Genomic DNA, 57,671 nt, shown 5'->3' on the forward strand with positions numbered 1-57,671 from the left:
GGCTACACGATGGCCAGCATTGCGGACTATAACGGCGACGGTCTGGCGGACATCCTGTGGGTGGGTGCGGCCGGTGATGCCTACGAGTGGCAGAGTACTGGCAGCGGCTTCCAGTCACTTCGAGTCGCCGATGCTTCAGGCAAACCGCTAGTCATCCCCGCAGGCACGCAAGTTCAGGCCAATCGCCTGCAGGGTTCGGCCACAGGCGGAATAGATACAAGCACTGGCTCAAGTCACTAGTAGACTGACCCATTGTCGAAATTTGTTTGGTCAAGGCCGGGCAGCAATGCCCGGCCTTGTTTTATTGGCCCGACTTGATCCTGGCGAGAAGCATGACGAAGTTGAGTCGCGCAGCCACCATGTCACTACAACGCATTTTGAGAATGCCCTTGGCAATAGCAACCTCCATCCTGGGCAGTCGTGGCCGATGACGATGACTACCAGCTCCCATTGCATGAAGTCTGGTCTCGATGGCCATGAGGCATGGCCATCTCAATCTTGGGCGACGGCCCTAATCGTCGCTGTCATAGCCTTCGCGACATTTCTTGCCGAACGCCACTGGGGCTTCAGCCTGGCCGATGAAAGCTATCTTTGGTACGGCGCGCAGCACCTGCTGCGCGGAGAAGTACCGCTACGTGACTTCATGTCTTATGACATCGGTCGCTATGCGTTGGCTGCTGCCTGGATGCGGCTTGAAGGTGACAACGGCATCCTCGCACTACGCGATCTGCTGGGCTTCGTAACTATCCTCGGCGTCACACTTGCTTCTATGCTCGTCGCGCGCGCTTGGCGCCATGATGGCGCGTGGCGAATTGTGCCAGTAGCGTTGCTTTTCGCGCTGTGGATGGCCCCACGCTACAAGGTTTTCGACGCAACAGCTTCGATCGTATTGGTTGCCGGTCTTGGCTGGATGCTGGCGCGACCAAATGCAGGGCGCTTCTTCGGGCTGGGCCTGCTGATTGGATTGCTTGCCGTATTAGGGCGCAATCATGGCGTCTATGCCGTCATCGCGTGCGCCCTCGCATACGCGTGGCTCATTCGCCGCGGCGCGTTGTCACGTTGGGGGAGTGCGCTTGCTGCGCTCTTGGCCGGACTTGCGCTCGGCTACGCTCCAGTATGGATCTGCATGCTGATAATTCATGGCTTCGCAACTGCCATGTGGCAGAGCGTGATGCTTATGTTCTGCCAAGGCGCGACAAATTTGCCGCTGCCCATACCATGGCCATGGAAAATCTTGATTGCCGGCCACTTTGATGGTGGCACATTCTTTGCGGGATTCTTCATCGTGGCTCTGCTGGTCTTCGACGTGGCCGGGATAATCCTGCTCTGGCGGCGGAAAAGCAGCGCGGCGATGTCACCCATCCTGATCGCGGCAATCTGTGCCTCCATTCCGTATACACACTATGTTTTCTCGCGTGCGAACATTAGCCACCTCAGCCTGAGCGTGGCGCCCATGCTGATTGGGTTGTTAGTTGCTTGCGGCAGCACGCAGCAACAAACTTTTCGTTGCGCCAGCTTGTGCACACTGTTGCTGGTATTTTCAATGCCCCCTGCCCTGCGATTGCATCCACGTTACGATGCATTGCGGTATGGCGGTCGCTGGCATCAGGTCAGCATCGGTTCCGATGCACTGATGCTTTCTTCGCAGGAAGCATCCAGTGTCGATCTGATAAAGCATTTGCGTTGGACGAGCCCTGCACAAGGTCCCGTTTTCTTCGCGCCAGTCTGGCCCGGAGCTTATTCACTCTACGAACAGCCTTCTCCAGTATGGGAGATTTTGCCTTTAGCTGTTCGGCCTGCCGCATTTCAAGAAGCAGAGATCGTGCGACTGCGCGCAGCGCGGATCAGCATGGCCGTTATTCTGGACATACCGACTGACAGTCGCGAGGCCTTGCGGTATCGAAACAGTCATCCCTTGATATATGACTATTTGAATCGCTGCTTTACTCGTCGAACAACATCACCGCAAGCGCCGCTTGCACTTGTATTCGATGGGCCTGATCACTGCGGCTGAAATTTGCACTTCGCGAGCGGGACTGATTGTTGCCGATAAAGAAATCATACAGATCGTGCTATCAGTGCCATGGATGCTGCTTGGCAACAAGATCCCGGTCAATTCACTGCAAATAAATACCCTTGCCCATAAATGGCATCAAGAGGCAAAGATTGACCTAAAGTAGCAAGAACTTTTCTACGCAAGCGGTGGATCAAGGAATCCAGACGATGCGGGTCGAATTCGTGAACATCGTTGGTCAGCGTACCTATCAGGGACTCACGCGATACAACCTGATTCGGATGCTGCATGAACTTTTCCAATAGACATCGTTCAGCCTTGCTCAGCGCCACGCGTCCACTGGTAGGCGATAGGAGGAGCCAGTCATTTGAATCGAGTCGCCAAACGTTTTCGGCAGCAGCGCATGCCGGTGACAGCTTCAGCCTTCGTGCAAGACTTTGCAGGGTCGCCACAAGAACATCAATTTCCACCGGCTTGGAAAGATAAGCATCTGCACCTTCGCTGAGACCTCGCACGCGATCGATGTTTTCTGATCGCCCAGTCAGCATCACTATGCCCGTCCCAGGAAGTTCGGCATGAAGCCAGCGCACTACGGTGAAGCCATCGCTGTCTGGAAGGCCGATATCCAATAGAACGATATCCGGCCGCTGCATCTCAACAGCTGCAGCCATTTCGGCCATGCGTCCGATTGCTGTGACGTCGAAGCCGAACTGTCGCAATCTCGGCGCGAGAACCCTATCCCGTAACAACTCGTCGTCATCCAGGAGCATCACGTGCAAGAGATCCGAGCACCCGGATGACTGAGATGAACCAGTTGACACGGTCATAATGCGTGACCTCAAACAAAATGATGCACCCGAGGATGCTTTGCGAGAAGGCTAACCTGCATCGATAGACCATGCAATATAGACGTCTTTACCGCCAGATTGAACACTTCTAATTACTAAAATTTCGCTCCACTTCCATCGCCACCAGCCTATCGGCCATTTCTTCCGTGCATTGACTGCGCTCGATCTTCCATCTCTCCGCTTCGCGCGCAACATCCACCATGGGTTCTGCAAATCTGATGAACCTTGTTGATTGTCGTCAACATTGGACACCGGATTCTCTGCAGACAAGGGTGATCCTCACCCCAACAGGACCATCTGCCATGGCGCGGACTGCTGGTAGATGAGCGGCCTGAGCATATGTTCCGCATTGCCAGCAAGGGTCTCCGACGAATCCGCGCCCAGCTTGGTCACAGCCCTTCAACCTGTGAAAGCTGTCACGTAAGCTATCAGCAAATTCTTCCGCAAGTAAGCACTATCACCTGCAAACCGGACGGCCAAAAATTGTACGGTGCGGGGTAGATGCGCGCCTCATACGAAGGCAGCATGCACGTGCGGGCACTACTAGCCAAAGCACCTTCGGGCACGTTGTTCGCCATGGGCCGGAGTGCATCCGCATCATGCAATCGGCTACGGCGACAATACTCGACGCGTCGTTGCGCGAACTATCGCAAGATCATGCGGCTGGTGCGATCGGTGATACCGTGTCTCGACTACAGCCGCAACCATATCGCCATATCGCCGCGCAACTTGCGGTATTCGAGCGCCAGTTGCCGTAATAACGTTCGATAAGACCGCCGATTTCTGAGTGCCGGCCGACCGCAACGCGACAGGTCGGCCGGCACTCAGCTCAACCGCCTCCAGCTGATACGGATCGGACACCAGCAGAGCCACTCCTGCACCGGCACCACGTGCTCTTGTTTGAGGATGCGCAGCGACATTTCGGGATCGGCCGGTGGCAGTTCCGGCGCATCGCGCGCCGCCAGTAGCGGCCTCTGCAGCAGTTCCGCCCAAGCTTCGGCCACATTGCGCTCGGACACCAGTCCGAGCCGAGTTATCAGGGTGATCAGTATGCCCTCCGCCGATTTTGCGTGGAGCAAACGCGCACGGATATAGCATCTGAAAGGAATAGGACCGCACCATCTTTTTGGGCTTCCAGACATAAAAAACCGGCGCCACCAGGGCGCCGGTCGCGATCCTGTCCAGCGGCCCGGCAAGTCGGGCCGCTAACAGCTTTTACCAGCCGATGCCCACGCCTACGCCACCGGTCGTTTCATTGCCACTGACAGCGGCGCCGAAGGTCACGCTGGCCTTGGGCGACAGCTGCCGCGAGTAGCCCACCGACAACGCGGCCTGGCCGCGGTAACCGCCAACACCCACGCCAAGCCGGTTATCCGTCGCGATACCCTGCGTGCTGAACGACATCTGCGCCATCGCCGCACCCATGGCACCCACCTGGTTCAAGCGCCGGTCCACGACGCGGAACTGGGTGTTGACCTGGTCACGCAGCGTATTGAGGTCGCTGCTGGTAGCGAAACCGCTGAGCCGCTGGTCGGTATAGGCATTCGCCTTCTGCAACGTCTGCGTATCCCCGGCATCGCTGTAGGTCTTTGCGGTGGCCAGAGCATCCTGGACCTGACCATAGTTCGCCGCATCGGTGGCTTGTGTGCCAGCCGCCACATTGGTGATCTGGCGTTCGTTGCCGACGCTGCCCACCGACACCGTGTTGGCACGATCAGCCACCGAACCCTGACCCAGCGCGACAGCACCTTCTGCCGTCACCGAGCTGCCCTGGCCGATTGCCGTACCGGAGGCCGCCGTCACCGATGCACCCTCGCCGACTGCCACCGCATTGGTCGCTGCAGCCGCGATGGTGGTATTGGCGCCGACCGCCGTACTGCCGTCCGCATTCACCTTGGCATTGCCGCCGATCGCAGTGTCGTTCGGGCCGGCGGCATAGCTGTCGCCACCAATCGCCGTGCCATGATCGCCGCCGGCCGCAGCATTGGCACCGATTGCCACACCCTTCGAGCCGGCCGCCGTCGTCGCCGCATCACTGCCATCGCTGGCACCATCAACCGCCACACGCGGGCCATTGGCGTTACCGGATCCAGGCTGTTGCCAACCGGCGATGCTGCTCAGCGCTCCGCTAAGCACGCCGTCCAATGCACTCAACGCATCGCCAACATTGTTGTAGCTGCTCCCCTGGACCACGTAGTTGGGCATCGTGATGCCGCCGCCCATCTGCAGCATGGCACCACCGCCGAGAGCCCCCAGCAGATCGGAGATCTGACCCACGGTGGCGGCGTCAGTTAGCACGCCGCTCGCCTGCAGATTGCTGATGCGCGTGCCATTGGTTCCAGCCAGGGTTACCTGATCCTTGCTGTCGTCATCATAGGTCAGCGCGCTATCGGTCAGAGTGCCCAGATCAGCGCTGATGCCGCCCACGGCGGCATCGAGCTGGCCCTTGTTCACCGCGTCATGCGACGCACTGCCATCGGCCACGTTGCCCACCGTCACCGGCGTCGTGCCGTTGCCCAGCACCACCGACGTGTGACCGGCATTGCTGTAGAACACCGCCGAGTTGTTGATCGTGTTGATCGACGCCGTGTTCGTCGCGATGTTCGTCGTGTTCGCCGCCACCGCCTGGTTGGTCGTGTTCAGCTGATCGCCGTTCACCGCATCCGTGCTGCCGGCGGCCACGTTCCCCGCCGCCACGTTGACGACCTGACGCTCGTTGCCGACGCTGCCCACCGACACGCTGTTCGCACGGTCCGCCTGCGAGCCGGCACCCAGCGCCACACTGTTGTCCGCCGAGGCCGCGCTGGCGTAACCCAACGCCGTGCTGTTCGCATTCACCGCATTGGCACCCCAGCCCACCGCCGTCGCGTTGTCGCTCAGTGCACCGCTGCCCGCACCGATCGCCACGCCGTTGTTGCCGTAGCTCGCTGCACCGTAGCCGTAAGTCGCGCTCTCGTCACCGACCGCGAAGCTGCTCGCTCCGGCCGCCACCGCATGGTCACCGAGCGCCAGCGCATCTTCGCTGCCGTCCGTTGCTCCATCGGCCGAGAACAGGTGCGACGCCGTCGTCGTCGCCGTCGTCAGCGCATCGAGCTGGCCCTTGTTCACCGCGTCATGCGACGCACTGCCATCGGCCACGTTGCCCACCGTCACCGGCGTCGTGCCGTTGCCCAGCACCACCGACGTGTGACCGGCATTGCTGTAGAACACCGCCGAGTTGTTGATCGTGTTGATCGACGCCGTGTTCGTCGCGATGTTCGTCGTGTTCGCCGCCACCGCCTGGTTGGTCGTGTTCAGCTGATCGCCGTTCACCGCATCCGTGCTGCCGGCGGCCACGTTCCCCGCCGCCACGTTGACGACCTGACGCTCGTTGCCGACGCTGCCCACCGACACGCTGTTCGCACGGTCCGCCTGCGAGCCGGCACCCAGCGCCACACTGTTGTCCGCCGAGGCCGCGCTGGCGTAACCCAACGCCGTGCTGTTCGCGTTCACCGCGTTGGCACCCCAGCCCACCGCCGTCGCGTTGTCGCTCAGTGCACCGCTGCCCGCACCGATCGCCACGCCGTTGTTGCCGTAGCTCGCTGCACCGTAGCCGTAAGTCGCGCTCTCGTCACCGACCGCGAAGCTGCTCGCTCCGGCCGCCACCGCATGGTCACCGAGCGCCAGCGCATCTTCGCTGCCGTCCGTTGCTCCATCGGCCGAGAACAGGTGCGACGCCGTCGTCGTCGCCGTCGTCAGCGCATCGAGCTGGCCCTTGTTCACCGCGTCATGCGACGCACTGCCATCGGCCACGTTGGTGATCTGGCGCTCGCTGCCTGCCGCGCCCACCGACACGCTGTTCGCGCGGTCCGCCAGCGAGCCGGCGCCCAACGCCACGCTGTTGTCCGCGTAAACCTTGCTGTCACTCCCGATCGCAACAGCATAGTTGTAGCGCGCATCCGAGTTGTAACCCAGCGCCAGCGAATTGCCGCCAGCGGCATAGCTGAGGTAGCCCATGGCGATGGCGTTGTCGGCATAGGAGGTCGCGCCTGTACCGACCGCGGTGCCATTGGTGAAGAAGGCCCTTGCCCCACTGCCAACAGCCATGCTGCTGTCGCCTTGGGCCAGCGCGTTGTAACCCAGTGCGGAGGACCCGTTACCTGTGGCATGCGCGAGAAGCCCGATGGCCGTGCCGTAACTGCCCGCCACTGCCGATTGGCCACCTGCCGTGCCACCCACGCTCACGACCGGGTCGCCAGGCCACCAGCTGGGGTCAGTCGCAAAATCCGTAGCCTTTGCAGATGTCGCACTCAGCGCGATGACGATACCTGCTGTCGCCATGGCAGCATTCAGGCGCTTTGAGGCGCCGCCCTTGCCGCTGGCCCTGGCATGTTCGGAAGCAACCACCAGCATGCCCAGCGACTTGTTCCATACCTTGCTGTAGATCTTGTTCAAGACACAATCCCCCACTGGATTTTTTGAATCCGGCTCGCCCATACCGCGGTAAGCGCGCACCGGATGACATGAATTGCGCCTGCGACCTGGCAGGCCTTTACTTCAATCACGTAGCGAAAACTTGCACGCCCGCGGCTGCCGGATTCACCGCCAGAAGCACAGCGACGCCACCGCAGCGGACACCTTCGCCGCGCCATTCCTCCAATACCTGCGTACCTATGCGCCTATGCGCAGCCCGATCAGCGTCGACCTCCGTCAACCATTGAGCGAACCGTTCATTTGGCCAGTTGGTGCATCAACGACGTGAAGTCATGTCGTCACCGCAGGTCATCGGTTCGACCGGACTTGAAGCTGCGCCTTCATGGCTGCACACGGCTTCGCGGTCATGGCATTTCACCCGTTGGGTCATGCGAGACTCCGCCCATGCGGGCGGAGTCTCGTTCCTGTCGAGCGTGACTCTTACTTGGGTGCGACGAAGTTGGCGCTCACACTCACGCCGCTGTAGGCGGCATCACCAACCACGGTGACGTAGTAGGTTGCAGCCACCGGACGCGAGATCGCCACCGACTTGGCGGTACCGGTGCCAACCGCCGACTTGAAGTCGTAATCGGTGGCACTGGCTGCGGAACCTGCCTTGACGTAGATGGACACGTTGCCGGTGCCACCGAGCGTGCGCAGAGTGAGTGCAAGCGCGCCTGCCGGCACATTGAGCGTGTAGACGGTGCTGGATCCGGCTGCCCCGGACTGGTTGGCCAGCACGACGCCATTGGTGAGCGGGATCGTGGTGTCCTGATTGCCACCATCACCACCGCCATTGTCGGGGACATAGGCCACAGCGGCAGCCACAGCAGCACCTGCATCGAGAATACCGGCACCGAAGGTCTTGGCTGCATCCGGCGTCACGTTGGGGACACGAGCCGTGCTCTTGAGGATGCTCAGCACCTCAGCCGGCTTGAGCAGTGGCAGCCCCGCACTGATGCGAGCGCTCTGCATCAGGGCAACCGCGGCGGTGACATGCGGCGTGGCCTGTGACGTACCTGCCATGCCACCGTAGGTATCACCACCCGGGCTGGCCTTTGGTGTGGTCGTGCCCGTATTGATGGCCTGCCAGGCAAAGCCTTCCGGATTCTGCTGAGCTGTCCCACTCGTCGCATCGTTGGGGTAGACACCACCACCGAACGCACCCAGAGCGACCACGCTTTCACCCGGACTGTTGTAGTTGGAGTAGAACGTGAGCTTGCTGGTGTAGCCGGTCGCGGCAACGGTGATCACACCCGGGCAGCTGGACGGTGAACTCAAAGATGCAGACTCGCCATCGTTGCCGGCGGCGACGACGACCGTGGTGCCCAGCGCATTCGCCTTGGCGATGGCCAGAGCGGCGTCGTCGTCAGCTGCGCAAGTACCGTCTCCACCCAGGCTCATGTTGATCACCTGCGCGGGGTTCTGGTTGTCCGGCACGCCATCCACATGGCCACCTGCCGCCCACACGATGGCATCATTGATGTCGCTGTCGTAACCACCGCAGTGGCCCAGCGCGCGGATCGGAAGCACCCTGGCGTTGTAGGCGATACCGGCCATACCGATACCGTTGTTGGTCAGCTCGGCACCACTGGCGCTGGACACATGGGTGCCGTGCCAGGAGCTGGCTTCGGCGGGATTGTTGGCATCAACGCAACCGCCATTGGTTGCCTTGTATGTGTTGCCCGTGGTCCAGTCGCCGAGGTCCCAGCCGCCTGATACGCGGCCATCGGCGGTGCGTCCGGAGACAAATTTGTCGATGATGAAGTCATATCCGGCATCACCCAGCGACGTGTTCACGTCCGCATGCTTGACGATGCCGGTATCGATGACCGCAATGATCACGCCAGTGCCATCGGCGAGATCCCAGGCGCCCTTGGCGTTGACACCGCCATAGTTGGCAACCTTGCCGGTCGGCGTCAGGGTACCGTCACCCGGCAGGTAATCGGTCTGGTAGGCCGCATAGTAGGGGTCGTTGGGCGTGAAGGCCGTCGGACTCAAGTTGGCGGGTGCCTTGATGTCGCCAATGGCATGGCGAAGAACGTCAGGAGCAACATGGGCAACGGCCGGATCGGCAGCGATCGACTGCATGAAAGCCGCGGCTTCGTCCTGCGTCAGCTTGCGCGAGGTTGTTACCAGGTCAGAGCCGGTTGCCAGCTTGCGCCCGTAGCTCACGCTTGGCGCACTGCTAGACAACGAGGCGCGCATGGCACCTGCCCGGCTGACGGCCGCCTTGACGTTCTGCAGGGCGGCTGCCTGACTCGTCTTTTCCGTACTGCCATCGACATACCTGACGATGAAACGGTCATAAGTGCCCTCACTACGCAGGGCACTGGCATTGAACTTCGCAACCAGCGTCGGGCTGGCGGATGCAACCGGCGTTACGCCAACCGCAAAAGCCGAAACAGCGAACGTCATTGCGATGGAGGCTGCCAGCAGCCCCTTGATCCCCAAACTATTCATCATTGCGATAGATCCCCGAATTTTGATGATGGTTTTTTCCATGAACACGTCGATGGAACCCCCTGCTGCGCGAAACCCCCGTCCCGCGCCTGACGCTGACTGGAAAGTGCAGTCGTCAGTTCATGCGATATCTCTTCGGATACGCATAATTTTACGAATCTATCATCTGATTTTTCCAACCGCAATTAGAAATTGCGATTTATCGCATGAAATTTCTGTCGCTGATCTGCTAGGCCATGCTTCAATGCGACAGCCCGCGCGATGACGCGAGCGCATTCGTCGCAGGAATGAAACTTCCGCAGATGCGATGACCGGATAGCTGCAGCATCTCGGCCATGTCTCATGCATGCATCACTTCGTCAGAAGATGCAGATTGCGCTGGTACAGAAGCCGAAGCCCTGCACCAGCGCAATGCATTCGCGAGACTTACTGCGCCGGCTTGACGAAGCTGCTCTGCACCGTCACGCCCGAGAACGCAGTTACACCGACCATCTTGATGTAATAAGTCCCCGCTGCCGGACGGCTGACAGCCACCGACTCGCTGTTGGTGCCTGCATGCACCGATTTGAAGTCGTTGTCGGTCTCGGACGGCTCGGCGCCAACCTTCACGAACAGCGACACGTCACCGGTACCACCCAGGGTGCGCAAGGTCAACGCGAGCGCACCGGCCGGGACATCCAGCTTGTACAGGCTTGAACCACCCGCCGTGCCGGACTGGCCACCCAAGGCAATGCCGTTGGTCAGCTCTACCGCGACCGGACCTGTCGGAACGGACGGATCGGGCAAGCCGTTGCCCCATGCATTGAACTGGTTCTTCAACTCGGCATCGCTAAAGCAGGCATTCAGGCTGGCTGCCTGCGGTGCCGAGATCAGCTGCTTGGCGGCAAGGTCAGCCGCATAGGCCAGCATCGACGTGCGGTAAATCCCGAAGTGGGCTGCCGAAGCGGCGATCGCCTTGGCATTGGCATACACGTTGGCGCCAATCACGATGCCACCCGGGATCCAGGTCGGCACGCCGGTGTCGCAGGTCAGCAGCTTCTGGCCGGTCTCGTTGAGCTGCCAGCCCTCGTCCTTGAACAGCGCCGGGGTCAGATCCAGATTGATGTGCCCCTTCAGATCCGAACTCTCGGCGTACTCCATCAGCGCGTTGGGCGACAGACGGGTGTCGTAATGCGAGAACGAGGAACCGCTGGCAAGGGTCGTCGGCGCATACAACTGCACGTTGCCGTTCGCATCGGTGCCGGCCAGGCCGTTGCCGAGACCGAGGCCCACGCTCGCCGGTACGTTGGCCTTGATCTTGGCGCCATCGGCCAGGCTGACCATCACGGTCGGCACGGTGACATCACCGACCGTGTTGTCGCCTGCCATGCCGATCACGCCGGCGGCGTTGTTGGCGATGAGCACCGCCATGGCACCGGCCTGCTGCGCGTTGTAAGCCTTGGTCTGGAAGCTGCAGGTACCGCGATCGACGATCGCGACGTGGCCGGCAACTGCATCCGGATTGGTCAGCGCCGTACAAGCCAGGCTGTCACTGCCGGAAACGCCCAGCACGGCCGTGCCTGAGAAATTCTGTGCGGTGGCCGCCGGACCGAACGATGCCTCGCCATAGGCGTAATCACCCACGGCGGCGGCAGGCGCGGTTACCTTGACGACCGGCGGCGGACCCAGTGCCAGCGACGCCTCGGCCACGACGTTCGTGCCGCGGAAGACGAGATTGCCATCGTCCAGGGCCGCGGCCTTGCGCTGCGCATTGGTCAGGTCACCCCACGCCTTGTTGTTGGTGTCGCTGTAGGCGAAGTACTCGTAGATGTTGACCGAGCTCGACGAGAGCGCGCCGCTGCTGAGGTTGGACGTACCGGCAAAGCCGAGGCCATGACTCATCTCGTGCAGCATGACGTTGAGCAGGTTGCTCTGGCCCGCCGGCGTGTTGCCATCCAGGCCGAAGTACCAACCGCTATCGGGCAGGCACGATGCCGTACCCAACGCGCCGTTGAACGACATGGTCATGTCGGACGTCGTTGGCGTGGCATCGGCACCGGAATAGGCATTGCCCAGCGCGCCGGAATACCACACGTTCAGCTTCACGCCCGCCGGGGCCGTGGCGGCATTGGTGAACCGGATATTGCCATTGGTGCCGGTGGAGCCCAGCACGGTGCCATTGGCGTCGCACTGCAGCGGGCCGAACTTGGCATCGACCGCGATCGGCACGCTGCTCTTCAACACGGCACCCCACATGTTGGCCGCGAACTGGAACACGATGCGTGCCTGCTCGCCGCGCGTCACACCGGCATTGCCGCCAACCGGCGTCGCGGGAGTCGTGTCATTGAGGCCGGTGTTGGCAGCGTCCTTGTTGATGATGACGATGTCGGCGGCGAGCGCGCTGCCAGCGAAGCCGAGCATGCCGGCAACCAGGAAGGCCGTAAATAGCTTGTTGCGGCGGATCATTTCGTCACCTCCGCGGCGGCAGTCGGTACTTCATCACCCGGGTGCACCACCACCAGGTTGCCCTTGGCGTCGCGCTTGCCGACCACGTAGCTGTCCATGTCTTCGGGCGTGTCCATCACTTCCATGGTGTAACCATTCACATGCACCGTGCGCAGAGTCTTGAGCGACTCGGCCTCGGTGCGCGGACGGCCACTAGTGCTGGGCAGCACCGCCTGCTGCTGGCGCCTGAGTTCAACCGACTTGGCGAATGCCGCCGCCTCTTCGGGCGTGGGCGCGCGCAGCTTCTTCGTGATCGGATCAAAAAAGGCTACCTGCATGGAACCGCTGGCGACCGAAGTCTCCGTCGGCTGTGCTGGCTGCGCCGGCTTCTTGTCTGCGGCGATTGCCGCACTGGCGAACAGGCCCGTGAGCATCACGGCCGCCGCCTGAGTCATTACGTTCTTCATCAATGCAAAACCCTCCCGTTGAAAAAAGCGCCGCAAGACGGCACCAAAAATGGAGCGCACTTTCCCGTGGCGCGCGAATCGCGCACCAGGGCTTGATCAACCATTCACTCGGTCACGCGCATACACGAGAAAGAAAGCAATGCGCGATCACTGCACCGCGCATGCACCAGAGCTGCTTCGACCATGCCGAAGTTGTCCAGCGACTCACCACCCCGCGCCCTCACCCCCGCGATGTCTGATCAACTCAAGACATCGACAGTCTTCGTCTACGCAACGAACCCCGTATCGTTGCGACCGTCATTTCCCATATGAGATCGCCACCCCGTTCCATCCGCGATTTCCAAATCTGCGAATCCCGTCACCGAAAGCTATCAGTAATTTCTTGCGGTCGTCAACGTAATTTCACATGTAACCAAAGTGAATGATGCTGCAGCGCCGGCATGCGTGACTTTGTGCAGCAGCCCGTGTCTGCCAGAATCAAAGGTTCCGTCCCGGTCAAGACCATGCATTTACTGGATATCGGCGCCAATCTCTGCCACGAATCGTTCCACCATGATCTCGATGCCGTGTTGCAACGTGCGCTCACGCACGGTGTAGCGCGAATGGTGGTTACCGGCGCCTCGCGAGACAGCAGCAGGCAGGCGCTCGCGTTGGCCAGGGCAAATCCTGGCCGGCTGTTCGCCACAGCCGGCGTGCATCCGCACCATGCGATCGACTACGACGACGCCACCGATGCGTTGCTGCGAGAGCTGTCGCGGGATGCCTCGGTTCGCGCGATCGGCGAAACCGGACTGGACTACAACCGCAACTATTCGCCGCGCGACGTGCAGTTGCAGGTGTTCGAACGCCAGCTGCAGATTGCCGTGGATACAGGCAAGCCACTGTTTCTTCACCAGCGCGATGCGCACGCGGACTTCATCGCGCTGCTGCGACGTTATCGCGACAAGGTCCCGGCCGCCGTGGTGCACTGCTTCACCGACACCGGTGAAGCGCTGCGCGACTACCTGGCGCTGGATTGCCATATCGGCATCACCGGCTGGATCTGCGACGAACGCCGCGGCACCCACCTGCGCGAACTGGTTCGCGAGATTCCCGCAAATCGGCTGATGATCGAGACCGATGCGCCCTACCTGCTGCCACGCACGGTTCGGCCGCAGCCGGCGCACCGGCGCAACGAGCCGATGTATCTGAGGCATATCTGCGAGGAGATCGCTCGCGACCGCGGCGAACCGGGGGAGGTCACGGCAGCGAACAGCACGGCGACGGCCGAGGCGTTTTTTGGCCTGGCCGCGATCTGCGCTGAAACCTGAGCCGGGATCGCGGGCTTCATGGCTGGGATGCGGCCAGTCCCGTCCCAACCGACCTGATCCGAGAGGGAATTCGGCAGTGAATCCGACCGAAAGTTCAGGCAATCTTGCACAGCGAATTGCGACATCCACCCCAGACCCATTTGTCGGTGCACCGCCGCCTGGCCACTGCTGCACACGCTTACGGCAGACGTCGCTCCATGGCGGATGGGAGCAGGCGCGTTTCGCCCGGCGCCAGGCCATCGATCGAGTGTTCGCCGATACACGTGCGTATCAGCCGCAAGGTGGGAAACCCCACTGCAGCGGTCATCCGCCGCACCTGCCGGTTGCGGCCTTCACGCAAGGTGAGGCTGAGCCAGCTGGTGGGAATGCTCTTGCGGAAACGCACGGGTGGATCGCGCGGCCACAGCCAGTCCGGCTCGACTGAAAGCTCGGCGGCGGCCGGCAGGGTCGGGCCATCATTTAGCAACACCCCGCGGCGCAACGCCAGCAACGCAGTCTCGTCAATTTCGCCATCGACCTGCACCAGATAGGTCTTCGTCTGCTTGTGGCGCGGATCGGTCAACCGGTGCGCCAGCTGACCATCGTCGGTCAGCAGCAGCAGTCCCTCACTGTCGTGATCAAGCCGCCCAGCCGCATAGACATCCTTTTGCCTGACGAATTCGGCCAGGGTGCGCCGGCCATCCGCATCGGTGAACTGGCACAACACGCCATATGGCTTGTTCAATGCGATCAACATGGCGATGCGCGGCGCACGACCTCAGGGGGTCGAGGCAGCCGGTGCCGGTGACGACGGCTTGACGAAGCGCAAGGTCATCCGATCGGACTCGCCGATCGCCTGGTACTTGGCCTTGTCCTGCTCGCCGAGCGTGAGCGTGGGCGGCAAGGTCCAGACACCTTTCGGATAGTCCTTGGTGTCCTTCGGGTTGGCGTTGATCTCGCTGCTCTCGTCAAGGGTGAAGCCCACCTCGGTGGCCAGCTTCACCACGTAGCGGGTCGGCAGGTAGCCGCTCGATTTCACCGATGCCAGTGAAGCGGAGTCATCGGCACGATGGTCGACCACGCCGAGCACGCCACCGGGCCGCAGCACCGCGAAGAACGCCTTGAACATGGCCGGCGCGGTATCTGCCATAACCCAGTTGTGCACGTTGCGGAAGGTCAGCACCAGGTCGGCCGAGGCGGGCGCACCGAACACCGGCGCCTTCGGATCGAACTCGACGAACTTCGCGTGGCCGTAACGCGCCGGATCAGCGGCAAATTTCTGATGCAGGGCATCGTCATCGCGACGCGCTTCGCCACCACCGGCAGGTGCCTGCACGGCGGCGATGTAGTGCCCGTTGTCGTGCAACAGCGGCGCCAGGATCTCGCTGTACCAGCCGCCGCCGGGGGTGATCTCGATCACCGTCTGGTCGGGGCGGATATCGAAGAACTGCAAGGTGGCCTTGGGATGGCGATACACGTCGCGCGCCTTGTTGGCGGGCGAGCGCCAGCTGCCAGCCAGCACGCTGTCGAGCTGGGCGGAAGTGAAATCGCTGGCACTGGTCGGCGGCACCAGCTCGTTGGTCGGCTGATCCGACTCGACCGTAGCCGCCGGTGCCGCTTGCGCGACGACCACGGCAGGGAGGCCCAGAGAGGTCGCCAACAGCACTGCCGCAAGTGTCGTGCCCAGACGTGCCATGCCCATGCTTGCTTGTGTCCCGCGATTCATTGGATTACCCCTTGAAGTGTTGGTCATCCCGACTCGATGCCATCATGGCGGCGGCAATGTGCAGATCCGGTAGACGTTTCAGAATGGCCGCGGGCACACCGACTGCAGGCCATCGATATGTTCGTGCAGATCCGGTGCGATGCCCTGCCACATCGGATCGAGGATGAAGTCGATACCCTCGTAGCGCGCCAGCTTCGCAGCCGGAATGAAATCCGCGTCGCCGGCGATCAGGATGATCTGGTCGACCAGCTTCTTGTAGGTCAATGCGGCGATGTCGATGCCAATCTTCATGTCGACCTGGGTCTGGCGCATGTCCGGCTCGAAATGCTCGTCACCGAGATCATCCCACTGCAGGTTGCCGTCACGCAGCTGCTGGTAAGCATTGCGTTTGAGTTGCCATTCGCCGCGCTCGGCCAGCCGACCCAATCGCAGTGCCATCTTGCGCTGACGGCGCAGCTGGTCGTGCAGTTCACGCCGGAACGCCGCGGCACCGGTACGGCCAAAATCGATGCTGTCGCCGCTGACCGGCTTGATGAAGCTCTTTTCCAGCGGCGGGCAGTCGTAGAAAAAAATGCGGTACAGCGATTCGCGCGGGCGGTCGACCGCCTTCAGATGTTCCAGCGCCATGCTGAATACGGTCTTCGCCACGGTGCGCGCATCGCTCGCGTCACGCTCGCCGTAAACCTTGCGGTAGCGGGCAAGGAAAAAAGCGCCGTCGACGAGGATGGCGGTGCGGTTCATGGGACAGCCTTATGGATGTGCGGCATGGATGGATGAACACCGCCGGCATGATGGGCCAGCGGTCTGCGCACATTCTAAGGCCTCTGCGCACTCGGTGGGAGCGGCTTCGACCGCTCCACGGCTGGGCTCAGTAGTGGATCACCGAGCGGATCACCTTGCCCGCATGCATCAGCTCGAACGCGTCGTTGATGCGTTCCAGCGGCAGCACCTCGGTGATCATCTCGTCGATGCGGATCTCGCCGGCCATGTAGCGATCGACATAACCGGGCAACTGCGAGCGACCTTTGACCCCGCCGAACGCCGAGCCGCGCCAGACCCGGCCGGTGACCAGCTGGAACGGCCGCGTGCTGATTTCCTGCCCGACGCCAGCGACGCCGATGATGATCGACTCGCCCCAGCCCTTGTGACAGCACTCCAGCGCCGCGCGCATCACGTGCACGTTGCCGATGCACTCGAACGAATAGTCCACGCCGCCGTCGGTGAGATCCACGATCACCTGCTGGATTGGCGCGTCAGGGTAGTCCTTGGGATTGATGAAGTCGGTGGCGCCGAGCAGCCTGGCCATCTCGAACTTGTCCGGATTGGTGTCGATCACCACGATGCGGCCGGCCTTCGCCATCACCGCACCCTGCACCACCGACAGGCCGATGCCGCCCATACCGAACACAGCCACCGACGCACCCGGCTCGACCTTCGCCGTATTGAGCACCGCGCCGATGCCGGTGGTGATGCCGCAACCGAGCAGGCAGACCTTCTCCAGCGGTGCGGCCTTGTTGATCTTCGCCAGCGAGATCTCCGGCAGCACGGTGTATTCGCTGAACGTGCTGGTGCCCATGTAATGCAGCAGTGGTTGGCCGTTGAGCGAGAAGCGCGAGCTGCCGTCCGGCATCAGGCCCTTGCCCTGGGTGACGCGGATCTTCTGGCACAGGTTGGTCTTGCCGGACCGGCAGAATTTGCACTCGCCGCATTCGGGCGTGTACAGCGGGATCACGTGATCGCCGACCTTGAGCGAGGTGACGCCTGCACCGACTTCCTCGACGATGCCGCCGCCCTCGTGACCGAGAATCACCGGGAACATGCCTTCCGGATCGGCGCCCGACAGGGTGAACGCATCGGTATGGCAGACACCGGTGGCGACGATGCGCACCAGCACCTCGCCGGCCTTCGGCCCGGCGACATCGACCTGCTCGATCGTGAGCGGCTTGCCGGCTTCCCAGGCAACAGCGGCGCGTGACTTCATGGTTCAACTCCTGACGATAGTTCTGCAACGACCCACGATGATGACGCGTCCGTCCGCTTTGCGAAACCGCATCAGCCCACTGCCGTGTCATCGGGCCGAAACGCCGACATCTGCCGGCCGTAGTCGTTCGCCTCGGCCAGCAGCCATTCGCGGAACAACTGCAAGCCGCGATGCTCCTGCGAACGCGGCGGATACACCAGCCAGTACGCCTCCTTCACCGCCAGGTAATTTTCGCCCAGCACCTGCAGCCGCCCGGCGTCGATCAGCGATTTCGATGTCACCATCCGCCCCAAGGCCACGCCAAGACCTTCCAGCGCCGCGTGGCGCAGGGCATCGAGGCTGTCGAATTGCGCCACGTAGCGCGTCGGTGGCGTGCTGCCCACGCGCGCGAACCAGTCGCTCCAGCGCGTGGAGGGACTCGGCTCCCCAAGCAGCGGCCAGCGCGACAGGTCGCGGGGATCGACACCCTCCATCCGCGCCACCAGTTCCGGCGCCGCAACCGGCGCGATCCATTCACCGAACAATCGTTCGCTGTGCAGGCCGGCCCAGTTGCCATGGCCGTAACGCAAACCGACATCGACCGGCTCGCGCTCGAAGTTCACCAGCGCCGAGGTCGACTGCAGGCTGAGCTCCAGGTCCGGATGTACCGCGACCAGCCGCGGCAGTCGCGGCACCAGCCAGCTCGACATGATGCCCGGACTGGCGCTGAGCGTGAGCGCGTCGTGGCGACGCTGGTGATAGCGCGACAGCGCATGCTCAATGCCGTCGAAATGCTCGCCCACTGCCTCGAGCAGGCTGCACCCCTCGACCGTCAACGTCACCCCGCGCGGACCGCGTTCGAACAGGCGACGCTCCAGCCGCTCCTCAAGCTGGCGCATCTGGTGGCTGAGCGCACTGACGGTGAGGTTCGCCTGCGCCGCGGCGCGCGACAGATTGCCCAGCCGGGCAACCAGCACAAACTGTTGCAACAAGCCCAGCGGCAGCTTTCCCATCTTGAATCTCTCTCAAGTCTGGCTTGCGAATATATCGCTTTTTGGCGGTGTATGGCCCACGTATCTTGAGCTCACACCAAGCCTCCATGCCTCCCAGGAGATCCCGTCATGAGCTCACTCTGGACCAACCTGTTGTTCCTGCACGGTCACATCGCGCACGCCGATCTGCCCTGGCGATCCGATACGTGCACCGAGACGGGCCGGCGCAAGCCCACCCCCAGGAAACCCAAGTCAATCGTGCGGATGTGCTGCGTAGCGGTCTGGCCGAGGCTTGTCGGGCCGCGCTGAATCCATCCGGCACGCAACCCCTCGGATAGATCACGCTCCTTTTGCCCGGATGCGTGCATGCTTGCTGCTTCCGATCATCCGAGGTGTTCCATGCACAAGCGTCCACTTGGCAAATCGCCGTTGTCCGTTGCACCGCTTGCCTTCGGCGGCAACGTATTTGGCTGGAGCGCCGACGAAAAGCGCTCGTTCGAACTGCTCGATGCCTTCGTCGACGGCGGCGGCAACCTGATCGACACGGCGGACGTTTATTCGGCCTGGGTACCAGGCAATCGCGGTGGCGAGTCGGAAACCATCATCGGCAAGTGGCTGCAGCAATCGGGCAAGCGCGACCAGGTGGTGATCGCCACCAAGGTAGCGAAGTGGGCGGAGCATCCCGGTCTGTCGCCGGCGAATATCTTGCAGGCCGTGGACGGCTCGCTGAAGCGCCTGCAGACCGATCACATCGACCTGTATCAGGCACACGAGGACGATGCCAGCGTGCCGCTGGCGGAAACGCTGGGCGCGTTCGCACGGCTGATCGAGGCCGGCAAGGTGCGCGTGATCGGTGCGTCCAACTACGGCGCCGCACGCTTTGCCGATGCGCTGGCAGTGTCGAAGGAACATGGCTTGCCGCGCTACGAGAGCCTGCAGCCGGAATACAACCTGGTCAGCCGCGCCGGTTACGAAAAGGAGCTGGAACCGCTGATCCGCGCGGAGCACATCGGCGTGATCAGTTACTACGCGCTGGCCAGCGGCTTCCTCAGCGGCAAATACCGCAGCGAGGCCGATCTGGCCAAGAGCAACGCACGCGGCGGTGCGGTGAAGAAATACCTCAATCCGCACGGCTTGCAGGTACTCGCTGCGCTGGATGCCATCGCCGCAGCCCACCACGCCACACCGGCCCAGGTGGCGCTCGCATGGCTGATCGCGCGACCCGGGCTCACTGCACCGATCGTCAGCGCCACCAGCGTCGAACAGCTGCGCGAGTTGTCAGGTGCCACCCGCCTGCAGCTGGTTCATGACGAGATCGCGCAACTGGATCTGGCCAGCGCTATCTGATCATTCCGACGCGGTGCCGGCATGCGCGGGAGTGCCGGCACTGCTATCGGAAGCGGGATCTTCATCCTGATCCTCCGGTGACTCGACCTGGTAGCCATCAGCCTTCAGTGCAACCAGATAGCCGTCCGGCTTCAGCAGTTCGGTCATCGGCAGCATCGCGAATGTCTGTGCGTTGCTGCCGAGTGCCGTCCGCGCAGCGGCAAGCCATGTCGCCCGCTGCTTCGCCGGCACATCGTCCAGCCCCAGCGTGCGTGCAAAGCCCGCACCCGCGATGGCCGCAACGCAAGCGTCGCGTCGCTCGCTGTCGGGCAGTTTGCGCAAGGCCTGCAGGTCGCCGGTGGCCCATGCATTGGCGCGCGCCCTCATCGCCGTCATGTCCTGCTCGACGCTGTCCAGCGTGCGGATGAAGCAGGTGGTGTCGTGCGGCGCGGAATTCTTGAACGCCTTGAGCGCCGCGCCCGGATGCTCGATGACGACCTGGTAGTCCGTCGGCACCTCCTTGACGCCGTAACGGGTGGCCAGTGCATCGATGTCGGCCTGGATGCCGCCGGTCTTGCTCAGGCCATTCGCCTTGATCGCCTTCTGGTAAAGCTCCTGCGCTGCGAAGATCGGGCGCCAGCGTTCGATGCCGCGGTTGTCGCCGATGTACTTCTGCTTGAGCACCTGCCAGCGTGCGTACACCGGTGGCGGCAGCACCTGCTGCAAGGTCTGCCCATCATCGTTCTTGCGTGCGCTGTAGGCCGATGGCAGCAGGAACATCTTGCCAAGGAAACCGACGTTGGCTTTCAACTTCACCGAAGGCGACAGCAGCACCTGCTGCGACTGGCTGATCACCTGGTCCAGTTCGTGCGATTGCCACCGCATGTTCTCCGGCAGCGGCGACAGCGTGCCGAGCACCCACATCACGTGGCCGCCCTTGCTGACCTTCCATAGGCCTGGGCCCGGCTGCACGCCACTGACCACCACGGCGGCAAGATCCGCCACATCCGATGGTGCCGGTGCGGGCGGTGCGGTGGCCGCAGCCGATTGCGCGAATGTCGGCGCGCTGCCGCACAGCAGCAACAGGACGATTCCAGCTAGCAGGCGCATCCGTCTGACTCCGTCTTCGAAGCTGCCATTGTGGCAGCTCGATCCTGACTCGGAGATTGCCTGGCGGCATCCACGCGAATCGAAGCTCCGCGGACATGCGAAAGCAAACCGGGCGCCGAAGCGCCCCGTTTCATCCGTTGCCATCACAAGCGCTCTGGCTGGTCGCGGTCAGCGCATCCCCAGCGCGGCCAGTGCGGCATTGAAGGTGCCGCTCGGGCGCATCGCCTTGCTGACCAGCTCGAGGTTCGGGTGGTAGTAACCCTGGATGTCGACCGGCTTGCCCTGCGCACCGTTGAGCTCGCCGACGATGGTGGCCTCGTTCTCTGCCAGCGCCTTGGCCAGCGGGGTGAACCGGGCCTTCAATGCGGCATCGTCGTCCTGCGCGGCCAGTGCCTGTGCCCAGTACAGGGCCAGGTAGAAATGGCTGCCTCGGTTGTCCAGCTCGCCGAGCTTGCGCGCAGGCGACTTGTTGTTGTCGAGGAACTTGCCGGTGGCCTGGTCCAGGGTACGCGCCAGCACGCCGGCCGCGGCATTGTTGTAGCGGTTGCCGAGATGTTCCAGCGAGGCGGCCAATGCGAGGAATTCGCCCAGCGAATCCCAGCGCAGGCAGTTCTCTTCCAGGAACTGCTGCACATGTTTCGGCGCGGAACCGCCGGCACCGGTCTCGAACAGGCCACCGCCTGCCATCAGCGGCACGATGGAAAGCATCTTGGCGCTGGTACCCAGCTCCATGATCGGGAACAGGTCGGTGAGGTAGTCGCGCAGCACATTGCCGGTGACCGAGATCGTGTCCAGACCCTGGCGGATGCGTTCCAGTGAATGGCGGGTAGCCTCCACCGGCGTCATGATGCGGATGTCGAGGCCCGTGAGGTCGTGGTCCTTGAGGTAGCGCTCGACCTTGCTGATCACCCGCGCGTCGTGCGCGCGCTGCGGATCGAGCCAGAACACCGCGGGCGTGTTGCTCAGGCGCGCACGGCTCACGGCGAGTTTCACCCAGTCCTGGATCGGCGCATCCTTGGTCTGGCACATGCGCCAGATGTCGCCGGCTTCGACATCATGCTGCAGCAACACGTTGCCCGCTTCGTCCAGCACCTTCACTACGCCGTCGCCGGCGATCTGAAAGGTCTTGTCGTGCGAGCCGTACTCCTCGGCCGCCTGCGCCATCAGGCCGACGTTCGGCACGCTGCCCATGGTGGCCGGATCGAACGCGCCATGCGCCTTGCAGTCCTCGATGGTCGCCTGATAGACGCCTGCATAGCAGCGATCCGGGATCACCGCCTTGGTGTCCTGCAGTTTGCCTTCGGCGTTCCACATCTTGCCCGAGTCGCGGATCATCGCCGGCATCGAGGCATCGATGATCACGTCGCTGGGCACGTGCAGGTTGGTGATGCCCTTGTCGGAATTCACCATCGCCACCGCCGGGCGCTTCGCATATTCGGCGTCGATGTCGGCCTTGATCGCAGCCTGCTGCCCGGCGGGCAAGCTGGCGATACGCGCATACAGGTCGCCGATGCCGTTGTTCGGATTGAAGCCGGCCGCCTTCAGCGCATCGGCATGTTTGGCCAGCACATCCTTGTAGAACTCGGTGACCGCCACGCCGAACATGATCGGGTCCGAGACCTTCATCATGGTGGCCTTGAGGTGCAGCGAGAACAGCACGCCCTGCTTCTTTGCATCTTCGACCTGCGCGTCGACGAAGGCAGCCAGCGCCCGCCGGCTCATCACCGAGGCATCGATCAGCTCACCAGCCAGCAGCGGTGTCTTCTCCTTCAGCACGGTGTGGCTGCCATCCTTGCCGAACCATTCGATGCCGACATTGCCGGCCTTGTCGATCAGCGCGGAACGCTCGCTGCCGTAGAAGTCGCCGCCGTCCATGTGCGCCACGTGGGTCTTCGACTCACTGCTCCACGCACCCATCTTGTGCGGATGCTTGCGCGCATAGTTCTTCACCGACAGCGGCGCGCGGCGGTCGGAATTGCCCTCGCGCAACACCGGGTTCACCGCACTGCCCTTGACCTTGTCGTAGCGTGCCTTGACGTTCCAGTCATTCACGTCCTTAGGTGCCTCGGGATAGTCCGGCAGCGCATAACCCTGCTGCTGCAACTCGCTGATTGCGGCCTTCAGCTGTGGCATCGACGCGCTGATGTTGGGCAGCTTGATGATGTTGGCCTCCGGTGTGGTGGCCAACCGGCCCAGCTCGGCCAGGTCGTCGGGGATCTTCTGCCCGTCACTCAGCAGCTCCGGGAACAGCGCGATGATGCGCCCGGCCAGCGAGATGTCGCGGGTCTCCACCGCGATACCCGCCGTGGCGGTGTAGGCGTCGATGATCGGCAGCAGCGACTGCGTGGCCAGGAACGGCGCTTCATCCGTCAGCGTGTAGATGATCTTTGGTGTGGTGGACATGGTGTGCGTGAACCTCTCTGCTGCGGCAATCAGGGATGCGGGCTGCGATCCGGGTCGGGCCGAATGGCATGGCATACGCCATGCGTGTGGCGACCGAATCTTGCGGGCGCCCCGACAAGGTTGATCGGAGTACACGAAAGCCTCCCATTGTCGCGGTTTCAGCGGAGAGGGGAAAGCGCACGCGGGCACAGGCTTGCTACATGCATCGGCGTATGGGGCATCGGCAAGCCCTGCCGGGCAGCCTCACTCCAGTTCCGGACCACGGGGTTACTGGCCCGAAGGGAGCAGTTCGCCATCAATCGCAGTCGTGTCTCAATCAAGCGCACACAGAAACAGAACAGGAGCGCGGCTTGGCTGCGCTCCTGTTCTGACCACATCATCAATCACTATGCTCGTCGAAGGATGCGCCTTCGGCGGGTTTCGGCCATCAGTGACGGCGCATCAATGCCCTGCCGTACTGGCTGGCGGCGGCGCGGTCGAGCCGCTGTTCATGGGCGCCATGGCGGTGCCACTGCTTGCCGGTGGCTGGGTGGTGGCAGCGGGCGCTGGTGGCGGTGTGGCCGGTGATGCCGCGGTGGCGGCCGGCGGTGGCGTGGCCGGTACCTGCGGGGACGATTCATCGTTCTTGCCGCACGCGCTCAAGGCCAGCACGGCGACGGCAGAAGCCGCATACATCAGGATCTGGCGAGTCATCTTCATCTGAAACCTCCTGCCTCGGGAAAAGCGATCAGGCTTGCGCCTGGAATCGGGGTCAGTGATAACCGTCCTGCCGTTAACAAGCCGTGTGCATGAAGGCAAAGCCTCGCTTACAAGCACCCGGCAACTCATGTCAGGATCGCGTACAGCCTGTGCCTCAACCCCGCACGCCGATCATGCGACGCGAGCGCGCACGTTCCTGCCGGCTCAGGCGCCAGCTGCTCCAGCGGGCCGCAAGGCACGAGAAGATCACGTACAGGGCCGGCGTACTCAGCAGGGTCAGGCTTTGCGAGATCAGCAGGCCGCCGATCAGGGCGATACCGAGCGGACGGCGCAGCTCGGAACCTTCGCCGAGGCCGATCGCGATCGGCAGCGCGGCGAGAATGGCGACCATGGTGGTCATCATGATCGGACGGAAGCGCACGATGCACGCCTCGCGCGCGGCATCCATCGGGTTCTTGCCATGCTCGCGCTCGGCGACGAGGGCGAAGTCGATCATCATTATCGCGTTCTTCTTGACGATGCCGATCAGCAGCACCAGCGCGATCTGCGCAATCACCGACAGGTCGGTGTTGGTGAACCACAACGCCAGCAGCGCACCGACACCCGCCGCCGGCAGGGTGGACAGGATCGTCACCGGATGGATCAGGCTCTCGTACAGCATGCCCAGCACGATGTAGACGGTGAGCACCGCGCCCAGCACCAGCCACAGCATGCCGCTCTGCGATTGCTGGAAGCGGCGGAAATCGCCACCCACGTTGAGCTTGATGTCGCCCGGCATGCGCATGTTGCCGGCAGTGGCCTGGATCACCTGCAAGGCCTCGCCCATGCTCACGCCAGGAGCCAGGTTGAAGCTGAGATCCATCGTGGTCTGCTGGTTCTCATGGGTGACCTGGGTCGGCGCAAGGCCGGCCTTCTGATGCGCGAACGCGGTGAGCGGGATCATCTGGCCACTGGTCGACTTCACGTAGGTGCTGTCCAGCGAAGCCGGTGACGCGGTCTGGTTCGGCAGCGCGTTGATCACCACCTTGTACTGGTTGAGGTCGGAGTAGATCGTCGACACCTGGCGCTGGCCGAAGGCGTCGTAGAGCGCGCCGTCGATGGTGCCGATGGAAAGCCCGAGCCGCGAGGCCTTGTCGCGATCGATCACGATGTCCTGCTCGAGGCCGGCATCGTCGACGTCGCTGCCGACATCCTTCAGCTTGGGATTCTTCTTCAGCTCAGTCACCAGCTTGGGCAACCACTCCTGCAGTTCGACCAGGTCGTCGCCCTGCAGCGATATCTGATATTGCGCGCCCTGGCTGCTGCCGCCACCGCCGAAGCTGGGCAGATCCTGGATCGGACGCAGTCGCACATTCAGATCCGGATATTTCGCCGCCTTCGCGCTGAGCCGCGCCAGCGCCTCGAAGGTATCGTCCTTGCGCCCCGCCTCATGGGTCTTCAGCTGGATGTCGAAGAAGCCGCTGGCACCCTGGCGACTGCTGCCCAGCCGCGAGCCGACCGCGGCAACGTCGTGATCCTTGAGCAGCATGTCGATCAGACGCTGCTGGCGGTTGACCGAATCCTGGAACGATACCGTCGAGCCCGACGTCGCGCGGCCACGGATCAGGCCGGTATCCTGCTGCGGAAACAGGCTGGTCTTGACCTGGGTGAACAGGAACACGGTGACGCCGATCAGGATCAGCGGCGTCAGCGACAGCAGCAGGGCATGCCGCAGCGAGAAATCCAGCGCGCGCACGTAGACCGCCAGCATGCGCTCGTGAAAGCGGTCGATCGCACGGCCCCAGCGTGACGATTCCGCCGCTTCGCGATGCCCCCTGAGGAAGTGGCCGCACAACGACGGGGTCAGGGTCAGCGAGACAAGCGCCGAAATCACGATCGCCGCCACCAGCGTCATCGTGAATTCCTTGAAGAACATGCCGGTGATGCCGCCCATGAACAGCAACGGGATGAACACGGCGATCAGCGAGCCGGTGATCGAGATGATGGTGAAGCCGATCTCGCGCGCACCAGTCAGCGCTGCCTGCATCCGCGTCATGCCCTGGTCGATATGCCGCACGATGTTCTCGATCACCACGATCGCGTCGTCGACGACGAACCCGATCGCGATCACCAGCGCGAGCAGGGTGAGGTTGTTGAGGGTGTAGCCGAGGATGTACATCAGCATGGCCGCACCGGCCAGCGACAGCGGCACCGCCACCGCGGCGATCAGGGTAGGCGCCAGCCGGCGCAGGAACAGCGCCATCGTCAGCACCACCATCGCCAGGCTGATCAGCAGCGTGGCCTGCACTTCGTGCAGCGACGCACGGATGGTCGGCGTGCCGTCGAAATACGGCGTCAGCGTGGTACCCGGCTGCAGGTAGCTGCGCAGCTCGGGGATCGCCGCCTTGACCCGGTCCACCGTGCCGATGATGTTGGCATTGGACTGCTTGTAGACGTACATCAGGATCGCCGGCTTGCCCCTGAACCAGGCCGCCTGGTACGCATCTTGTGTGCCGTCGTAGACCTTGGCCACGTCGGACAACCGCACCGCCACGCCCTTCTGGTTGGCGATCACCAGCTTCGCGAAATCGTCGGCGTTGTGCAGGGCATCGTTGGCAGTCACCGCCATCGTGGTGTGGCCATCGCTAAGAAAGCCCTGCGGCGACGTCACGTTGGCCGCGGTGAGCGCATTGCGCAGATCGTCCGGCGACAGGCCCATCGCATTGAGCGCGCGCAGGTTCACGTCGACGCGCACCGCCGGAGTCGACGCACCGGCGATATCCACCGAGGCCACGCCTTCGAGCTGACGCAGCCGCTGCGCCAGCAGCGAATCGGCCACGTCGTACAGGTCGCGCGCGGATTGCGTCTCGGAGGTCAGCGCGAAGGCGATGATCGGGTCGTCGTTCGGATTCGCCTTCTCGTAGCTGGGCGGGCTGTTGAGGCCGGAAGGCAAATCCGACTGCGCCGCGTTGATCGCCGCCTGCACGTCGCGCGCGGCGGCGTCCAGGTTGCGGCCGGTATCGAACATCAGGAATACCTGCGTGCTGCCCAGAGAGCTGGACGAACGCATGGTATCGATGCCAGGCACCTGGCCCAGGTGGCGCTCCAGCGGTGCCGCCACGGTGGAGGCCATGGTGCCGGCGCTGGCACCGGCCTGACTGGCCTGCACGAAGATCACCGGAAACTGCATGTCAGGTAGCGCGGACACCCCAAGCAGGGCGTAACAGATCACCCCGACCACAAAGACACCGATCGCCAGCAACGAGGTGCCGATCGGGCGACGGATGAACGGGCCGGAGATATTCATGGATCAAGCTGGACCAGGGTGCGGATGACGTTATGCCGGATAGTGCGCAAAGGGCTCAGTCCACTGCCAACGCCTCAGCCGCGAAAAGGTTGAGTTGACGCAAGCGGATGATGATCCGCACCTGTGCTCCTGTCCGCAAGGGACGGCAAGCATGCGACAACTTCAACCGCTGCACGATGACGAGCGGTTGAAGCTGAACTCATGCACGGCCACGGAAAAGTCGTGCGGAGTGGTGGCTGGCGTCACGCCACGCCCTGGTTTGCATGCTGCAGCGCGCGTTGCTCGCGGCGTGCGGCGAGCCAGTCGGAGAAACGTTCCATGTACAGGTAGATCACCGGCGTGGTGTACAGCGTCACCAGCTGCGACAGCAGCAGGCCGCCGACGATCGACACACCCAGCGGGCGGCGCAGTTCCGAACCGATGCCGTTGCCCAGCGCCAGCGGCAGCGCGCCGAGCATCGCCGCAGCAGTAGTCATCATGATCGGGCGGAAGCGCAGCAGGCAGGCGCGGCGGATCGCGTCATGCGCGTTGAGGCCTGTGCGCTTCGCCTCGATCGCGAAGTCGATCATCATGATCGCGTTCTTCTTGACGATGCCGATCAGCAGCACGATGCCGACAATGCCGTCCACCGACAGGCTCATGCCGCACAGGATCAGCGCCAGCAGCGCGCCGACACCGGCCGGCGGCAGCGTCGAGATGATCGTCAGCGGGTGGATGTAGCTCTCGTACAGCACACCCAGCACGATGTAGATCACGATCACCGCCGCCAGCAGCAGCAATACCTCGTCACCCAGGCTGGAGGAGAATTCCGCCGCCTTGCCGATGAACTGGCCGCGCACCTGCGGCGGGAAGTTCAGCTGCTTCTCGATATCGTGGATCGCATCCACCGCCTGCGACAGCGAATAGCCCGGCGCCAGGTTGAACGACACGGTCACGGCCGGCAGCTGTTGCTGGTGGCTCACCACCAGCGGTGCAGTGGTGATCTCGGAGCTCGCCAGCGAGGCGATCGGGATGATGCTGCCGCTGCCGATGATCACGCCGGTATTGGCGACATTGATGCCGGTGCTGGTGGAGGAGTTGCTCGACGCGACCTGGCCGAAGCTGGTCGCATTGCTGCCGGTGAGTGCGCCGTTGCCGTTGCTCTTCACCGCCAGCTGGTTCAGCAGCGACGTGCTGGTACGGAACTCCGGTGCCACTTCGAGCACCACGCGATACTGGTTGAGCTGGGTGAAGATGGTCGAGATCTGGCGCTGGCCGAACGAGTCGTACAGCGTGTCGTCGATGGTTTGCACCGGCACACCGAGCCGGCTGGCCTTGTCGCGATCGATGGTCAGCTTCAGCGCGGTGCCCTGATCGGCAAGGTTGTTGCCGACGTCGGACAGCTCCGGGCGCTGGCGCATCGCCTGGGTCATCTGGTTGGCATAGCCGGACAGCTCGGCGGCGTTCACGTCCGACAGCGAGTACTGGTACTCGGTGGCCGACACCTGGCTGTCCAGCGTCACGTCCTGCACTGGCTTGAGGTACAGCGCGACACCCGGGATACCGGCCGCCGCCGCCTGCAGGTTCGCCACCATCGTGTCCAGGTTCGCGCGATCGCCGCGATCCTTCAGCACGATGCTGAGCTGGCCCTGATTCAGTGTGGGATTGACCGAACCGGCGCCGATGAAGGCCGCCACGCCCGCTACGCCATCCTGCTTGCGCAACGCGTCGGCCACCGCCTTGGTGCGCTGTTCCATCTGCGGGAACGCCACGTTCTGGTCGGCCTGCACCACACCGGTGATCATGCCGGTGTCCTGCTCGGGCAGCAGGCCCTTGGGGATCACGATGTAGAGGAACACGGTGACCACGACGGTGATCGCCGCGACCGTGATGGTCAGACGCTGGTGTCCGAGCACCCAGTCCAGCGAGCTCTCGTAGACATTGACCGTGCGCGTCCACAGGTTCTTCTTGCCGCTGGCAGCGTGGCGCTCGTGCGCATCGTCGCCCTCGGGCAACTGGTCGGCCTTGAGCAGGTAGGCGCACATCATCGGCGTCAGCGTCAGCGACACCAGCATCGAGATGGTCACCGCGATCGTCAACACCCACGCGAATTCGTGGAACAGCCGCCCGGTGACGCCCGGCATCAGCAGCAGCGGCAGGAACACCGCCACCAGCGACACAGTCAGCGACAGCACGGTGAAGCCGATCTCCCGCGCGCCGATCTCGGCGGCCTCCTTGCCGTCCTTGCCCTGCTCGATGTAGCGCACGATGTTCTCGATCATCACGATCGCATCGTCGACCACGAAGCCAGTGGCGACGGTGAGCGCCATCAGCGAGAGGTTGTCCAGCGACATGCCGGTGAACGCCATCACGCCGAACGTGCCGAGCAGCGACAGCGGCACCGCCACCGATGGGATGATCGTGGCCCACAGCCGGCGCAGGAACACGAAGATCACCGCGACCACCAGGAAGATGGTCAGCAGCAGGGTGAACTCCACATCGTGCACCGACGCGCGGATGGTCACGGTGCGGTCGGCGAACACGTCCAGGTGCACGTTGGCCGGCAGCACTGCGCGCAGCTGCGGCAGGATCTGCCGGATCGACTCCACCGTCTGCACGATGTTCGCGCCGGGCTGGCGGCGGATATCCAGCAGCACCGCCGGCTTGCCGTTCGCCCATGCGGCGAGCTGGTCGTTCTCCGCGCCGTCGACCACGTTCGCCACGTCGGACAGACGCACCGCCGAATTATTCTGGTAGCTGATGATGGTGCTCTTGTATTCCTCGGCCGTGGCCAGCTGGTCATTGGTACCGATGCTGTAGCTCTGCGTGGCACCGTTGAGCGTGCCCTTGGGCGCATTCACGTTGGCCTCGGTGAGCGCGCTGCGCACGTCCTCCATGGTCAGGCCGAGGTTGCCCAGCTGCGCCGGATTCACCTGCACGCGCACGGCCGGACGCACATTGCCGGCGATCGAGACCAGGCCGACGCCCTGCACCTGCGACAGCTTCTGCGCCAGGATCGAATCGGCGTAGTTGTTGACGTCGCGCAACGGCAGGCTGTCGGAAGTGAGTTCCAGCGTGAGGATCGGTGCGTCGGCCGGGTTCACCCGGTTATAGACCGGCGGATACGGCAGCGTGCTTGGCAGCGTGCCGCGCGCCTGGTTCAACGCGGACTGCACATCCTGCGCCGCGATGTCGATGTCGCGATCCATGTTGAACTGCAACACGATCGTCGACAGGCCGGCCGACGAATCGGAGGTCATCATCGACAGGCCGGAGATCTGGCCGAGGTTGCGCTCCAGCGGCGTGGTGACCAGCGAGGCCATGGTGGCGGCGCTGGCACCCGGATACTGCGTGCTCACCACCAGGCTGGGCGCCTCGATTTCCGGCAGCGCCGAGACCGGCAGCTGGCGGTAGCCGAGGATGCCGAGCAGCAGGATCGCCACCATCAACAGCGAGGTGGCGATCGGCCGGCGAATGAAGAGTGTCGAAAATCCCATGGCTATCCGTAACGTGTAGGAGCGGCTTCAGCCGCGATCATGGCCAGACCACGGCATGCGCGGTTGCGTCCCGCGCATACCTGATGCCGCGCTGCCATCAACCGCCACGGCGGCCACCGCCCTTCTGACCGTTCGCCTTGGCTTTCTTCATGTCGTCCGCGCTGGGTGCCGCCGGCACTTCGCCGGGCTTCAGCGCCTGCACCTTGCTGCCAGGCTTGAGCCGGAACTGACCCTCGGTAACCACCTGCTCACCCACCGTCAGACCCTTGCTGATCATCACGTGGCTGGCGCCCACTTCATTGGCCGTCGTCACCGGCTGCATCTTCACCGTCTTGTCGTCCTGCAGCAGGTACACATAGTCGCCGTCCGGACCACGCTGCACCGCCTGCGCCGGAATCACCAGGCCACCGGCATCGGTGCGTACCTTCAGCTGCACGTTGACGAACTGGCCAGGCCACAGGGTGCCGTCCGCGTTCGGAAACTGCGCGCGCAGCTTGAACGTGCCGGTGCTGGTGTCGATCTGATTGTCGATCACCTGCAACACGCCGCCGTTGGCCAGCGGATGGGCGTCGGTGCGATCCAGCGCCGCCACCTCGAGCTGGGCGCCACCCTTGAACGCCGTGCGCACGGTTTCCAGGTTCTGCTCGGGCAGGTAGAAGATCACGTAGATCGGATGCACCTGGGTCAGCGTGACGATCGCCGTGGTGGTGGTCACCACATTGCCCGGATCCACGCTGCGGATGCCGGTGACGCAGTCGCAGGGCGCGATGATGCGGGTGTAGTCCAGCTGCACTTTGCTCGAGCGCACGCTCGCCTCGTCGGCATTCACGGCCGCCTGCAGCTGGCCCACGTTGTTGCGGTAGGTATCCATGTCCAGTGCTGCCACGTAACCGCTGGCGACCAGCGCCTGGTTGCGCTTGAGCGTGCTCTGCGCGGTGGCCAGCGAAGCCTGGTCCTGCTTCTGCTTGGCGACGGCCTGGTCATAGGCTGCCTGGAAGGTGCGCGGATCGATCTGCGCCAGCAGATCGCCCTTCTTCACTTCCTGGCCTTCCTTGAAGTTGATGCTCATCATCTCGCCGGCGACCTGCGGATTGATCGTCACGGTGTTGAGCGCCTGCACGGTACCGAGTCCGGTCAGGTAGATCGGCACGTTCTGGCTGACCACCGGCTCGACCGTGACCGGCACCGGCGCATTGTCCTTGTCATCCGGTCCGCCGCTCTGGTCCGTGGTCGCGGCTGCGTTCGCATGCTTGCCATAGCGATGCGCACCTTCGGCAGCAGGCTTGTGCAACAGCCTGAAGCCGATCGCCGCCACCACGATCACCGCAATCACGATCAAAGCGATCTTCCAAAAACGCGACATGTGAAACTCCTGGACTTAACTGAAACCGCGCGGCCACTCGGCACACCATCACGCAGTATGCATATCTGATATGTATGGAGTTTGTCGGTTCCACCCGCGGGGACAAAGTCCGACCGACTCCTCACTCGGGTGAAAGCATAGGGGCAGTTGAACGAAATTGGACAATGCCGGTTGACAGGGGTAGGGCATGACCGATGGCAGGGTCGACCGCCCCACGGCGCCTGGCAAGCCCTGCGGTACGTCACATGAAAGCCGGACGGTGCCTCCGGATACCCGGCACGGAGGCCTGAAACTTGCCGCGTGCTTCGTCTATAATCCGCGACTGGCTGGCTGCCCGACCCGTCCACGGGTCTGGTAGCCGCGGGGGTGTCCATGCTGCATGCCCGCAAGCATGGCTGTCCGCACCGGAATGACTTCCCGGATCGGTAGTTCAGTACAAGCAAATCCGGCATGCCGGGACGGCCATCGTGGCCCTGCCGCCTTGCCCACTGACAGGAGTACGTGCGTGAGCGGTCCCATGAGCAAATCCGATCAGAGCTTCCTGCGCCAGTTTTCCGTCATGCTCAGTGGCCTGGTGGTGCTGACCCTGGTGCTGATCTTCTCCGCCCTGGCGATTTACGAGCACGCGCCGCACGAGACCAATCCGAACGAACCGGCCCAGGTCGCCGAGCGGATTGCGCCGGCCGGTGCCGTCTATGCCGGCAACACCGGTCGGGCTGCGATGCAGGCCGCTGCCGATGCCGCCGCCAAGGCTGCCGCGTCGCAAGTCGCCTACGGCGGCACCACCGATGGCAAGACCATCTACGAAAACCTGTGCACCAGCTGCCATACCGCCGGTATCGCCGGTGCACCGAAACTGGGCGACAAGAGCATGTGGGGTCCGCGCATCGCCGAAGGCCTCGACACCCTGATCAAGCATGCCACCGAGGGTTATCACGGCCCGGACGGCAACTTCATGCCGCCGAAGGGCGGCAATCCGGCGCTTACGGACGAGCAGGTCAAGGCTGCCGTCACCTGGATCGTCGGTCAGGCCAAGTAAGCCCTCGCTTCAAGAAAGCAAAACCAAACGCCGCCCTCGGGCGGCGTTTCCGTTTGCCCCTTCCCCTGCTTGTGAGGGAAGGTCGGAATAGGGTTGTCCGCGCTTGCGGCAAGATCAAAAGCAACTCGCCCCTGCAAGCAGGGGCAGGAGTACATCACGCGGGTTTTCTGCTCTCCTGCGCCTCGATCCATTCCCGCGCAAACTCTCGCAACTGTGGAAAGAACGCCTCGAAGCGCTCCTGCAACACCGCCTCCCGCGCCACCAGCACGGGGAGTGCCGAATTCAGCGGATTGTCCCGGCTCAGGCGTTGCCCGATCCCTGCCAGCGCCCGCCCCAGCAGTGCGGGATCGGCATAGCCTGCGGGCAAATCATGCGCCTCCATGTAACCGCGAAACCGCTGCAGCGCCGGCGGCAGCAAGGCATCGTGACGATGCAGCAACGCACGCAAGGCATCGGAGTAATCGTCCAGCGGCTGCGCGCACCAGCGCGCGAAATCCCGCGCCAGGCAATGGTCGAACCACATGTCGAGCAGGATCCCGGCATAGCGCCGGTACGGCGTCGGCAGCAGCGCCTTGGCCGCCAGCACCTCGGGATGAGCGTCGGTATGCACATCGATGGCGCGATGCAGGCGGATACCGGCGATCACCTGCGGCGGAAACAACTCCGGATCGGGCTGGCCGTGCACGAAGTCGCCCAGCATGCCGCCGAGCTGCAACCCCTCGTCGTCGCCAGCCAGCAGCACGTGCGCGAGATGGTTCATCCACAGTGCCCGCGGCGGCGAATCGCCGTGGCGGTTATCATCTTATGCATGAATCCCTCCGAGCTCCCCGCCGAACCTGCCGGCTTTCCCGAGATCGCCGCCAGTTTCATGCTCGCCGGCCCTGCCGGCAAGCTCGAAACCGTCAGCGATGTCGCCGTGCCAGCCTGCGCGCGCCGCGGCGTCGCGGTGATCTGCCACCCGAATCCGGTGCAGGGCGGCACCATGCACAACAAGGTGGTGACCATGCTGGACCGCTCATTGCGCGAATCCGGGCTGGACACTGTGCGCTTCAACTTCCGCGGCACTGGCGACTCCGAGGGTGTGTATGACAATGGCGATGGTGAAGGCGATGACCTTGCCGCCGTGGTCGCCTGGGTACGTCGCGTGCGACCGGACGACACGCTGTGGTTGGCGGGCTTCTCGTTCGGCAGCTACGTCACCATCCGCAACGCCGCCAAGCTGCAAGCCAGAGCCCTGATCAGCATTGCCCCGCCAGCCGGCCGCTGGTCGTTCGAATCGATCACCCCGCCCGGCTGTCCCTGGCTGGTGGTGATGGGCGAGGAGGACGAGGTGGTAGAGCCGCAGGCGGTGTTCGACTGGATCGACAGCCTTGCGGTGCCACCGGAACTGGTGCGCATGCCGGAGACCGGTCATTTCTTCCATCGCCGGCTGATGGATCTGCGCGGCGCGGTGAAACACACCGTGCGTGATTGGCTGCCGCCGCCGCGCCAGCCGTGAAGCATGTCGCCGATCGCGCCTGACGCTCCCCATCCATCTCACCCAAGACGCCGTTCCATGAGTGAAACTTCACCGCTCGCGCCGAGTGTGCGCTACCAGGAAGGCGTCGCCGCGCACCGCTGGGAATCCGATCCCACCCAGCTCGCATTGCTGCCCGAGTTCGACCGCATGCACGCAGCGCTATGCGTACCGCCTGAAACACACAACGGTCTGTTTGGACGGCTGAAATCCCTGCTCGGCAACGACCAAATCGAAGCGGTGCCCGGCCTGTACCTGTGGGGCACGGTCGGCCGCGGCAAGACCTTCCTGATGGACCTGTTCGTGGCCAGCCTGCCGCACGGCGTCGCGCTGCGCCGGCACTACCACCGCTTCATGGGCGAAGTGCACGACAGCCTGCGCGCGCTCGGCGAGCGCCAGAACCCGCTGGTCGAGGTGGCCGCCGGCCTCGCCGAGCGCTGCCGCGTGCTGTGCCTCGACGAATTCCTGGTCAACGATATCGGCGATGCGATGATCCTGGCCAACCTGCTCGACGCGCTGTTCGCGCGCGGCGTGACCCTGGTCACCACATCCAACACCGCACCGGCCAATCTCTACAAGGACGGTCTGCAACGCGCCCGTTTCCTGCCCGCGATTGCCCTGATCGAACAGCGCTGCCACGTGGTCGAGATGGCCTCGTCGCACGACTGGCGCCTGCGCGCACTGGCGCAGGCGCCGGTGTACTTGACGCCACCTGGCGCCGAAGTGCATCGCGCACTGGAGCGCATCTTCAGCAGTCAGGCCAGTGGCCCCATCCAGCAGGACGGCTCGCTGCAGATCAACGGCCGCGCCATCCCGTTCCGCAAATGCGCCGACAACATCCTCTGGTTCGATTTCGACGCGCTGTGCGAAGGTCCGCGCGCGGTCGCCGACTACATTGCGCTGGCCAAGGCAGGTCCGGCGATCATCATCGCCAACGTGCCGCAGTTCACCATCTACAGCGAGGACGCCGCCAAGCGCTTCGTACAGCTGGTCGACGAGTTCTACGATCGCCACGTCAAGCTGGTGCTGTCCGCCGCCGCACCGATCACCGAGCTGTACGACGGTGAACGCCTGCGCGCCGAATTCGGTCGCACCGAGTCGCGGCTGATCGAGATGCAGAGCAAGGACTACCTGGCGCTGGAACATCGCGCGGACTAGCCTTGATGTCCTGCCTCCGCGGGATTCTGCCATGCACGCCACACTGACCGGTTCGCGCCACGACAACGTCGAGGCTGTATTCCGTGTTACCAACGCCAGGTCGACACGCCGTGTCAGCTAACGACTGGATGTTCGGGCTTGAAGAGGCCCTAGGGAAGCTTCCGGGTAGCCCGGATGAATTCCGTTTCCATTATGGCCTGAGGCACGGTTCGATGAAGATCGGACTCTATGCGCCGCGAGGTACGGATACGCAGTCGCCGCATCAGCAGGACGAACTCTACATTGTCATCAGCGGCGTCGGTGATTTTCTAAAATGCGGAGAACGCATTCCGTTCAAAGCTGGCGACGTGCTGTTTGTGGAAGCCGGCTCCGAGCATCGGTTTGAAAATTTCTCTGACGACTTCGCCACATGGGTCGTGTTCTGGGGGCCGAAGGGTGGAGAACACTAGGCGTCAGAACATCCTGGCGATCTTCCGCGTCGTTGGCGGCAATTTCCTCGAGATGTACGACTTCATGGTCTATGGCTATTACGCCTCGGCCATCGCGCGCACGTATTTCCCGAGTCACAACGCGTATGCGTCGCTGCTGCTGACCCTGCTGACTTTCGCCGCCGGCTTCGTGATGCGGCCGATCGGCGCGATCGTGCTCGGCGCGTACATCGACCATCACGGCCGCCGCAAGGGACTGATCCTCACCCTCGCAATGATGGCTGTCGGCACCTTGATGGTCGCAGCGGTACCAGGCTACGCCACCATCGGTGCACTGGCGCCGCTGCTGGTGCTGGCCGGACGCCTGCTGCAGGGGTTCTCCGCCGGCGTCGAGTTGGGTGGCGTGTCGGTCTACCTGTCCGAGATCGCCACACCGGGACACCGAGGCTTTTACTGTTCCTGGCAATCGGCCAGCCAGCAGGTCGCGGTGATGTTCGCCGCGTTGCTCGGCCTGTTGCTGCAACGCTGGCTGTCGCCGCAGGCGATGAGCGACTGGGGCTGGCGCGTGCCGTTCCTGATCGGCTGCCTGATCGTGCCGTTCGTGTTCCTGATCCGCCGTTCGCTGCAGGAAACCGAGGCCTTCCTCGCCCGCAAGCACCGCCTCGACGCCAGCGAAATCTACCGCTCGATGCTCACCCACTGGCGCATCGTGCTGCTCGGCATGGCGATGGTGCTGATGACCACGGTGTCGTTCTACCTGATCACCGCGTACACGCCGACCTTCGGCAAGGAAGTACTGAAGCTGTCGGAGTCGGACGTGTTTGTGGTGACGCTATGCATCGGCATCTCAAACCTGATCTGGTTGCCGCTGATGGGCGCGCTGTCCGACCGCATCGGTCGCTGGCCACTGCTGCTCGCCTGCACCGTACTCGCCCTGCTTACCGCGTATCCGGTGCTGCACTGGCTGGTGGCCGAGCCCGGCTTCGATCGGCTGCTCGGCGTGGAGCTGTGGCTGTCCTTCATCTATGCCAGCTACAACGGCGCGCTGGTGGTGGCACTCACCGAAATCATGCCGGTCGAGGTACGCACCGCCGGCTTCTCGCTCGCCTACAGCCTCGCTACCACCCTGGGTGGTTCGAGCCTGGCGATCTCGCAATGGCTGATCCATCTCACCGGCAACAACGCCGCGCCGGGGCTGTGGCTGTCGTTCGCGGCACTGTGTGGATTGATCGCGACGGTACTGGTATATCGCAACCCGGAAAAACGCAACTTGCATCGGGCATAAGTTGCTGCGATACGCCTCAGCTCATGCAGTTCTGCATTGTGTACACATCGTGAGATACCAGGCCGTTGGCTGCGTGACGCAGTGTGCAAAGGCGTATCGTCCATGCTCCTCACAATCGGTTCTCCCATGGCAACGAAGATGCCCTTTCCCCAAGCCGCCTTCTTGAATCATCTGGAGCTACTCGAGAAGTCCTCTCCCTTGGCTGCGAATGCTGCACTATCCCCATCACTTGCCCACATTCTTTTCGCTTCGGATGAGACCGTGACTCTGACCAAGAGCGCCGGTTGCCTGATCGAGCTGCTGAAGGCCAGGCAGGCAACACTGCAGGCAGCATTCGACAGGGAACTCGCAGCCGACGAACTGCGTCGCTACCAGAAGTTCGCCAAGCCCGGACAGCCCTCGGCGCACACCGTCCAGCTCCGGCAGAAGCAGGCGTCTGCCCGGCAAGCCTCCAGCCAGTCGAAGCAATCGTTCATCAAGGTCGCCGCGGCGTTTGTCCGGGAAGCCGGCATCGAGATTCCGCAACGTGTTGCGCTCGAGGAATTCATCACCCACTGGATCGATGCCAACGTGCCGAAGGACTTTTCCCAGTAGCGTGGCAAGTGCGGCCTTCGGTCGCCGCCAAAAACGAGCATATTCAGTGTCAGAATCTGAAAGCGCCTCTAAACATTCAGCGCATTCCATGATTGGTAAAGTCTTTTTAGCTTTTTTGTTGCTTACGACAAGCGCGGCAGCCTCCGACGTCAAGTTGACGAAAGAACAAATCATCGAACTTGCAAAGCAGGCATCTGCAAGCTATTGCCAAAATCCTGCACACACATTGGATGACCTTCATACAGTTCGCTGCGATTTCATAGCGTCTTTTAGTTCTGGCAGGTGGACCGTTGGCGCAGGTCCAGACTATGAGGACGACCGTGGCAATCCAGTAATTGTCGAGATGCGAGCCCTCCTATTTTATTACTCGCCGTCTGGCAAGCTTCTTCAGGAAATTGGGCCACACGGTCAAGTCATGTCACCTTCTGGTGTCGATGCTTCAACAAAGCACTGAACGTCTACTTCTGGTCGCCGAAAGCGATCTAAAACACCAACGAATCCACCCTCATTATGTGGGTGGTCAACACATTTTTCGGCGAACCAACGCCAAAAATTCGGCACCGCGTCGTGGTAACGCGCTAGCATCGGTCGTCCCTCGGAGGAGATACCCATGCGCCGTACCTTGTTTCTCATGGCGCTCGCCGCCGCCATCGTTCCCTTGCATGCCACCGACACCCCTAGTGTGCAGGCACTGGCGCAGCAGGAGCTTCCACAGGTCACCGCGTGGCGACGCGACATCCACCAGCATCCCGAGCTGAGCAACCGCGAGGTGCGCACCTCGGCACTCGTCACCACCGAGCTGAAGAAACTGGGGCTGGAAGTGCATACCGGCATCGCGCATACCGGCGTGGTGGGATTGCTGAAGGGTGATCTGCCCGGCCCGCGGCTGGCGATCCGCGCCGACATGGACGCGCTGCCGGTGACCGAGGAGGTGGATCTGCCATTCGCCTCGAAGGCCATGGGCGAATACCGCGGCAAGCCGACCGGCGTGATGCATGCCTGTGGCCACGACGCGCACACCGCGATGCTGCTGGGCATGGCGCAAGCGCTGAGCGGCATGAAGAAGCAGCTGCACGGCTCGGTGCTGTTCGTGTTCCAGCCGGCCGAAGAAGGTGCGCCGGCCGGCGAGGAAGGCGGCGCTTCGCTGATGCTGAAGGAAGGCCTGTTCCGCGGCTTCAAGCCGGACGCGATGTTCGGCATGCACGTGGTCAGCTCGCTCAACGTGGGCACGGTGGCGGTGCGACCGGGGCCGACGATGGCCGGCTCGGACTGGTTCCGCATGGTGGTGCACGGGCGGCAGACGCACGGTGCGATGCCGTGGAACGGGGTCGATCCGATTGTCACTTCGGCCGAGATCATCAGCGCGGCGCAGACCATCGTCAGCCGCAAGCTGGATATCGGCAACCTGCCGGCGGTGCTCAGCTTCGGCATCATCGAGGGCGGCTCGCGCTACAACATCGTGCCGGACCAGGTGGAACTGCAGGGCACCTTGCGCACGTTCGATGCCGATATGCGCCAGCAGGCGATCGACAATCTCAAGAGCATCGCCGAGCACATCGCCGCCGCCAACGGTGCCACCGTGGAAGAGCAGATTCCGGTGGGCGACAGCAACCCGATCCTGGTCAACGATCCCGCGCTCGCCGCGCGCGTGCGCAGCAGCATCGGCAACGTGCTCGGCAGCGAGCACGTGATCGAAGCGAAACCGTGGATGGCCTCGGAGGACTTCGCCTATTTCGCCGAGGCTGTGCCGAGCGTGTATTTCTTCGTCGGTTCCACGCCACTGGGCCAGGATGCCTCGAAGGCACCGGCCAACCATTCACCGAAGTTCTATCTCGATGAGGGCGCACTTAAGATCGGCATGGAGTCGATGCTGCAAGCCAGCCTGGATTACCTCAACGCACCAACTTCGTGAGTAGCGAACCATGCGCATGGCCTGCATCCTGATCCCGCTGCCACATCGCGATTTCGACCCGTCCGAAGTCGCGGTGAGCTGGCACACGCTGCACGCCGACGGGCATGAGGTGATCTTTGCCACGCCCGACGGGCGAGCCGCCAGCGCCGACGAGCTGATGCTCAGCGGCGTCGGCCTCGATCCGTGGGGCTGGGTGCCGGGGCTGAACCGGTTGCGCGTGGTCGGCCTGCTGCTACGCGCGAACGCGGATGCGCGAAAGGCTTATGCGGCAATGCTGCAGGATGGCGCATTCCGTGCACCGCTGCGCTGGGATGCACTGGATGCATCGGCGTTTGACGGCTTGCTGCTGCCGGGCGGACATCGCGAGCGCGGCATGCGCGAATACCTGGAGAGCCCGCTGCTGCAGAAGCTGGTCGCTGCATTCTTCGCCGCGGACAAGCCGGTCGCTGCGATCTGCCATGGCGTGCTGCTGGCGGCGCGCAGCCGCTCGGCGGAAGGCAAGTCGGTGCTGCATGGCCGCCGCACCACCGCGCTGACCTGGGCACTGGAAAAGAAAGCCTGGGCGACGGCGCGGATCAGCCGCTTCTGGGATCCGCTTTATTACCGCACCTATGCCGAAGCACCCGGCCAACCGGTCGGCTACATGTCGGTGCAACAGGAAGTGATACGTGCGCTGGCCGATCCGGCCGACTTTCTCGACGTGCCACGCGACGCCCCGGATTACCGCCGCAAGACGAATGGCCTGGCACGTGACAGCGCCGCCGATGCGTCACCGGCGTTCGTCGTGCGCGACGGCAACTATCTCTCCGCGCGCTGGCCGGGCGACGTGCATCGCTTTGCGCGAGAATTCTCGGCGATGTTCGCCAGACCGTAACCGCGACGCTTACAGCGCGGTTACACCCGGATGCGACTGCTGGAAACGGCGGTGATGGATCAGCAGGCCGCTGAAATAGACGATGTAGTAGCCAACCAGCAGGCCGATCACCAGCATGGTCAGCGGGCTATAGGTATAGTTCGCCGGATAGCCAGCGGCGGCAGCGGACACCTGCTGCATCTGCATGACCTTCCATAGCAGCCTGCCTAGCAGCAACACGGTAAGCAACGCACCGATCCACGAATTCGGCACATAGCAGTCGCCCTTGACCGGATCGACTTCGAAGCGGGTGAGCCTGAGCCCGACCATGCCGATCAACGCGCCGATCAGCACCCCCACGAGCAACCCCTCGAGCAGCTGGATGCTGTGCAAGCCGGCAAGGCTCAGCAGGCAACCCACCACAGCAAAAATCGCGATGCGCGCGATCATCCGCTTGCGCTGGATCGGCTGGCGACCGAACTGGCGGCTGACGCGCCGCCACACGATCCAGGCGAGCAGCGGCAGCATGATAAGGTAGTTGGTCAGATGGGCTGGCATGGGTATCGCCGCAGGATGGACTGCGTCCAGCTTAGTCGAGCGGCCCGCGACAGGCGACTGACGTTTGTCACCTGTCGTCGAGGCATTCTGCAGCGTGTCAGCCGTTACCCAGCTGTTCCGCCAGCGAGCGCGTCCGTTCGGTCACGACGTCGCCGGTATGCAGGGTCGACTTGCGCTCGATCAGCATCAGCAGGCATTCCTGCTCGGCCACCGGATTGTGCCGTGTGCCCTTGGGCACCACGAACATCTCGCCTTCGTCCAGCTCGACGGGTGCGGCATGTTCCAGCTCGATGCGCAGATGCCCTTCGAGGATCAGGAACAACTCGTCCTCGTCGTCGTGGCTGTGCCAGCACAGCTCACCGAAAACCTTGGCGACCTTGATGTAGCTGTCATCGACCTCGCCGACGACCCGTGGCGACCAGTAGTCGGTGAGTGCAGCAGCGATTGCTTTCGGCGAGCTCGTGCTGGGCATCGTGCCGGCCTACTTGGCCTTGCCCTGGTTTGCCACCGCTGCCATCTTCGCCGCGATCGCCGCGGTGTCGCCGAGGTAATAGTGACGCAACGGCTTGAGATGTTCGTCGAACTCGTACACCAGCGGCACGCCGTTGGGGATGTTCAGCTCGACGATGGCCTCGTCGGACATGCCGTCGAGGTATTTCACCAGCGCGCGCAACGAGTTGCCGTGTGCCGCCACCAATACGCGCTGGCCGGCCTTGATCGCCGGCGCCAGCTCCTCGTGCCAGTACGGCAGCACGCGGGCCACGGTGTCCTTAAGGCACTCGGTGTCGGGAATCTCTTTCGGATCGAGCGTGGCATAGCGCGGGTCGTGCACCGACTCGTTGGCGGTGCGCTCGAGCGGCGGCGGCGGAATGTCATAGCTGCGGCGCCAGACCTTGACCTGCTCCTCGCCGTACTTCGCCGCCGTCTCGGCCTTGTTGAGGCCGGTCAGCGCACCGTAGTGGCGCTCGTTGAGGCGCCAATCGGTATGAACGGGCAGCCACATCAGCCCCATCGCGTCCTGCACGCCCCACAGCGTGCGCACGGCACGCTTGAGCACCGAGGTATGCGCCACGTCGAACGTATAACCCTCGGCCTGCAGCAGCCGGCCAGCCTCCTGCGCCTCGGCCATGCCCTGCTCGGTGAGGTCGACATCGGCCCAGCCGCTGAAACGGTTGTCGAGGTTCCACTGCGATTGGCCGTGGCGGATCAGTACGAGCTTGTGCATGGCTGCGCTCATCAGGATGCGGTAAACCGCGAATGGTGCAGGCCGGCCCCCGCATCGTCAAATGCCGCCCCTGCCACAGGTCATGCTAAACCGATGGGAGCGCCGAAGCATCCTAGCTGCACCACTCAATAACACGGAGACAAGCCATGCGTCGTCTTTCGACGGTTCTCATCACGACCGCATTCGCGCTGTGCCTGCCGCTGCTGGCCGCCGCGCAGGACAACGATGTCGACAAGGTCAACGGTTCGGTGCAGATCACCGCCGGGCAACAGGCCGGCAACGTCAGCACGGTCAACGGGGCGGTACATATTGCCGATGGCGCAAGCGTGCACAAGGCCAGCACCGTGAACGGTTCGGTCGATCTGGGCGACAAGGCGCAGGCCGGCGAGCTGGGCACGGTCAACGGCGCGATCACCCTGGGCAGCGGCAGCCATGTCAGCGGCGAGGTCAGCGCCGTCAACGGCAGCCTGCATCTGGCCCCTGGCGCGGATGTCGGCGGCAAGCTGAGCAACGTCAATGGCGCCATCGTGCTGGACAACGCGCATGTCGCCGGTGGCCTCGGCACGGTCGGCGGCGACATCACGGTTGGCGCGAACTCGCACGTCGAGGGCGGCATCCTGGTCGACAAGCCGAGTGGCTGGTTCAACTGGAACAGCCGCACGCCGCTGGTGGTGATCGGCCCGCACGCCGTCGTGCAGGGCACGCTGGAGTTTCGCCGCGATGTGGTGCTGAAGGTCAGCGACAGCGCGCAGATCGGCCCGGTGAAAGGCGCCACAGCGGTGAAGTTCAGCGGCGCGACGCCATAAAACAACCTGTACGAGCGGCTTCAGCCACGATGCATTCGACTGCAACACCGAAGAGCATCGCGGCTGAAGCCGCTCCTGCACATGATTCGTGGCTTACAGCCAGTCGCGTGGTTTCAGGTATTCGGCCAGCTCCGCTTCCGCCGAACCCGGTTCGGGGGTGTAGGCGTATTCGAAACGCACCCGCGGCGGCAGGCTCATCAGGATCGATTCGGTGCGGCCACCGGACTGCAGGCCGAACAGCGTGCCGCGGTCGTAGACCAGGTTGAACTCCACGTAGCGGCCGCGCCGGTACAGCTGGAACTCGCGTTCGCGTTCGCCATACGACGTGCCCTTGCGGCGCGCGACGATCGGCAGATAGGCGTCGAGAAAACCTTCACCGACGGCGCGGGTGAACGCGAAACAGTGCTCGAAACCGCCCTCGTTCAGATCGTCGTAGAACAGGCCGCCGACGCCGCGCGTCTCCTCGCGGTGCTTCAGGTAGAAGTACTCGTCGCACCACTTTTTGTAGCGCGGGTACACGTCCGCGCCGTACGGCGCGCACAGGTCGCGCGCTACCGTGTGCCAGTGCAGTACGTCCTCGTCCACTGGATAGAACGGGGTAAGGTCAAAGCCGCCGCCGAACCACCAGACCGACTCCACACCTTCCTTGCTGGCTTCGAAGTAACGCACATTGGCGTGCGTGGTCGGGATGTGTGGGTTACGCGGATGCAGCACCAGCGACACACCGGTGGCGATGAAGCTGCCGCCGACCAGCTCCGGCCGGTGCGCGGTCGCGCTGGGCGGCAACTGGTTGCCGCTGACCCGCGAGAAGTTGACCCCGGCCTGTTCGAACACCGCGCCATCGCGCAACACGCGCGTACGTCCGCCACCGCCCGCTGCACGCGTCCACGCGTCCTCGACGAATCGCGCGCCACCATCGACCTGCTCGATCGCGGCACAGATGCGATCCTGCAACTCACGCAGGAAGGTTTCGGCACGGTCGGCTTGCTGGCTCACATCATTCCCCGGGTTCGACGGCTGCGGCGAGCTTAGCAAGGCCTCGGGCGCAGTGGCTGCGGCGAGACGTCGCGCAGAGTCAGCTGATCCGGTCGCGCATGCGGTGAAGACCGATCAACTGTGCCCAACGCAAGCCAAGGTCAGTCCACATCAGAAAGCCCGACTCGAGGAGGAGCAGGCGCAGGTAGCGTCCATACCACGGCATGACCGGTTCGGCCGCGATCGGCAGGGCATCGAAACCCAGCCGCCGCGCCAGCAGCAGGCAGCGCGCCAAGTGGTAGCGACTGGTAATCAGTGCCACCGGCGGCAACCCAGCGCCATCCGTGTGCGCCTGCAGCAGCCGGCGCGCCTGGCGCAGGTTCTCCAGCGAATCGACCGAATCCTGCTCCAGCTCCACCCGCACATCGGCGGACAAGCCATGCTGCTGCAGCCAGGCATGACCGGCCGCGGCCTCGCTGCACTGACCACTGCTGCAACCACCGAGCAGCAGGATATGGTTGGTCTGCCCCTGCCTGGACAGCGTCAGCACACGCTGCAGGCGCCGCTGGTAATCATGCTCCGGCACGTCATTCTCGAGCCGGCGACCGAACACCAGGGCGATCATCCGCTGCGGCGGTGTCAGCGGACTGCCTGCGGCCACCCGGCAAACATGGATCAGGTAGCCCAGCCAGACCAGGCCACCACTCAGCAGCACCGCCAACATGGTCACCACGCCCGCATGCTGGATGTCGTGATCACGCAGATAGCGCCAGGGGCTTCGTGTGGCAGGCATGGCGGTGAATGGCACTCGTGCAGAGAAGTGCATCAGCTTAACGGCCCGACAGGTGTTCGCGGCAGCTTCATGCGACCGCGGTCACGCTGAACGCCCGCCTGTGCGGTGACCCGGTTGCAGGCTAGGCAAGCTACGTGGTGACCGCTAGGCTTTCGTGATGCCGGTTTTGATGACTCCCCTTGCGATCACCTCCTATACGAGCACCTCGGCCATGGGCCACGGTCTCGCCGCCCAGCTCGACGCGCTCCAGCACATGCGCAGCGGCCTGCGCCCCAACGATTTCAGCAGCGCACCGCTGGCGTGCTGGATCGGGCGCGTCGCTGGTGTGGAGGACACCGTCCTGCCCGTTGCCCATGCCGCATGGGATTGTCGCAACAACCGGTTGGCATGGCTCGGCCTGAGCCAGGACGGCTTCCTTGCCCGCGTGCTGGCGGCGCGTGAGCGTTACGGTGCAGATCGCATCGCATTGCTGCTGGGCACCTCCACTGCCAGTATCGGCGCCACTGAGGAAGCCTATCGCCGGCTCGACGCAGACGGTGGTTTCGCCGACGACATGCTGCGACCGGGGATTCACACACCGCATTCGCTGAGCGCCTTCGTCGCCGCTGCACTGGACCTGGAGGGCCCGTGCTTGACGATCTCCACCGCCTGCTCATCCAGCGCCAAGGTCTTCGCGAGTGCGGAACGCCTGATCCGCCTCGGCCTCGTCGATGCTGCCGTCGTTGGCGGCGTGGACACCCTGTGCGACAGCGTGCTGTTCGGCTTCAATTCGCTGGAGCTGGTGTCGACTGCACCATGCCGGCCATTCGATGCGGCGCGCGACGGTATCTCGATCGGCGAAGCGGCTGGCTTCGCGCTGCTGGAACGGATTGATGTCGCGCCCGATGCAGCGCAGTTGCTCGGCTACGGCGAAGCGAGCGACGCACACCACATGTCCACTCCGCATCCCGACGGACTGGGCGCCGAGCTGGCGCTACGCGATGCACTGATGCGCGCCGGACTCGACGCAGGCCAGGTCGACTACATCAACCTGCATGGCACGGCCAGCCAGAAGAACGACGAAGTGGAAGCGGCGCTGGTCAATCGTGCCTTCCCGGCCCACACCCGGGCCAGTTCCACCAAGGGCTTCACCGGTCACACGCTGGGTGCAGCTGCCATCGTCGAGGCGACGATCGCACTGCAGGCGATCGAACACGGTCTGATTCCTGGCAATCTCGGCAGCAGCACACCTGATCCGCTCTGCGGCGTGCAATTCGCCTGGCGCAATGAGCAACAGCGCGTCGATGTGGCGCTCAGCAATTCGTTCGGCTTCGGCGGCAACAATGCCTGCCTCGCGTTAGCGCGCGCAGGATTTGTCGCATGAGCGCACTGCGTGTCTACATCGAAGGTGTCGGCCTGTGGTCGCCGCAGCTGGCTGACTTCGCTGCGCTCCGGTCACAGCTGGCCGGTAACATCCCCGACCCGCCGCCGGCCCGCCCGGCCGCGGCCACGCTGCCGCCAAACGAACGCCGTCGCGCACCGGAGAGTGTGTTGCTGGCGATCGAAGTCGCTGGCCAGGCGGTAGCGATGAGCGGACATAGCGCGAGCGAACTGGCCTGCGTATTCGCCTCCTCGCACGGTGACCAGCCGATTACCGATTACATGTGCGCGACGCTCGCGCAGGCGCCAGCCGAGCTGTCGCCGATCCGTTTCCACAACTCGGTGCACAACGCCGCGGTCGGCTACTGGACGATCGTCACTAGCTGCCATGCTCCCTCCACCGCGGTGGCCGCGCAGCGCGCCAGCTTCGGCGCCGGACTGCTCGAAGCGGTCGGTCAGGTGCTGGCGGAGCAACGCCCGGTGCTGCTGGTATGCAGCGATACCGCTGGCGGCGGACCACTGCTGGAAATCACCGGCTGCACCCAGTCGTTCGGTTGTGCGCTGGTGCTGGCACCGGAGTCCAGTGCGACGACGATGACGTCGCTGCAGCTGTCGCTGACCACGAGCCGGGTCATCTCGCCGCTGGCCGAACCACTGGCGCACTGGCGCGAAGCGAATGCCTCGGCCACGGCCTTGCCATTGCTGGCACTATTGGCCGAAGGGCGCGGCCGCTGCCAGCTGGATGTCGCCGCTACACTGGGACTGCAGATCGACATGGAGAGCGTTGCTTGAACACCACGGTTGGGCGTTGGTGCGTGCTGATTCCCTGCCTCAACGAGGAGGCCGCGATCCAGTCGGTCGTCGAATCGGTGCTTGCGCTTGGTGTGCCGGTGATCGTGATCGACGACGGTTCCGATGACCGTACACCGGAAATCGTCGCCACCCTACCGGTCACCCTGCTGCGCCACACCAAACGACACGGCAAGGGCGAGGCCTTGCGCCACGGCTTTCGCGAGGCGATCAGCCAGGGCTACGACGCAGTATTGACGATGGATGGTGATGGCCAGCATCAGGCCAGCGACATTCCGCGCATCGTGGCGGCAGCGGCGAAATATCCGCAACATATCGTGATCGGCTCGCGCCTGCTTGAGCGCGAGCAACAACCCAAGGGACGCCGCCGCGCCAACGCCGTCGCCGACTGGGGTATTTCGTGGGCCTGTGCGCAACCGATCGCCGACACCCAGAGCGGCCAGCGCTGGTATCCACGTGCGGCCCTGGACCTGGTTGACCTGCCGGCAGAGAACTTCGTGTTCGAGGCCGCGATCCTGATCGCCGCTTCACGCGAGAAAAAACTTGGCGTGGTCTCGGTGCCGATCGCCTCACGCTACAACGGCGAATTCCGGCTCAGCCACTTTAATCCGGTGGGCGACGTCACCCGCATCACCCTCTACACCATTGGCCGGGTTTTTCACTACGGCCATATCATCGCCAGCCATCACCATTCGCGCGGCGCGCCGATCATTGTCGATAATCATCCTGCCGGCTGACTTCTCCGCTACCGGGAGGTGCCGTCAGCCCATGCCGCCGTTGACACCGATCACCTGACCATTGATGTATCCCGCTGCATCGCTGCACAGGAAGGCCACCAGGGCGGCGACCTCCTCCGGTTTGCCGGCACGTTGCGCGGGCACGATCTCGCGGATGCGCTCGGGCGGGAAATCCTCGCCAATCATGCGCCCCTCGATCACGCCCGGCGCGACCACGTTCACGGTGATCCCGCGCGAAGCCATCTCGCGCGCCAGCGACTTGCTGGCACCATGCAAGGCAGCCTTCGCCGCGGCATAGTTGGTCTGTCCGCGGTTGCCGAGCTGCGCTGCCACCGAACTCACCGAGACGATGCGGCCGAAGCGCGCACGCGCCATCGGCAGCAGCAGCGGCTGGGTGACGTTGAAGAAGCCATGCAGCGAGACGTCGATCACCCGATGCCATTGCTCGCCGCTCATCCCGGCCATCGGCGCGTCGTCGTGCACACCGGCATTGTTGATCACCGCATGGATCGGACCTTCGGACAACAACCCATCCAGCGCTGCGCGCGCCACCTCGGCATCGGTGACATCGAACGCTGTTGCCTGCGCGCTGCCGCCTGCCGCGAGGATCGCCACGACCACGGCCTCCGCGCGATGCAGACTCTGGTTGGCATGCACGATGACGTGATAACCGTCTGCGGCCAGTGCGTGGCAGATGGCTCCGCCCAATTCGCCACTGCCGCCGGTGACCAGGGCGCGGCGCGAAACAGGAGTGGCAGACATGGCGCGACCTCGCGGCTCAGGACTGGGGATGGATGACCGCGGCACGCCCGCTGGCCAGCAGGCGACCGCGATGTTCGACGCGGAACGCATACTGCGCACCGCCATCATCGGCATAAAGACATTCGGCATGGACGTCCAGATGACCCTCCAGCCGATCGACATATTCCTCGAACAACTGCACGTCGCGCAGACTGACCAACCGGCCCGGCCGCGCCGTTTCGACGCCTGCCCCGCGCGCCAGCAAGGCACCATGCACGGCCATCGCCTGCGCACCGTATTCGGCCAGATGCACGGCATGCAAGCCCTGCAGGCTGCGCAAAGGATGATCCGTCTGCGCATGACCGGCACTGATTGCATGAATCGTGCGCTCGTCCCATGCCAGCACGGCATCCAGCAGACACATGCTGCCGGTGTGCGGGATCAGCGATGCCCAGTCAGTCTTCGGAAGCATGCGGTGCCATCAGGATCGACAGGCAGAAATGGAAGGCGACGCCGAGGCTCACGGTGAGGCCGATCGCGCGCAGCACGGGAATCGTCGCCCAGGCCAGCATGCCGAACACCAGCAACGCCGACAGCACGCAGACGAGGGTGGCATGCAGGGTGCGCCGCTGCTCGGCCGCGTCGCCCGTATCGCGCTCGAAGAACAGCGCGTAATGCAGACCGAGGCCACCGGCAAGGATCAGCGCAACCAGGTGGAACAGCGAGACCTCGATGCCGGCCATGCGCTCCACCGCCAGCACCAGGAAGGTCGCCAGGGTCATTGGCGCCAGCACGTGCCAGGCGCGACGCAGGCTGCGCAACGCCACGGCGATCGTCAGCACCAGCAGGATGGTGGCCACCAGCAAGGCTTGCAGGATACGTGTCCTATATGCCGCCACCAACGACTCCGAGGCTGCCTTCAGATCCAGCAGGCGCACCGCACCGTTCGTGCTTTCGCCGAGCGCCTGCAGTGCGGCCACATCGTGCACGCCACTGACCGTACCCAGCCCGAGCCAGTGCCCATCGCGATGCACCAGCATCGCCGCGACGCGCTGGCCCAGCGGGGTCTGCGCGTAATGCTCGGGCGTCAGCGGCGGCAACTGCCGCGCGGTTTCGACATCATCCAGGAAAGGCTGGAACAGGTCGGGGCGGAACGGCAGTCCTTGCACGGCTTCATTCAACGCATGTTGCAGCGTGGCGCGGTCCGGCAGCGCCTGCTGGCGCTGCCGCTGCAATGCGACGGTCGGCAGATAGCGCGACGGCAGTTCCAGCGCATCGACGGCGTGTTTCGCCACCAGCGCATCGACCTGCGGTTGCAGTTTTTCCGACAGCGCCAGTACGCCCTGCTCGGTCGGCGCCTGCAACACCAGCAGGTAGCGCACATCCGGTGCACCGAGCGCCTCGCGCAGGCGGCCGTCACGTTGCAGCATGTCCTGCGGCAGCGGGGTCAGCGCGGCGAGATTGTTCTGCCAGAACGGGCCGGGCGCGAATGCCAGCATCAGCACGATCACCAGCGCCATAAGCACCGGAATCCAGCGCGGCCGTGGCAGCCGGTCGACGAAGTCACGTGCCCTTGCCAGCCAGCGCATCTGCGCCACATCGCGCACGCGTACCGGCAGCAATCGCGACAGCAGGTAGCGTGTGCTGAAGCCGGCCACCAGCAGGCCGACGATGGTGAACACGGCGAGCTGCTTCAGACCGTTCACGCCGGACGCATAGAACGCCAGATAGGCGATGCAGGCCGAGGCGATCGCGGTGAGCAGCAATGGCCACAAGGCACGCACGCTCTGTACTGCATCCTCGCCGGCACGGCGATGGCTGAGCACGCGGATCGGGTACTCCTGTGCCACACCGAGCAAGGTGAAACCGAACGCCAGGGTGATCCCATGCACTTCAGGAAACGCCAGCGTCAGTGCCGCGATGCCGGTCAGGGCCGCGCTGGCGATCGGCAATGCCGACAGCAGCAGCGAACTGAAGCTGCGGTACGCCAGCAGCAGCAGCGCAATGAAACCCACGCTGGAAATGCGGCCGATCCAGTCCGCCTGCTGTCGGGTCTGCGCACCAACCACTACGCTGAAATAGCCCGGCCCGCTGAATTCGAGTTGTGCAGCGGCACTCCCCGGCAACGCATGGAACGCGCGCTGGATGCCGTCGATCGCCTGTTGCTGCGCATCCGGATCGAAGCCTGCGGCCGTGGTCTGCACCAGCAGCAAGGCTTCGTCCTGTGGCGAAAACCACACGCCCTCGCGCACTTGCGGCGACTTGGCCGGCGTCCAGCGTTCGGCCAGCTTCAGTACTTCCAGCGTGGGGTCGCGTGGCAGCAGGCCCTTCAGCAGACTTGCTGCCGGCGAGGACAGATCATCCAGTCGCTGCTGCAGCTGATCGGCCAGATAGGCCTCATCCAGTGGCTGCGTATCCAGCGTCGGCGACAGCAGGTAGCGATACGGCAGCAGGCTCGCGTCCAGCGCACCGAGGTCGAAGCTGCCGTTGAGTACCTGGCTGTAGCGCTTGTCGGCGTGCAATGCACTGGCCAGACCCTGGCTCAGCGCCGCCAGCTGCGCGTCGGCGCCAGCCATGGATTGCTCAGTGCCGCGAGCGCAGGATGCGCAGGAGCGGCTAATGGACAGCAGCAGCAACCGCGACCCGGGCCCATCGCCGACCTGCTCCATCAGCAGGCGCTGATCCGGCGTGGTGGGTGATGGCATGAAACTGCGCAGATCGGTGCTGACTTTCAGCCGCTGGGCAACCAGCCAACCGAGCCCGGCCAGCGCCAGCAACCAGACGATCAGCAGCGTCGCGCGCGCGCCAGCACGCATGCTCAGGGCGTGCCCCGGCACAGCGCCTGCAGCGCCTCGCGCGTCGGCTGGGCCGGCATCTTCGCAGCCAGCGGCCCGAGCAGATCGATGGCGAGATCGCCATCGGCTTCCTGCATCCGCATGCAGCGCGACTGCTTGCCGGCGCCATCGATTGCAATGCTGGCCACGGTCTTCGCCACCTTCGCATCGCGTGGCGCCAGGCTCAGCGTCCACGTGCCCGCGGGATCACCGCTGAGCCGCATCTCGAACGCGTGCTGCAGACGCCCGGCATCGCCACTGAGCAGCGCCACAAAGCTGTCCAGCAGCACCTGCAGCTGCGGCGCACGCGCCAGCGAGAAACGGCGCGGGCTTTTGCCGGCGCGCTGCTGGGTCACCTCGCCGTCGGCGATGGTCGCGGTTTCCTGTTGCGGATGGTCGACGCGTCGCTGCAGTCGGTCACCGCCCAGCCAGGCCAGCTCGCCGGATACCACCAGCGGTCGATCCAGCACCTGCATGAAACGCGCCTCGGCAAACGCCGTGCGCGCCGGTGCCGGCTGGCCGAGGGCACTGATCAGCACTTGCGCGGACGAGGACGCCGTGGCCGGCATGGATGCGGCAGGGGGTGCCTCAGACGCCGACGTGCTGGCCCACGACAGTGGGCTCATGCCCAGCAGGAGCGCGCAGATCTTGCTGCCAGAAATCATAGAAATTGAACCAGTTGTAGGGGGCGACATGGACGTAATGTTCCAGCCGCCGAGCATAACCGCCGATGAGCGCATCCAGCGCCGGGCCGCGGTTGTGCCGCGGAATCTCCACCTGGTCGGCCAGCGGCTCGAAGATCAGCCGGTAGCGGTTGCCGCCCAGATACAGACCGAAGCACAGCACCACCGGCACCTTCAGCGTATGCGCCAGCAGCCACGGGCTGATCGGGAACGGAGCTGGCGAGCCGAGGAAGTCGACATGCCGCAGAACCTCGTGGCCGCGGCCGCGGTCGGCCAGCATTGCCACCACGGCACCGCCCTGGCAGGCCTCGGCCATCGCCAGTGCGATCGAGGTGCCGTCCTTGGCGGCATCGATCACGCAGGCACCGACCTCCGGCGCCAGCGCCTCCAGCAACTCGGTCATCGCAGGCGTCTTCTGCTTGTCCAGCACCACACGCAAGGGCATTTCCGGGCGGCGCGCGCCGAGTGCCCGCAGCGCCTCGAAACTGCCCTGGTGCGAACCGAACAGCAGCACGCCACGACCCTGGGCAATGCGCTGATCGAGCAGTTCCAGCCCTTCGGTCTCGATCTGGAACGGCTTTTCGCCGTGCGCCAGCAGGAACACCCGATCCATGATCGTGGCGGCGAAACAATGGATGTGCCTGAGCACCTGCCACGGCATCACCGGCTGCTCGAACACGCGTTGCAAGTACTGCTTCGATGCCTGCCGCTCCGGCCCACGGCGCAGGTAGAAGTACAGCGTGATGGGATACAGGCACAGCCGCGCCACACGACGACCGCCGTACAACGCGATCGTCCGGATCAGCCAGATCGCAAAACGTCCACCACCTTCCGGACGGCTCTGCCAGTGTTCATTCGTATTCATGTCGCTCCCTCGACCAGGCCACGTGCCAGCAGGCTGCCGTCACGCCGAATCTCGAAACGGAACCGCACCGCGCCTGCTTCCGTCAAGCGCAGCAGCGCGGCCTCATCGGGCAACAACGGTGCCATGAATTTTGCTTCCACTACCTCGCTCAGTCGCTGCCCGCGCCATGCGCGCAAGGCAAGCGCCACCTGTTCCAGCAGAATCACTCCCGGCACCAGCGGATGATCCGGGAAGTGACCCGGCAGCGCCGGATGCCCGCCATCGATGCACACTACCTGTTCGAAGCCAGCATCATTCATGGCGCAGCGATCCGGTTGCCACGCACCAGCTGCGGCCAGTGCAGGGCCAGCTGCAGCAGCATGTCGTGCAGGCCGGGATGACTCAGGTGGCGCAAGCGCCAGCGACGGTAGCCGTACTCCAGCAGGAATGCGACACCAAGCGATACGTAGCCACCGGCATGCAGCCATGCCGCGGCCCAGCGATCGGATATCGGCAACGGCGAGACGATGCCGAAGCGCGCCAACAGCCCGCTGTGCTCGGCACACAACAGCAACACCGCGAGTACCACCGCCTGCGTCGCCAGCAACACGGTCCAGAACCAGGTGACCTGGCGGGCATAACGCACCACACCAGGTTGCGACAGCCGATCAGCACCTTCGATGGCGACGATGAAACGCGCCACCAGCGGTTCGGAGGTACCCAGCGTGCTGCCGAACCAGCAGGCCAGCAGCGCATTGATCAGCACCGGCACGGCTTCCAACAGCAGGCCGGCAAACCCGTACAGCGACAGCAACAACAACGCCAGCAGCATGCCCAGCCAGGCCAGCCACGGCCCGACACGACCGCTCTGCAGCCGCGGCAACATCACGGCCGTCAGCAGCAGCAGCAGCGCCGCCAGCGGAAAAATCTGCCGATGCGTCACCGCGCCGGCGATCGCCAGCAACGGATAGGCAAGCAGCAACGGCAGCACATAACGCCGCGTCGCGCTTTCAGCAGGTGGAGATGAATACGTCATGCAGCATTCCGCGATGGCAGCATCGGTGGCACAAGCCTGCCACTGACAGGGGAATACCGCGTGACGAACCATGCACGCCGGCGTTGCTCACGAACCGCTGTCAACCGACGCGGTGCTGCTCGACATGGGCGGACAGCGTACGCAGGCTGGTGAAGATCTGCCGGTTGTCCGGGTTGTCCGAACGCAGCTGGAAGCCGTAGCGCTTGGACACGGCCAGCGCGATTTCCAGTGCATCGATCGAATCCAGCCCCAGCTCGCCAGCGAACAGCGGCGCATCCGGCTCGATCTGTTCCGGGGTGACGGCTTCGAGGTTCAGACATTCCACGATCAACGTGGCCAATTCGTGCTGTGCTGCTGTCTGCTCTGCCATGCCCGGTTCCGTACTCTGGATTCATTGCCTCCCCCCGGTGGCAGTGGCTGTGGAGTGTAACATAGCGCCCCTGTCGTTCCCGGTTGCAACCAATGATTCAGGGATGTGAAAACCCACAGATCGAGCCGCTGCAGCGCCGTGCACCGCGAATTTCCTACCGGATTGCGGACGCTGCAGATGCGCTGAAAGAATCCGGCACATTGGCACTGTTCGGTTTCGGTGCCGGCGGCCCGGGCTGCGACGATCCGCGTTATCTGCAAGTGGCACTGGAATGCTTCGATGCGCCCCCGTCGCTGGAGGTCTGGCAGGTCGATGCGCCGGTGAGCTGCGGCACCGACGGCGCCCTGCGCTGGTCGGCTGGCGGTGGCTGGCTGTTTGCAGCCACCGAACTGGACGAGCGTGAGCATGGCGGCCCTACCGCCACCGCGAAGCTGGCCTACGAACAGCTGCACCGCTTCGTGGGAGCACGCGGTGCTCAGCATGTGCTGCGCGTATGGAACTACCTCGGCGCGATCAATCACGGCGAGGGCGACGCCGAGCGTTACAAGCACTTCTGTGACGGCCGTGCCGCCGGTATGGGCGACTTCTTCGCCGAAGGCTTCCCCGCCGCCACCGCGATCGGCCATCACGGCGATGTGCACCGGCTGCAGGTCTACCTGCTGGCTTGCGACCAGGGTGGCATCCGGGTGGAAAATCCGCGTCAGGTCAGCGCCTGGCGCTATCCACGCCAGTACGGCCGCACCCCGCCCAGCTTTGCCCGCGCCATGGTGCTGCCGGCGCAGGATGCGCTGGCGATCTCCGGCACGGCTGCCGTGGTCGGACATGCCTCGGCGCACCACGACGACCTGGATGCACAGCTCGATGAGACGCTGACCAACCTGGAAGCGTTGCTCGCCAGCGCCGACATGACGGCTGGATTCGACACCCATTCGCCGCTTAAAGCCTACGTGCGCCACAGCACTGATGCCGCGCGCGTCCGCGAATTCTTCCGCCAACGTCTGCCCGGCGTGCCGATACTGTTGCTGCATGGCGATATCTGCCGCAGCGAACTGCTGGTGGAGATCGATGGCTGGCGCTATGCCTGAGAGCCGACGAATGCGAAGCATTGTTGATGACGCGCACCAGCCTGTCACTGGGTTGATGTATCGCGAGTCCAGCAACTCGATAAGCGTCCGTCATCGACGGTGCATGCAAAACCCATCAGAGCCTGGGTGGCCGGCGCTCGTCATGTCGATGCTTTTACCGGACGCTTCCAGCCATGGAAGGTCTGCTGCCTGCCACGCGCCACGGTCAGTTCACCCTCTGGCGCATCGCGCGTGATCACCGAGCCGGCGCCAATGGTGGCCTGTGCGCCGACGGTCACCGGCGCCACCAGGGCGCTGTTGGAACCGATGAAGGCGCCATCGCCAATACGTGTCACGAACTTGTTCACGCCATCGTAGTTGCAGGTGATGGTGCCGGCCCCGACATTGACGCCGCGGCCGATCTCGCTGTCGCCGAGGTAGCTGAGGTGGTTCGCCTTGCTGTTCTCGCCGATGTGCGTTTTCTTGACCTCCACGAAATTGCCGACATGCACGCCGGCATCCAGCTCGGTGCCGGGGCGCAGTCGTGCGAATGGGCCGATCGTGCACGGGCCATGGGTGATCACACCCTCCACATCGCAATGCGACTGCACCACGGTACCGGCGGCCAGCTGCACGTCCTTCAGCCGGGTGAATGCGCCGATGCGCACATCGTCGCCCAACGTCACTCTGCCCTCGAGGATCACGTCGATGTCGATCTCGACATCATGGCCGGCATCGACGCTGCCGCGCACATCAATGCGCAGGGGATCGGCAAGCCGCACACCGCCGGCCAGCAGCGCGTGTGCCTCGCGGTGGCGATACGCCGCCTCCAGCTCGGCCAGTTGCAGCGGGTTGTTGGCACCGGCCGCCTCCACCGGATCGGCACATTCGACACTGAGCGCGGCGCGGGCTTCCTCGGCGGCCATGCGGAAGATATCGGTGAGGTAGTACTCGCCCTGGGCGTTGTTGCGATCGAGCCGCTTGATCCAGCCGCGCAATGCCTTCGCATCGGCAACGAGCATGCCGGTGTTGACCAGGTTGACCGCGCGCTGGTCGACGTCAGCGTCCTTCTCCTCGACCACTGCGCGCACCTTGGCATTGCCGTCACACAGCACACGGCCATAGCCGCGCGGATCGGCGAGCCGGGTGGTGAGCAGGCTGAAGCCGCCCTCCGCCTCCACCAGTTGCTGCAGCGTCGCCACCCGGGTCAGCGGCACGTCACCGTACAGGACCAGCACACGCGCATCCCTCGGCACACCGGCGAGCGCCTGCTCCACCGCATGGCCGGTGCCCAGCCGCTCGGCCTGCAGCACCCACTGCAAATCGGGCTGCCCGGCAAACGCAGCCTGCACCTGTTCGCCGCAATGACCGTACACGACATGGATCGCCACCGGCTGCAGGGCGCGTGCCGTGGCGACCACGTGGGCGAGCAGGGGGCGACCGGCCAGCGGCATCAGCACCTTGGCCCGGTTCGACTTCATCCGCGTACCGGCACCGGCGGCGAGGATGATCACATGCAGGTTTGCAGCTTCCATATCGCTCCCTTGGCCATCTGGAAATAGTGACGATGCAGGATACATCCTGCCTCTGTCCGTACCGTGGCTCAATGCTTCGCTTCGTCTGTCGTCGGCGTCAGCTTCTTCAATTGCGGCGTATAGGCCTTGATGAAGGCATTGCGCAGCACGCCGAAGATCGCCTGGGACGTGTCCAGCTGCTTGTCGTCGATGCGTCCGCTGATCGGCACGCGGGTGGC

General features: G+C 63.9%; 51 protein-coding genes (2 of these 51 cut by a window edge). 18 read left to right on the forward strand and 33 right to left on the reverse strand.

Translation table 11 applies throughout. The annotated features are described in order from the left end of the window. Positions 1–240: the end of a protease pro-enzyme activation domain-containing protein gene (locus B0E50_RS05535; protein WP_168170816.1), read on the forward strand. The gene continues 3,066 nt to the left of window position 1, outside the view; the window shows 240 of its 3,306 coding nt (coding positions 3,067–3,306); its start codon lies off the left edge, out of view; its stop codon occupies positions 238–240. Between the two features lie 46 nt (positions 241–286). Continuing rightward, on the forward strand, positions 287–2,014 hold the full coding sequence (locus tag B0E50_RS05540; RefSeq protein ID WP_139350758.1) for a hypothetical protein: 1,728 nt from the start codon (positions 287–289) through the stop codon (positions 2,012–2,014). Positions 2,015–2,112: 98 nt separating this feature from the next. Here B0E50_RS05540 and B0E50_RS05545 read toward each other — a convergent pair whose 3' ends face one another. From B0E50_RS05545 to B0E50_RS05570, 6 genes are all read right to left on the reverse strand, one after another. After that, on the reverse strand, positions 2,113–2,784 hold the full coding sequence (locus B0E50_RS05545; RefSeq protein ID WP_254427195.1) for a response regulator transcription factor: 672 nt from the start codon (positions 2,782–2,784) through the stop codon (positions 2,113–2,115). 902 nt (positions 2,785–3,686) lie between these two features. Beyond that, positions 3,687–3,881 carry a hypothetical protein gene (locus B0E50_RS18360; protein WP_077440191.1) on the reverse strand — a complete coding sequence of 65 codons (195 nt, stop codon included), beginning with the start codon at positions 3,879–3,881 and terminating at the stop codon, positions 3,687–3,689. A 196-nt stretch (positions 3,882–4,077) separates the two neighbouring features. Continuing rightward, complete coding sequence (locus tag B0E50_RS18265) at positions 4,078–7,296, reverse strand: ESPR-type extended signal peptide-containing protein (protein ID WP_217343225.1); 3,219 nt, start codon at positions 7,294–7,296, stop codon at positions 4,078–4,080. 459 nt (positions 7,297–7,755) lie between these two features. After that, the gene (locus tag B0E50_RS05560; protein WP_077440193.1) at positions 7,756–9,780 is read right to left on the reverse strand and encodes a S8 family serine peptidase; all 2,025 of its coding nucleotides are present in this window, start codon (positions 9,778–9,780) and stop codon (positions 7,756–7,758) included. A gap of 423 nt (positions 9,781–10,203) precedes the next feature. Beyond that, complete coding sequence (locus B0E50_RS18365; protein ID WP_077440194.1) at positions 10,204–12,222, reverse strand: PA domain-containing protein; 2,019 nt, start codon at positions 12,220–12,222, stop codon at positions 10,204–10,206. Then, complete coding sequence (locus B0E50_RS05570; RefSeq protein ID WP_139350759.1) at positions 12,219–12,668, reverse strand: hypothetical protein; 450 nt, start codon at positions 12,666–12,668, stop codon at positions 12,219–12,221. The genes B0E50_RS18365 and B0E50_RS05570 overlap by 4 nt, the downstream gene beginning before the upstream one ends. Positions 12,669–13,171: 503 nt before the next feature. Between B0E50_RS05570 and B0E50_RS05575 the strand changes: the two genes are divergently transcribed. Continuing rightward, positions 13,172–13,978 (forward strand): TatD family hydrolase, encoded by an 807-nt coding sequence (locus B0E50_RS05575; protein WP_077440291.1) that lies wholly within the window; start codon positions 13,172–13,174, stop codon positions 13,976–13,978. Positions 13,979–14,156: 178 nt separating this feature from the next. Here B0E50_RS05575 and B0E50_RS05580 read toward each other — a convergent pair whose 3' ends face one another. The 5 genes from B0E50_RS05580 to B0E50_RS05600 form a co-directional block, all read right to left on the reverse strand. Next, positions 14,157–14,714 carry a pseudouridine synthase gene (locus tag B0E50_RS05580; RefSeq protein WP_077440196.1) on the reverse strand — a complete coding sequence of 186 codons (558 nt, stop codon included), beginning with the start codon at positions 14,712–14,714 and terminating at the stop codon, positions 14,157–14,159. 21 nt (positions 14,715–14,735) lie between these two features. After that, the gene (locus B0E50_RS05585) at positions 14,736–15,653 is read right to left on the reverse strand and encodes a methyltransferase (RefSeq protein ID WP_254427187.1); all 918 of its coding nucleotides are present in this window, start codon (positions 15,651–15,653) and stop codon (positions 14,736–14,738) included. Between the two features lie 108 nt (positions 15,654–15,761). Further along, a complete protein-coding gene (locus B0E50_RS05590) occupies positions 15,762–16,424 on the reverse strand; it encodes an NYN domain-containing protein (protein ID WP_077440198.1) in 663 nt (220 codons plus the stop codon). Positions 16,425–16,551: 127 nt separating this feature from the next. Further along, complete coding sequence (locus B0E50_RS05595; RefSeq protein WP_077440199.1) at positions 16,552–17,664, reverse strand: S-(hydroxymethyl)glutathione dehydrogenase/class III alcohol dehydrogenase; 1,113 nt, start codon at positions 17,662–17,664, stop codon at positions 16,552–16,554. A 71-nt stretch (positions 17,665–17,735) separates the two neighbouring features. Further along, complete coding sequence (locus tag B0E50_RS05600) at positions 17,736–18,656, reverse strand: LysR substrate-binding domain-containing protein (RefSeq protein WP_077440200.1); 921 nt, start codon at positions 18,654–18,656, stop codon at positions 17,736–17,738. 378 nt (positions 18,657–19,034) lie between these two features. Here B0E50_RS05600 and B0E50_RS05610 point away from each other — a divergent pair, with 378 nt between their 5' ends. Continuing rightward, on the forward strand, positions 19,035–19,982 hold the full coding sequence (locus B0E50_RS05610; RefSeq protein ID WP_077440202.1) for an aldo/keto reductase: 948 nt from the start codon (positions 19,035–19,037) through the stop codon (positions 19,980–19,982). Here B0E50_RS05610 and B0E50_RS05615 read toward each other — a convergent pair whose 3' ends face one another. The 6 genes from B0E50_RS05615 to B0E50_RS05640 all read right to left on the reverse strand — a co-directional run bounded on the left by B0E50_RS05615 (position 19,983) and on the right by B0E50_RS05640 (position 32,298). After that, positions 19,983–21,071, reverse strand: coding sequence for a TraB/GumN family protein (locus B0E50_RS05615; protein ID WP_077440203.1), 1,089 nt, complete (start codon positions 21,069–21,071; stop codon positions 19,983–19,985). 168 nt (positions 21,072–21,239) lie between these two features. After that, the gene (locus tag B0E50_RS05620) at positions 21,240–23,474 is read right to left on the reverse strand and encodes an NADP-dependent isocitrate dehydrogenase (RefSeq protein ID WP_077440204.1); all 2,235 of its coding nucleotides are present in this window, start codon (positions 23,472–23,474) and stop codon (positions 21,240–21,242) included. A 441-nt stretch (positions 23,475–23,915) separates the two neighbouring features. Then, entirely contained in the window at positions 23,916–24,173 is a 258-nt protein-coding gene (locus B0E50_RS05625) for a hypothetical protein (protein WP_139350761.1), read from the reverse strand. 154 nt (positions 24,174–24,327) lie between these two features. Continuing rightward, positions 24,328–27,459 (reverse strand): efflux RND transporter permease subunit, encoded by a 3,132-nt coding sequence (locus B0E50_RS05630; protein WP_077440205.1) that lies wholly within the window; start codon positions 27,457–27,459, stop codon positions 24,328–24,330. Positions 27,460–27,701: 242 nt separating this feature from the next. Next, complete coding sequence (locus B0E50_RS05635) at positions 27,702–30,935, reverse strand: efflux RND transporter permease subunit (RefSeq protein WP_077440206.1); 3,234 nt, start codon at positions 30,933–30,935, stop codon at positions 27,702–27,704. A gap of 97 nt (positions 30,936–31,032) precedes the next feature. After that, positions 31,033–32,298 carry an efflux RND transporter periplasmic adaptor subunit gene (locus B0E50_RS05640; RefSeq protein ID WP_077440207.1) on the reverse strand — a complete coding sequence of 422 codons (1,266 nt, stop codon included), beginning with the start codon at positions 32,296–32,298 and terminating at the stop codon, positions 31,033–31,035. 517 nt (positions 32,299–32,815) lie between these two features. On the opposite strand from B0E50_RS05640, the gene B0E50_RS05645 reads away from it, so the two are divergent. Further along, a complete protein-coding gene (locus tag B0E50_RS05645) occupies positions 32,816–33,337 on the forward strand; it encodes a c-type cytochrome (RefSeq protein WP_077440208.1) in 522 nt (173 codons plus the stop codon). Between the two features lie 154 nt (positions 33,338–33,491). Here the strand turns inward: B0E50_RS05645 and B0E50_RS05650 are convergent, their stop codons facing one another. Continuing rightward, positions 33,492–34,097: an ACP phosphodiesterase gene (locus B0E50_RS05650; RefSeq protein ID WP_077440209.1), complete on the reverse strand. Its 606-nt coding sequence runs from the start codon at positions 34,095–34,097 to the stop codon at positions 33,492–33,494. Between the two features lie 48 nt (positions 34,098–34,145). On the opposite strand from B0E50_RS05650, the gene B0E50_RS05655 reads away from it, so the two are divergent. From B0E50_RS05655 to B0E50_RS05685, 8 genes are all read left to right on the forward strand, one after another. Beyond that, on the forward strand, positions 34,146–34,835 hold the full coding sequence (locus B0E50_RS05655) for a CocE/NonD family hydrolase (protein WP_077440210.1): 690 nt from the start codon (positions 34,146–34,148) through the stop codon (positions 34,833–34,835). A 57-nt stretch (positions 34,836–34,892) separates the two neighbouring features. Beyond that, complete coding sequence (gene zapE, locus B0E50_RS05660; RefSeq protein ID WP_077440211.1) at positions 34,893–36,011, forward strand: cell division protein ZapE; 1,119 nt, start codon at positions 34,893–34,895, stop codon at positions 36,009–36,011. Between the two features lie 110 nt (positions 36,012–36,121). Further along, positions 36,122–36,460, forward strand: a complete 339-nt coding sequence (locus B0E50_RS05665; protein ID WP_139350762.1) for a cupin domain-containing protein — start codon at positions 36,122–36,124, stop codon at positions 36,458–36,460. Next, positions 36,447–37,724 carry an MFS transporter gene (locus B0E50_RS05670; RefSeq protein WP_077440213.1) on the forward strand — a complete coding sequence of 426 codons (1,278 nt, stop codon included), beginning with the start codon at positions 36,447–36,449 and terminating at the stop codon, positions 37,722–37,724. Before B0E50_RS05665 ends, B0E50_RS05670 begins: the two co-directional genes overlap by 14 nt. A gap of 126 nt (positions 37,725–37,850) precedes the next feature. Further along, positions 37,851–38,318 carry a hypothetical protein gene (locus B0E50_RS05675; protein ID WP_077440214.1) on the forward strand — a complete coding sequence of 156 codons (468 nt, stop codon included), beginning with the start codon at positions 37,851–37,853 and terminating at the stop codon, positions 38,316–38,318. Between the two features lie 88 nt (positions 38,319–38,406). Beyond that, complete coding sequence (locus tag B0E50_RS17910) at positions 38,407–38,772, forward strand: hypothetical protein (RefSeq protein ID WP_168170817.1); 366 nt, start codon at positions 38,407–38,409, stop codon at positions 38,770–38,772. 156 nt (positions 38,773–38,928) lie between these two features. Beyond that, the gene (locus B0E50_RS05680; protein WP_077440215.1) at positions 38,929–40,230 is read left to right on the forward strand and encodes an amidohydrolase; all 1,302 of its coding nucleotides are present in this window, start codon (positions 38,929–38,931) and stop codon (positions 40,228–40,230) included. Positions 40,231–40,246: 16 nt separating this feature from the next. Then, positions 40,247–41,104 carry a type 1 glutamine amidotransferase domain-containing protein gene (locus tag B0E50_RS05685; protein ID WP_077440216.1) on the forward strand — a complete coding sequence of 286 codons (858 nt, stop codon included), beginning with the start codon at positions 40,247–40,249 and terminating at the stop codon, positions 41,102–41,104. 9 nt (positions 41,105–41,113) lie between these two features. On the opposite strand, the gene B0E50_RS05690 is transcribed toward B0E50_RS05685, so the two are convergent. From B0E50_RS05690 to gpmA, 3 genes are all read right to left on the reverse strand, one after another. Next, positions 41,114–41,641 (reverse strand): CcdC protein domain-containing protein, encoded by a 528-nt coding sequence (locus B0E50_RS05690; protein WP_077440217.1) that lies wholly within the window; start codon positions 41,639–41,641, stop codon positions 41,114–41,116. A 97-nt stretch (positions 41,642–41,738) separates the two neighbouring features. Beyond that, positions 41,739–42,113, reverse strand: a complete 375-nt coding sequence (locus B0E50_RS05695) for a cupin domain-containing protein (RefSeq protein ID WP_077440218.1) — start codon at positions 42,111–42,113, stop codon at positions 41,739–41,741. 9 nt (positions 42,114–42,122) lie between these two features. Continuing rightward, positions 42,123–42,866: a 2,3-diphosphoglycerate-dependent phosphoglycerate mutase gene (gene gpmA, locus B0E50_RS05700; protein WP_077440293.1), complete on the reverse strand. Its 744-nt coding sequence runs from the start codon at positions 42,864–42,866 to the stop codon at positions 42,123–42,125. A 146-nt stretch (positions 42,867–43,012) separates the two neighbouring features. Between gpmA and B0E50_RS05705 the strand changes: the two genes are divergently transcribed. Next, positions 43,013–43,672, forward strand: a complete 660-nt coding sequence (locus tag B0E50_RS05705) for a hypothetical protein (RefSeq protein ID WP_077440219.1) — start codon at positions 43,013–43,015, stop codon at positions 43,670–43,672. Between the two features lie 93 nt (positions 43,673–43,765). Here B0E50_RS05705 and hemF read toward each other — a convergent pair whose 3' ends face one another. Then, complete coding sequence (gene hemF / locus B0E50_RS05710; protein WP_077440220.1) at positions 43,766–44,668, reverse strand: oxygen-dependent coproporphyrinogen oxidase; 903 nt, start codon at positions 44,666–44,668, stop codon at positions 43,766–43,768. 79 nt (positions 44,669–44,747) lie between these two features. Next, positions 44,748–45,440 (reverse strand): YdcF family protein, encoded by a 693-nt coding sequence (locus B0E50_RS05715; RefSeq protein WP_139350764.1) that lies wholly within the window; start codon positions 45,438–45,440, stop codon positions 44,748–44,750. Positions 45,441–45,609: 169 nt separating this feature from the next. Between B0E50_RS05715 and B0E50_RS05720 the strand changes: the two genes are divergently transcribed. From B0E50_RS05720 to B0E50_RS05730, 3 genes are read left to right on the forward strand one after another with little or no spacing between them, the layout of a single operon-like run. After that, positions 45,610–46,803, forward strand: coding sequence for a beta-ketoacyl-[acyl-carrier-protein] synthase family protein (locus B0E50_RS05720; protein ID WP_077440222.1), 1,194 nt, complete (start codon positions 45,610–45,612; stop codon positions 46,801–46,803). After that, positions 46,800–47,591, forward strand: a complete 792-nt coding sequence (locus tag B0E50_RS05725) for a beta-ketoacyl synthase chain length factor (RefSeq protein ID WP_077440223.1) — start codon at positions 46,800–46,802, stop codon at positions 47,589–47,591. The genes B0E50_RS05720 and B0E50_RS05725 overlap by 4 nt, the downstream gene beginning before the upstream one ends. After that, positions 47,588–48,346 carry a glycosyltransferase family 2 protein gene (locus tag B0E50_RS05730; protein ID WP_077440224.1) on the forward strand — a complete coding sequence of 253 codons (759 nt, stop codon included), beginning with the start codon at positions 47,588–47,590 and terminating at the stop codon, positions 48,344–48,346. The genes B0E50_RS05725 and B0E50_RS05730 overlap by 4 nt, the downstream gene beginning before the upstream one ends. Positions 48,347–48,370: 24 nt before the next feature. Here B0E50_RS05730 and fabG read toward each other — a convergent pair whose 3' ends face one another. The 8 genes from fabG to B0E50_RS05770 form a co-directional block, all read right to left on the reverse strand. Further along, positions 48,371–49,108 (reverse strand): 3-oxoacyl-ACP reductase FabG, encoded by a 738-nt coding sequence (fabG, locus tag B0E50_RS05735; protein WP_077440225.1) that lies wholly within the window; start codon positions 49,106–49,108, stop codon positions 48,371–48,373. Between the two features lie 16 nt (positions 49,109–49,124). Further along, positions 49,125–49,559 (reverse strand): phosphotransferase, encoded by a 435-nt coding sequence (locus B0E50_RS05740; protein WP_077440226.1) that lies wholly within the window; start codon positions 49,557–49,559, stop codon positions 49,125–49,127. Then, positions 49,543–51,903 carry an MMPL family transporter gene (locus tag B0E50_RS05745; protein WP_174575025.1) on the reverse strand — a complete coding sequence of 787 codons (2,361 nt, stop codon included), beginning with the start codon at positions 51,901–51,903 and terminating at the stop codon, positions 49,543–49,545. Before B0E50_RS05745 ends, B0E50_RS05740 begins: the two co-directional genes overlap by 17 nt. A 2-nt stretch (positions 51,904–51,905) precedes the next feature. Next, entirely contained in the window at positions 51,906–52,547 is a 642-nt protein-coding gene (locus B0E50_RS05750) for a LolA-related protein (protein ID WP_254427189.1), read from the reverse strand. Beyond that, positions 52,510–53,469, reverse strand: a complete 960-nt coding sequence (locus B0E50_RS05755; protein ID WP_077440229.1) for an acyltransferase — start codon at positions 53,467–53,469, stop codon at positions 52,510–52,512. The genes B0E50_RS05750 and B0E50_RS05755 overlap by 38 nt, the downstream gene beginning before the upstream one ends. Further along, positions 53,466–53,768 (reverse strand): hydroxymyristoyl-ACP dehydratase, encoded by a 303-nt coding sequence (locus B0E50_RS05760; RefSeq protein ID WP_077440230.1) that lies wholly within the window; start codon positions 53,766–53,768, stop codon positions 53,466–53,468. The genes B0E50_RS05755 and B0E50_RS05760 overlap by 4 nt, the downstream gene beginning before the upstream one ends. After that, positions 53,765–54,484: a xanthomonadin biosynthesis protein gene (locus B0E50_RS05765; protein WP_077440231.1), complete on the reverse strand. Its 720-nt coding sequence runs from the start codon at positions 54,482–54,484 to the stop codon at positions 53,765–53,767. Before B0E50_RS05765 ends, B0E50_RS05760 begins: the two co-directional genes overlap by 4 nt. A 100-nt stretch (positions 54,485–54,584) precedes the next feature. Next, positions 54,585–54,854 carry a phosphopantetheine-binding protein gene (locus B0E50_RS05770; RefSeq protein ID WP_077440232.1) on the reverse strand — a complete coding sequence of 90 codons (270 nt, stop codon included), beginning with the start codon at positions 54,852–54,854 and terminating at the stop codon, positions 54,585–54,587. A gap of 92 nt (positions 54,855–54,946) precedes the next feature. On the opposite strand from B0E50_RS05770, the gene B0E50_RS05775 reads away from it, so the two are divergent. Continuing rightward, the gene (locus tag B0E50_RS05775) at positions 54,947–55,939 is read left to right on the forward strand and encodes a pteridine-dependent deoxygenase (RefSeq protein WP_077440233.1); all 993 of its coding nucleotides are present in this window, start codon (positions 54,947–54,949) and stop codon (positions 55,937–55,939) included. 140 nt (positions 55,940–56,079) lie between these two features. Here the strand turns inward: B0E50_RS05775 and glmU are convergent, their stop codons facing one another. Further along, complete coding sequence (glmU, locus tag B0E50_RS05780; RefSeq protein WP_077440234.1) at positions 56,080–57,453, reverse strand: bifunctional UDP-N-acetylglucosamine diphosphorylase/glucosamine-1-phosphate N-acetyltransferase GlmU; 1,374 nt, start codon at positions 57,451–57,453, stop codon at positions 56,080–56,082. 68 nt (positions 57,454–57,521) lie between these two features. Next, positions 57,522–57,671 carry the 3' portion of a DUF748 domain-containing protein gene (locus B0E50_RS05785; protein WP_077440235.1) on the reverse strand. Its footprint extends 933 nt past the window's final position, so only the last 150 of its 1,083 coding nucleotides appear in the window; the start codon falls outside the window, past its right edge; the stop codon is at positions 57,522–57,524.

The organism is Rhodanobacter sp. C01 (assembly GCF_002001045.1).
Classification (GTDB): Bacteria; Pseudomonadota; Gammaproteobacteria; order Xanthomonadales; family Rhodanobacteraceae; genus Rhodanobacter.

What these genes read in the sequence shown, in the direction of transcription:
- B0E50_RS05540 (WP_139350758.1), top strand. Translation starts at nt 287, where the DNA reads ATGCCCGGCCTTGTTTTATTGGCCCGACTTGATCCTGGCGAGAAGCAT.
- B0E50_RS05545 (WP_254427195.1), bottom strand. Translation starts at nt 2,784, where the DNA reads ATGCTCCTGGATGACGACGAGTTGTTACGGGATAGGGTTCTCGCGCCG.
- B0E50_RS05560 (WP_077440193.1), bottom strand. Translation starts at nt 9,780, where the DNA reads ATGATGAATAGTTTGGGGATCAAGGGGCTGCTGGCAGCCTCCATCGCA.
- B0E50_RS18365 (WP_077440194.1), bottom strand. Translation starts at nt 12,222, where the DNA reads ATGATCCGCCGCAACAAGCTATTTACGGCCTTCCTGGTTGCCGGCATG.
- B0E50_RS05570 (WP_139350759.1), bottom strand. Translation starts at nt 12,668, where the DNA reads ATGAAGAACGTAATGACTCAGGCGGCGGCCGTGATGCTCACGGGCCTG.
- B0E50_RS05575 (WP_077440291.1), top strand. Translation starts at nt 13,172, where the DNA reads ATGCATTTACTGGATATCGGCGCCAATCTCTGCCACGAATCGTTCCAC.
- B0E50_RS05580 (WP_077440196.1), bottom strand. Translation starts at nt 14,714, where the DNA reads ATGTTGATCGCATTGAACAAGCCATATGGCGTGTTGTGCCAGTTCACC.
- B0E50_RS05585 (WP_254427187.1), bottom strand. Translation starts at nt 15,653, where the DNA reads ATGGCACGTCTGGGCACGACACTTGCGGCAGTGCTGTTGGCGACCTCT.
- B0E50_RS05590 (WP_077440198.1), bottom strand. Translation starts at nt 16,424, where the DNA reads ATGAACCGCACCGCCATCCTCGTCGACGGCGCTTTTTTCCTTGCCCGC.
- B0E50_RS05595 (WP_077440199.1), bottom strand. Translation starts at nt 17,664, where the DNA reads ATGAAGTCACGCGCCGCTGTTGCCTGGGAAGCCGGCAAGCCGCTCACG.
- B0E50_RS05600 (WP_077440200.1), bottom strand. Translation starts at nt 18,656, where the DNA reads ATGGGAAAGCTGCCGCTGGGCTTGTTGCAACAGTTTGTGCTGGTTGCC.
- B0E50_RS05610 (WP_077440202.1), top strand. Translation starts at nt 19,035, where the DNA reads ATGCACAAGCGTCCACTTGGCAAATCGCCGTTGTCCGTTGCACCGCTT.
- B0E50_RS05615 (WP_077440203.1), bottom strand. Translation starts at nt 21,071, where the DNA reads ATGCGCCTGCTAGCTGGAATCGTCCTGTTGCTGCTGTGCGGCAGCGCG.
- B0E50_RS05620 (WP_077440204.1), bottom strand. Translation starts at nt 23,474, where the DNA reads ATGTCCACCACACCAAAGATCATCTACACGCTGACGGATGAAGCGCCG.
- B0E50_RS05625 (WP_139350761.1), bottom strand. Translation starts at nt 24,173, where the DNA reads ATGAAGATGACTCGCCAGATCCTGATGTATGCGGCTTCTGCCGTCGCC.
- B0E50_RS05630 (WP_077440205.1), bottom strand. Translation starts at nt 27,459, where the DNA reads ATGAATATCTCCGGCCCGTTCATCCGTCGCCCGATCGGCACCTCGTTG.
- B0E50_RS05635 (WP_077440206.1), bottom strand. Translation starts at nt 30,935, where the DNA reads ATGGGATTTTCGACACTCTTCATTCGCCGGCCGATCGCCACCTCGCTG.
- B0E50_RS05640 (WP_077440207.1), bottom strand. Translation starts at nt 32,298, where the DNA reads ATGTCGCGTTTTTGGAAGATCGCTTTGATCGTGATTGCGGTGATCGTG.
- B0E50_RS05645 (WP_077440208.1), top strand. Translation starts at nt 32,816, where the DNA reads ATGAGCAAATCCGATCAGAGCTTCCTGCGCCAGTTTTCCGTCATGCTC.
- B0E50_RS05650 (WP_077440209.1), bottom strand. Translation starts at nt 34,097, where the DNA reads ATGAACCATCTCGCGCACGTGCTGCTGGCTGGCGACGACGAGGGGTTG.
- B0E50_RS05655 (WP_077440210.1), top strand. Translation starts at nt 34,146, where the DNA reads ATGAATCCCTCCGAGCTCCCCGCCGAACCTGCCGGCTTTCCCGAGATC.
- zapE (WP_077440211.1), top strand. Translation starts at nt 34,893, where the DNA reads ATGAGTGAAACTTCACCGCTCGCGCCGAGTGTGCGCTACCAGGAAGGC.
- B0E50_RS05675 (WP_077440214.1), top strand. Translation starts at nt 37,851, where the DNA reads ATGGCAACGAAGATGCCCTTTCCCCAAGCCGCCTTCTTGAATCATCTG.
- B0E50_RS17910 (WP_168170817.1), top strand. Translation starts at nt 38,407, where the DNA reads ATGATTGGTAAAGTCTTTTTAGCTTTTTTGTTGCTTACGACAAGCGCG.
- B0E50_RS05680 (WP_077440215.1), top strand. Translation starts at nt 38,929, where the DNA reads ATGCGCCGTACCTTGTTTCTCATGGCGCTCGCCGCCGCCATCGTTCCC.
- B0E50_RS05685 (WP_077440216.1), top strand. Translation starts at nt 40,247, where the DNA reads ATGGCCTGCATCCTGATCCCGCTGCCACATCGCGATTTCGACCCGTCC.
- B0E50_RS05690 (WP_077440217.1), bottom strand. Translation starts at nt 41,641, where the DNA reads ATGCCAGCCCATCTGACCAACTACCTTATCATGCTGCCGCTGCTCGCC.
- B0E50_RS05695 (WP_077440218.1), bottom strand. Translation starts at nt 42,113, where the DNA reads ATGCCCAGCACGAGCTCGCCGAAAGCAATCGCTGCTGCACTCACCGAC.
- gpmA (WP_077440293.1), bottom strand. Translation starts at nt 42,866, where the DNA reads ATGCACAAGCTCGTACTGATCCGCCACGGCCAATCGCAGTGGAACCTC.
- B0E50_RS05705 (WP_077440219.1), top strand. Translation starts at nt 43,013, where the DNA reads ATGCGTCGTCTTTCGACGGTTCTCATCACGACCGCATTCGCGCTGTGC.
- B0E50_RS05715 (WP_139350764.1), bottom strand. Translation starts at nt 45,440, where the DNA reads ATGCCTGCCACACGAAGCCCCTGGCGCTATCTGCGTGATCACGACATC.
- B0E50_RS05720 (WP_077440222.1), top strand. Translation starts at nt 45,610, where the DNA reads ATGACTCCCCTTGCGATCACCTCCTATACGAGCACCTCGGCCATGGGC.
- B0E50_RS05725 (WP_077440223.1), top strand. Translation starts at nt 46,800, where the DNA reads ATGAGCGCACTGCGTGTCTACATCGAAGGTGTCGGCCTGTGGTCGCCG.
- fabG (WP_077440225.1), bottom strand. Translation starts at nt 49,108, where the DNA reads ATGTCTGCCACTCCTGTTTCGCGCCGCGCCCTGGTCACCGGCGGCAGT.
- B0E50_RS05740 (WP_077440226.1), bottom strand. Translation starts at nt 49,559, where the DNA reads ATGCTTCCGAAGACTGACTGGGCATCGCTGATCCCGCACACCGGCAGC.
- B0E50_RS05745 (WP_174575025.1), bottom strand. Translation starts at nt 51,903, where the DNA reads ATGCGTGCTGGCGCGCGCGCGACGCTGCTGATCGTCTGGTTGCTGGCG.
- B0E50_RS05750 (WP_254427189.1), bottom strand. Translation starts at nt 52,547, where the DNA reads ATGAGCCCACTGTCGTGGGCCAGCACGTCGGCGTCTGAGGCACCCCCT.
- B0E50_RS05755 (WP_077440229.1), bottom strand. Translation starts at nt 53,469, where the DNA reads ATGAATACGAATGAACACTGGCAGAGCCGTCCGGAAGGTGGTGGACGT.
- B0E50_RS05760 (WP_077440230.1), bottom strand. Translation starts at nt 53,768, where the DNA reads ATGAATGATGCTGGCTTCGAACAGGTAGTGTGCATCGATGGCGGGCAT.
- B0E50_RS05765 (WP_077440231.1), bottom strand. Translation starts at nt 54,484, where the DNA reads ATGACGTATTCATCTCCACCTGCTGAAAGCGCGACGCGGCGTTATGTG.
- B0E50_RS05770 (WP_077440232.1), bottom strand. Translation starts at nt 54,854, where the DNA reads ATGGCAGAGCAGACAGCAGCACAGCACGAATTGGCCACGTTGATCGTG.
- B0E50_RS05775 (WP_077440233.1), top strand. Translation starts at nt 54,947, where the DNA reads ATGATTCAGGGATGTGAAAACCCACAGATCGAGCCGCTGCAGCGCCGT.
- glmU (WP_077440234.1), bottom strand. Translation starts at nt 57,453, where the DNA reads ATGGAAGCTGCAAACCTGCATGTGATCATCCTCGCCGCCGGTGCCGGT.